57 protein-coding genes, 1 pseudogene and 1 riboswitch (2 of these 59 cut by a window edge) are annotated in these 56,570 nt (G+C 51.7%); of the genes and pseudogenes, 40 read left to right on the top strand and 18 right to left on the bottom strand.

Features of this window, described 5'->3' with window-relative positions; all coding sequences use genetic code 11:
- From ppdK to nfi, 4 genes are all read left to right on the top strand, one after another.
- Positions 1 to 1,723 carry the 3' portion of a pyruvate, phosphate dikinase gene (ppdK, locus tag P9J64_05890; GenBank protein ID MDG5467856.1) on the top strand. 938 nt of this gene lie to the left of the window's left edge, so only the last 1,723 of its 2,661 coding nucleotides appear in the window; its start codon lies off the left edge, out of view; it ends in the stop codon at positions 1,721 to 1,723.
- Positions 1,724 to 2,232: 509 nt separating this feature from the next.
- Positions 2,233 to 2,724: a hypothetical protein gene (locus tag P9J64_05895; GenBank protein ID MDG5467857.1), complete on the top strand. Its 492-nt coding sequence runs from the start codon at positions 2,233 to 2,235 to the stop codon at positions 2,722 to 2,724.
- A complete protein-coding gene (locus tag P9J64_05900; GenBank protein ID MDG5467858.1) occupies positions 2,721 to 3,674 on the top strand; it encodes a D-2-hydroxyacid dehydrogenase in 954 nt (317 codons plus the stop codon). Before P9J64_05895 ends, P9J64_05900 begins: the two co-directional genes overlap by 4 nt.
- A 32-nt stretch (positions 3,675 to 3,706) precedes the next feature.
- Positions 3,707 to 4,399 carry a deoxyribonuclease V gene (gene nfi / locus P9J64_05905; protein ID MDG5467859.1) on the top strand — a complete coding sequence of 231 codons (693 nt, stop codon included), beginning with the start codon at positions 3,707 to 3,709 and terminating at the stop codon, positions 4,397 to 4,399.
- A 10-nt stretch (positions 4,400 to 4,409) separates the two neighbouring features.
- On the opposite strand, the gene P9J64_05910 is transcribed toward nfi, so the two are convergent.
- Complete coding sequence (locus P9J64_05910; GenBank protein MDG5467860.1) at positions 4,410 to 5,060, bottom strand: fumarylacetoacetate hydrolase family protein; 651 nt, start codon at positions 5,058 to 5,060, stop codon at positions 4,410 to 4,412.
- A gap of 346 nt (positions 5,061 to 5,406) precedes the next feature.
- Between P9J64_05910 and P9J64_05915 the strand changes: the two genes are divergently transcribed.
- Both P9J64_05915 and P9J64_05920 read left to right on the top strand, forming a co-directional pair.
- On the top strand, positions 5,407 to 6,585 hold the full coding sequence (locus P9J64_05915; protein ID MDG5467861.1) for a rhomboid family intramembrane serine protease: 1,179 nt from the start codon (positions 5,407 to 5,409) through the stop codon (positions 6,583 to 6,585).
- A 56-nt stretch (positions 6,586 to 6,641) separates the two neighbouring features.
- Positions 6,642 to 7,532 carry a radical SAM protein gene (locus P9J64_05920; protein MDG5467862.1) on the top strand — a complete coding sequence of 297 codons (891 nt, stop codon included), beginning with the start codon at positions 6,642 to 6,644 and terminating at the stop codon, positions 7,530 to 7,532.
- Positions 7,533 to 7,746: 214 nt separating this feature from the next.
- Here the strand turns inward: P9J64_05920 and P9J64_05925 are convergent, their stop codons facing one another.
- Together P9J64_05925 and P9J64_05930 are read right to left on the bottom strand one after the other, a co-directional pair.
- Positions 7,747 to 8,718 (bottom strand): glycosyltransferase, encoded by a 972-nt coding sequence (locus tag P9J64_05925; protein MDG5467863.1) that lies wholly within the window; start codon positions 8,716 to 8,718, stop codon positions 7,747 to 7,749.
- The gene (locus P9J64_05930) at positions 8,711 to 9,199 is read right to left on the bottom strand and encodes a hypothetical protein (protein ID MDG5467864.1); all 489 of its coding nucleotides are present in this window, start codon (positions 9,197 to 9,199) and stop codon (positions 8,711 to 8,713) included. Before P9J64_05930 ends, P9J64_05925 begins: the two co-directional genes overlap by 8 nt.
- Before the next feature lie 675 nt (positions 9,200 to 9,874).
- Between P9J64_05930 and P9J64_05935 the strand changes: the two genes are divergently transcribed.
- On the top strand, positions 9,875 to 10,654 hold the full coding sequence (locus tag P9J64_05935) for a methyltransferase domain-containing protein (GenBank protein MDG5467865.1): 780 nt from the start codon (positions 9,875 to 9,877) through the stop codon (positions 10,652 to 10,654).
- A gap of 176 nt (positions 10,655 to 10,830) precedes the next feature.
- Here the strand turns inward: P9J64_05935 and P9J64_05940 are convergent, their stop codons facing one another.
- The 6 genes from P9J64_05940 to thiF all read right to left on the bottom strand — a co-directional run bounded on the left by P9J64_05940 (position 10,831) and on the right by thiF (position 16,592).
- On the bottom strand, positions 10,831 to 12,600 hold the full coding sequence (locus P9J64_05940; GenBank protein ID MDG5467866.1) for an SLC13 family permease: 1,770 nt from the start codon (positions 12,598 to 12,600) through the stop codon (positions 10,831 to 10,833).
- 63 nt (positions 12,601 to 12,663) lie between these two features.
- The gene (gene thiE, locus P9J64_05945; protein ID MDG5467867.1) at positions 12,664 to 13,290 is read right to left on the bottom strand and encodes a thiamine phosphate synthase; all 627 of its coding nucleotides are present in this window, start codon (positions 13,288 to 13,290) and stop codon (positions 12,664 to 12,666) included.
- A gap of 124 nt (positions 13,291 to 13,414) precedes the next feature.
- Entirely contained in the window at positions 13,415 to 14,539 is a 1,125-nt protein-coding gene (gene thiH, locus P9J64_05950) for a 2-iminoacetate synthase ThiH (protein ID MDG5467868.1), read from the bottom strand.
- Between the two features lie 175 nt (positions 14,540 to 14,714).
- Positions 14,715 to 15,485 carry a thiazole synthase gene (locus P9J64_05955; GenBank protein ID MDG5467869.1) on the bottom strand — a complete coding sequence of 257 codons (771 nt, stop codon included), beginning with the start codon at positions 15,483 to 15,485 and terminating at the stop codon, positions 14,715 to 14,717.
- An 84-nt stretch (positions 15,486 to 15,569) separates the two neighbouring features.
- Positions 15,570 to 15,770, bottom strand: coding sequence for a sulfur carrier protein ThiS (thiS, locus tag P9J64_05960; GenBank protein ID MDG5467870.1), 201 nt, complete (start codon positions 15,768 to 15,770; stop codon positions 15,570 to 15,572).
- Positions 15,771 to 16,592, bottom strand: coding sequence for a sulfur carrier protein ThiS adenylyltransferase ThiF (gene thiF / locus P9J64_05965; protein ID MDG5467871.1), 822 nt, complete (start codon positions 16,590 to 16,592; stop codon positions 15,771 to 15,773).
- 67 nt (positions 16,593 to 16,659) lie between these two features.
- A riboswitch (TPP riboswitch) is annotated at positions 16,660 to 16,762 on the bottom strand.
- A gap of 235 nt (positions 16,763 to 16,997) precedes the next feature.
- On the opposite strand from thiF, the gene P9J64_05970 reads away from it, so the two are divergent.
- Positions 16,998 to 17,315 carry a hypothetical protein gene (locus P9J64_05970; protein MDG5467872.1) on the top strand — a complete coding sequence of 106 codons (318 nt, stop codon included), beginning with the start codon at positions 16,998 to 17,000 and terminating at the stop codon, positions 17,313 to 17,315.
- A gap of 14 nt (positions 17,316 to 17,329) precedes the next feature.
- On the opposite strand, the gene P9J64_05975 is transcribed toward P9J64_05970, so the two are convergent.
- Together P9J64_05975 and P9J64_05980 are read right to left on the bottom strand one after the other, a co-directional pair.
- Positions 17,330 to 17,791, bottom strand: a complete 462-nt coding sequence (locus tag P9J64_05975) for a DUF1456 family protein (protein MDG5467873.1) — start codon at positions 17,789 to 17,791, stop codon at positions 17,330 to 17,332.
- A gap of 171 nt (positions 17,792 to 17,962) precedes the next feature.
- Positions 17,963 to 18,673: an SH3 domain-containing protein gene (locus P9J64_05980; protein ID MDG5467874.1), complete on the bottom strand. Its 711-nt coding sequence runs from the start codon at positions 18,671 to 18,673 to the stop codon at positions 17,963 to 17,965.
- An 827-nt stretch (positions 18,674 to 19,500) separates the two neighbouring features.
- Here P9J64_05980 and P9J64_05985 point away from each other — a divergent pair.
- The 17 genes from P9J64_05985 to P9J64_06065 all read left to right on the top strand — a co-directional run bounded on the left by P9J64_05985 (position 19,501) and on the right by P9J64_06065 (position 37,941).
- On the top strand, positions 19,501 to 20,367 hold the full coding sequence (locus P9J64_05985; GenBank protein MDG5467875.1) for an AAA family ATPase: 867 nt from the start codon (positions 19,501 to 19,503) through the stop codon (positions 20,365 to 20,367).
- Positions 20,368 to 20,441: 74 nt separating this feature from the next.
- Positions 20,442 to 20,915, top strand: a complete 474-nt coding sequence (locus tag P9J64_05990; GenBank protein ID MDG5467876.1) for a formylmethanofuran dehydrogenase subunit E family protein — start codon at positions 20,442 to 20,444, stop codon at positions 20,913 to 20,915.
- Between the two features lie 142 nt (positions 20,916 to 21,057).
- Positions 21,058 to 22,020, top strand: coding sequence for a permease (locus P9J64_05995; protein MDG5467877.1), 963 nt, complete (start codon positions 21,058 to 21,060; stop codon positions 22,018 to 22,020).
- 122 nt (positions 22,021 to 22,142) lie between these two features.
- Positions 22,143 to 24,020 (top strand): PQQ-binding-like beta-propeller repeat protein, encoded by a 1,878-nt coding sequence (locus P9J64_06000; GenBank protein ID MDG5467878.1) that lies wholly within the window; start codon positions 22,143 to 22,145, stop codon positions 24,018 to 24,020.
- Positions 24,021 to 24,170: 150 nt separating this feature from the next.
- The gene (locus P9J64_06005; GenBank protein MDG5467879.1) at positions 24,171 to 26,597 is read left to right on the top strand and encodes a hypothetical protein; all 2,427 of its coding nucleotides are present in this window, start codon (positions 24,171 to 24,173) and stop codon (positions 26,595 to 26,597) included.
- A gap of 123 nt (positions 26,598 to 26,720) precedes the next feature.
- Complete coding sequence (locus P9J64_06010) at positions 26,721 to 27,806, top strand: hypothetical protein (protein MDG5467880.1); 1,086 nt, start codon at positions 26,721 to 26,723, stop codon at positions 27,804 to 27,806.
- Complete coding sequence (locus P9J64_06015) at positions 27,803 to 28,993, top strand: NosD domain-containing protein (GenBank protein ID MDG5467881.1); 1,191 nt, start codon at positions 27,803 to 27,805, stop codon at positions 28,991 to 28,993. Before P9J64_06010 ends, P9J64_06015 begins: the two co-directional genes overlap by 4 nt.
- Positions 28,990 to 30,033, top strand: coding sequence for a carboxypeptidase-like regulatory domain-containing protein (locus tag P9J64_06020; protein MDG5467882.1), 1,044 nt, complete (start codon positions 28,990 to 28,992; stop codon positions 30,031 to 30,033). Before P9J64_06015 ends, P9J64_06020 begins: the two co-directional genes overlap by 4 nt.
- Entirely contained in the window at positions 30,008 to 31,369 is a 1,362-nt protein-coding gene (locus P9J64_06025; protein ID MDG5467883.1) for a right-handed parallel beta-helix repeat-containing protein, read from the top strand. Before P9J64_06020 ends, P9J64_06025 begins: the two co-directional genes overlap by 26 nt.
- Positions 31,366 to 32,403: a carboxypeptidase-like regulatory domain-containing protein gene (locus P9J64_06030; GenBank protein MDG5467884.1), complete on the top strand. Its 1,038-nt coding sequence runs from the start codon at positions 31,366 to 31,368 to the stop codon at positions 32,401 to 32,403. Before P9J64_06025 ends, P9J64_06030 begins: the two co-directional genes overlap by 4 nt.
- A gap of 203 nt (positions 32,404 to 32,606) precedes the next feature.
- Positions 32,607 to 32,906 (top strand): DUF3467 domain-containing protein, encoded by a 300-nt coding sequence (locus P9J64_06035; protein MDG5467885.1) that lies wholly within the window; start codon positions 32,607 to 32,609, stop codon positions 32,904 to 32,906.
- A 6-nt stretch (positions 32,907 to 32,912) separates the two neighbouring features.
- Entirely contained in the window at positions 32,913 to 33,797 is an 885-nt protein-coding gene (locus tag P9J64_06040) for a right-handed parallel beta-helix repeat-containing protein (GenBank protein MDG5467886.1), read from the top strand.
- A complete protein-coding gene (locus tag P9J64_06045) occupies positions 33,794 to 34,399 on the top strand; it encodes a glycine betaine ABC transporter substrate-binding protein (protein MDG5467887.1) in 606 nt (201 codons plus the stop codon). Before P9J64_06040 ends, P9J64_06045 begins: the two co-directional genes overlap by 4 nt.
- 135 nt (positions 34,400 to 34,534) lie before the next feature.
- Complete coding sequence (locus P9J64_06050) at positions 34,535 to 35,455, top strand: DUF362 domain-containing protein (protein MDG5467888.1); 921 nt, start codon at positions 34,535 to 34,537, stop codon at positions 35,453 to 35,455.
- Positions 35,452 to 37,011, top strand: coding sequence for a 4Fe-4S binding protein (locus tag P9J64_06055; GenBank protein ID MDG5467889.1), 1,560 nt, complete (start codon positions 35,452 to 35,454; stop codon positions 37,009 to 37,011). Before P9J64_06050 ends, P9J64_06055 begins: the two co-directional genes overlap by 4 nt.
- Positions 37,004 to 37,654: a DUF3047 domain-containing protein gene (locus P9J64_06060; protein MDG5467890.1), complete on the top strand. Its 651-nt coding sequence runs from the start codon at positions 37,004 to 37,006 to the stop codon at positions 37,652 to 37,654. The genes P9J64_06055 and P9J64_06060 overlap by 8 nt, the downstream gene beginning before the upstream one ends.
- 101 nt (positions 37,655 to 37,755) lie before the next feature.
- Positions 37,756 to 37,941, top strand: coding sequence for a MerR family transcriptional regulator (locus P9J64_06065; protein MDG5467891.1), 186 nt, complete (start codon positions 37,756 to 37,758; stop codon positions 37,939 to 37,941).
- 179 nt (positions 37,942 to 38,120) lie between these two features.
- On the opposite strand, the gene P9J64_06070 is transcribed toward P9J64_06065, so the two are convergent.
- The 3 genes from P9J64_06070 to P9J64_06080 all read right to left on the bottom strand — a co-directional run bounded on the left by P9J64_06070 (position 38,121) and on the right by P9J64_06080 (position 40,804).
- Positions 38,121 to 38,390 (bottom strand): hypothetical protein, encoded by a 270-nt coding sequence (locus P9J64_06070; GenBank protein ID MDG5467892.1) that lies wholly within the window; start codon positions 38,388 to 38,390, stop codon positions 38,121 to 38,123.
- A 132-nt stretch (positions 38,391 to 38,522) separates the two neighbouring features.
- Positions 38,523 to 39,608 (bottom strand): alanine/ornithine racemase family PLP-dependent enzyme, encoded by a 1,086-nt coding sequence (locus P9J64_06075; protein MDG5467893.1) that lies wholly within the window; start codon positions 39,606 to 39,608, stop codon positions 38,523 to 38,525.
- Positions 39,608 to 40,804: a DUF1611 domain-containing protein gene (locus P9J64_06080; protein ID MDG5467894.1), complete on the bottom strand. Its 1,197-nt coding sequence runs from the start codon at positions 40,802 to 40,804 to the stop codon at positions 39,608 to 39,610. Before P9J64_06080 ends, P9J64_06075 begins: the two co-directional genes overlap by 1 nt.
- Positions 40,805 to 41,246: 442 nt before the next feature.
- Here P9J64_06080 and P9J64_06085 point away from each other — a divergent pair, with 442 nt between their 5' ends.
- The 4 genes from P9J64_06085 (at position 41,247) to P9J64_06100 (ending at position 44,883) form a co-directional block, all read left to right on the top strand.
- Positions 41,247 to 42,722: a M81 family metallopeptidase gene (locus P9J64_06085; GenBank protein ID MDG5467895.1), complete on the top strand. Its 1,476-nt coding sequence runs from the start codon at positions 41,247 to 41,249 to the stop codon at positions 42,720 to 42,722.
- A gap of 185 nt (positions 42,723 to 42,907) precedes the next feature.
- Positions 42,908 to 43,105 carry a hypothetical protein gene (locus P9J64_06090; protein ID MDG5467896.1) on the top strand — a complete coding sequence of 66 codons (198 nt, stop codon included), beginning with the start codon at positions 42,908 to 42,910 and terminating at the stop codon, positions 43,103 to 43,105.
- Between the two features lie 398 nt (positions 43,106 to 43,503).
- Complete coding sequence (locus P9J64_06095) at positions 43,504 to 44,007, top strand: DUF3750 domain-containing protein (GenBank protein ID MDG5467897.1); 504 nt, start codon at positions 43,504 to 43,506, stop codon at positions 44,005 to 44,007.
- A 357-nt stretch (positions 44,008 to 44,364) separates the two neighbouring features.
- Positions 44,365 to 44,883: a PilZ domain-containing protein gene (locus P9J64_06100; protein ID MDG5467898.1), complete on the top strand. Its 519-nt coding sequence runs from the start codon at positions 44,365 to 44,367 to the stop codon at positions 44,881 to 44,883.
- Positions 44,884 to 45,154: 271 nt separating this feature from the next.
- On the opposite strand, the gene hgcB is transcribed toward P9J64_06100, so the two are convergent.
- The 3 genes and pseudogenes from hgcB to P9J64_06115 form a co-directional block, all read right to left on the bottom strand.
- Positions 45,155 to 45,442 carry a mercury methylation ferredoxin HgcB gene (gene hgcB, locus P9J64_06105; protein ID MDG5467899.1) on the bottom strand — a complete coding sequence of 96 codons (288 nt, stop codon included), beginning with the start codon at positions 45,440 to 45,442 and terminating at the stop codon, positions 45,155 to 45,157.
- Between the two features lie 18 nt (positions 45,443 to 45,460).
- Positions 45,461 to 46,504 (bottom strand): annotated as a pseudogene (gene hgcA / locus P9J64_06110) (mercury methylation corrinoid protein HgcA).
- Between the two features lie 125 nt (positions 46,505 to 46,629).
- Positions 46,630 to 47,703, bottom strand: coding sequence for a 3-deoxy-7-phosphoheptulonate synthase (locus P9J64_06115; GenBank protein ID MDG5467900.1), 1,074 nt, complete (start codon positions 47,701 to 47,703; stop codon positions 46,630 to 46,632).
- A 202-nt stretch (positions 47,704 to 47,905) separates the two neighbouring features.
- Here P9J64_06115 and P9J64_06120 point away from each other — a divergent pair, with 202 nt between their 5' ends.
- The 5 genes from P9J64_06120 to rsgA all read left to right on the top strand — a co-directional run bounded on the left by P9J64_06120 (position 47,906) and on the right by rsgA (position 50,908).
- Positions 47,906 to 48,193 carry a YggT family protein gene (locus P9J64_06120; GenBank protein MDG5467901.1) on the top strand — a complete coding sequence of 96 codons (288 nt, stop codon included), beginning with the start codon at positions 47,906 to 47,908 and terminating at the stop codon, positions 48,191 to 48,193.
- 7 nt (positions 48,194 to 48,200) lie between these two features.
- A complete protein-coding gene (locus P9J64_06125) occupies positions 48,201 to 48,911 on the top strand; it encodes a DivIVA domain-containing protein (GenBank protein ID MDG5467902.1) in 711 nt (236 codons plus the stop codon).
- Complete coding sequence (locus P9J64_06130) at positions 48,908 to 49,213, top strand: DUF167 family protein (GenBank protein ID MDG5467903.1); 306 nt, start codon at positions 48,908 to 48,910, stop codon at positions 49,211 to 49,213. The genes P9J64_06125 and P9J64_06130 overlap by 4 nt, the downstream gene beginning before the upstream one ends.
- 57 nt (positions 49,214 to 49,270) lie before the next feature.
- Positions 49,271 to 49,519 (top strand): zinc ribbon domain-containing protein, encoded by a 249-nt coding sequence (locus P9J64_06135; GenBank protein ID MDG5467904.1) that lies wholly within the window; start codon positions 49,271 to 49,273, stop codon positions 49,517 to 49,519.
- 330 nt (positions 49,520 to 49,849) lie between these two features.
- The gene (rsgA, locus tag P9J64_06140; protein MDG5467905.1) at positions 49,850 to 50,908 is read left to right on the top strand and encodes a ribosome small subunit-dependent GTPase A; all 1,059 of its coding nucleotides are present in this window, start codon (positions 49,850 to 49,852) and stop codon (positions 50,906 to 50,908) included.
- Between the two features lie 230 nt (positions 50,909 to 51,138).
- Here rsgA and P9J64_06145 read toward each other — a convergent pair whose 3' ends face one another.
- Positions 51,139 to 51,339: a cold-shock protein gene (locus tag P9J64_06145; protein MDG5467906.1), complete on the bottom strand. Its 201-nt coding sequence runs from the start codon at positions 51,337 to 51,339 to the stop codon at positions 51,139 to 51,141.
- Between the two features lie 453 nt (positions 51,340 to 51,792).
- Here P9J64_06145 and folD point away from each other — a divergent pair, with 453 nt between their 5' ends.
- From folD to gcvPA, 6 genes are all read left to right on the top strand, one after another.
- Entirely contained in the window at positions 51,793 to 52,644 is an 852-nt protein-coding gene (gene folD, locus P9J64_06150; GenBank protein ID MDG5467907.1) for a bifunctional methylenetetrahydrofolate dehydrogenase/methenyltetrahydrofolate cyclohydrolase FolD, read from the top strand.
- 112 nt (positions 52,645 to 52,756) lie between these two features.
- Positions 52,757 to 53,413 (top strand): methylenetetrahydrofolate reductase C-terminal domain-containing protein, encoded by a 657-nt coding sequence (locus P9J64_06155; protein ID MDG5467908.1) that lies wholly within the window; start codon positions 52,757 to 52,759, stop codon positions 53,411 to 53,413.
- Positions 53,413 to 54,267, top strand: coding sequence for a methylenetetrahydrofolate reductase (locus P9J64_06160; protein MDG5467909.1), 855 nt, complete (start codon positions 53,413 to 53,415; stop codon positions 54,265 to 54,267). Before P9J64_06155 ends, P9J64_06160 begins: the two co-directional genes overlap by 1 nt.
- Positions 54,268 to 54,316: 49 nt before the next feature.
- The gene (gene gcvT, locus P9J64_06165; protein ID MDG5467910.1) at positions 54,317 to 55,405 is read left to right on the top strand and encodes a glycine cleavage system aminomethyltransferase GcvT; all 1,089 of its coding nucleotides are present in this window, start codon (positions 54,317 to 54,319) and stop codon (positions 55,403 to 55,405) included.
- A gap of 66 nt (positions 55,406 to 55,471) precedes the next feature.
- Positions 55,472 to 55,858, top strand: a complete 387-nt coding sequence (gene gcvH, locus P9J64_06170) for a glycine cleavage system protein GcvH (protein MDG5467911.1) — start codon at positions 55,472 to 55,474, stop codon at positions 55,856 to 55,858.
- 5 nt (positions 55,859 to 55,863) lie between these two features.
- On the top strand, positions 55,864 to 56,570 hold the 5' portion of the coding sequence (gene gcvPA / locus P9J64_06175) for an aminomethyl-transferring glycine dehydrogenase subunit GcvPA (protein ID MDG5467912.1). Its footprint extends 643 nt past the window's final position; only the first 707 of its 1,350 coding nucleotides appear in the window; its start codon is at positions 55,864 to 55,866; the stop codon falls past the right edge of the window.

Genomic DNA, 56,570 nt, shown 5'->3' on the forward strand with positions numbered 1-56,570 from the left:
TTGCTACGAGCAGCTGGCCAAGATCCGTGACCTCCTCGAGAAGCATTACAAGGATATGCAGGATATCGAGTTCACCATCGAGAAGCACAAGCTTTACATGCTGCAGACCCGTAATGGTAAACGCACTGCAAAAGCAGCTGTGAAGATTGCCGTTGATATGGTTGCCGAAGGCCTGATCAGTAAGAATGAAGCGATCATGCGGGTTGCTCCTGAGCAGCTCGATCAGTTGCTACACCCCTCGCTTGACCCTGATGCACAAAAGACTGTAGTTGCCAAGGGTTTGCCGGCTTCGCCAGGCGCGGCCTGTGGCGAGATAGTCTTTTCGGCTAATGAAGCCGAAGAGGCTGCCAAGATCGGTCTCAAGGTGATTCTGGTGCGTGTTGAAACCAGCCCGGAAGATATCCACGGTATGCACGCCGCTCAAGGCATTCTCACCGCTCGTGGCGGCATGACCTCGCACGCCGCTGTCGTTGCCCGTGGCATGGGCAAGAGCTGTGTGGCCGGCTGCAGCGATATCAAAGTTGATTACGCCAATCAGCAGTTTACCGCCAGGAATGGCCAGGTTTTCAAGCAGGGTGATATCATCACCCTCGACGGGTCCACCGGCGAAGTCATGCGGGGAGAGGTGCCGACCGTACAACCAGAACTGACCGGTGAGTTCGGCCAGTTGATGGAATGGGTCGACGGCATCCGTCGCCTGCGCGTTCGCACCAACGCTGATACGCCGCATGATTCCCAGGTCGCCCGCGACTTCGGCGCCGAAGGCATCGGCCTCTGTCGTACCGAGCACATGTTCTTCGAGGGAGACCGGATCGCGGCCGTCCGCGAGATGATCCTTTCTGCTGATCTGGACGGTCGTAAGCGAGCATTGGCGAAAATCTTGCCGATGCAAAAAGGTGATTTCCTCGGCCTGTTCCAGGTCATGAAGGGGCTGCCTGTAACCATTCGCCTGCTTGATCCGCCGCTGCATGAGTTCCTACCACACACCGACAAGGAGATCGAAGCCTTGGCTGCCGAGATGAACGTCCCGGCGCAGACTCTGAAAGCCAAAGTCGAGTCTCTACATGAATTCAACCCGATGCTTGGTCATCGTGGTTGTCGTTTGGCGGTCACCTATCCTGAAATCTACGACATGCAGGTACAGGCGATCATGGAAGCGGCCTGCGAACTGGTCAAGAACGAGGGCTTCAGTATTGTTCCCGAGATCATGATTCCTCTCGTCTGCGAAGTGAAGGAGTTGGCCATTCTGCGGGCTAATGCCATTCGCGTGGCTGATGAGGTCATCGCCCGTTACGGGGTTGAGGTGACTTACCTGATCGGTACCATGATCGAGTTGCCTCGCGCGGCACTGACTGCTGATGTCATTGCCCACGAAGCAGAGTTCTTCTCCTTCGGTACCAATGACCTGACTCAAACCACCTACGGCTTGTCTCGTGATGATGCCGGCAAGTTTCTGCCCTTCTACGTCGAGCATGAGCTTTTCCCCACGGATCCTTTTGTTGCCATTGACCAGGAAGGTGTCGGCCAACTGGTGAAGATGGGTTGTGAACTCGGACGCAAGACCCGCCCTGACATCAAGCTCGGCATCTGTGGTGAGCACGGCGGTGAAGCCTCCTCGGTGAAGTTCTGTCACCGTATCGGTCTCGATTATGTCTCCTGCTCGCCTTTCCGTGTACCTATCGCTCGTTTGGCTGCGGCACAGGCGGTGTTGGAACAGGCCTGATCTTTAAGGAAATCCAGTTGCTCTCAGCGCCTCCGATCTGGTCGGAGGCGCTTTTTTGTTTTCTGGTGAACTCTTCCGCTCCAGTAAAGCGTCGAAAAAACTGAAACAGGAAAAGCAAAAGACCTAATTTACGCCCGTTCGCTTTGCTCTCTTGAGACGCAGGGAGCGCAGAGTAAAAAAGTAGACAAAACTTTTCCATGAGCAGTCTTTCTCTGCAGTCTCCGCGCCTCTGCGTGAGGCTGGTCTTGGTTGTGCTTTTGTATGGCAGGAATCACGGGGCAAAATTAATAGACTCCGTGGCCTCTTCGCATTATTGTTAGCTTAGTTGATTGCTTCCGGGGCACTACTGTTAAATTTTCCGGAATTAGCTACCTGGCAGCCAAAGTTGTCGTCATTGACGCTGTTTTTGTGTTTAACTTTGCACTGAAGAAGACAATATTGTCTCGTCATTAGTTTAAGTCGATTCTGAGTACATTTGCTTGTTACTAATATTGATAGGAGGAACCTGCATGAAAGCGATTCTGCAAACCTGTGTTGATGTTGAAGAACGGGTGGGTGAGATTTACCAGCAACTCGTCAATCATCCTGATGCCAATGAGGAGTTACGCGAGATCTGGCAGGAGATGGCTGACGATGAGATGCGCCATGCCCATCGCATTCGCCAGGTGAGTGACCGGTTCGATATGGCCGGGGTTATAGCGTGCGGTCTGTCTCGCGAAGGGGTGCAGGAGTTATTAGACCGCGCCGGCGAGCTTTTACTCGACGCTCAGGAGGGCAGTCTTTCCATTGATGAGGCTATCTATGCTTCCGTAGAACTTGAGGACGCGTTCCTGAAAACCCATATCGGTTTTGCCGAGTCGGGCAATCAGCCTGATCTGCAGACCATGTTCAAGGCCTTGGCCGAAGCTGACAGACAGCATACTGTCCGGCTCAAATCTTATCTCAATCGTATGAACGATGGTGATGGCCTGGTGTTCGGGAACGAAGGAAACCCAGAATGAAAATCGTTGTTCTCGATGGCTATGCAACAAACCCCGGTGATCTCTCCTGGGAGGGCTTGAAGGAATTCGGTGAACTGACGGTTTATGATCGCACCCCGGCCGAATTGACTCTTGATCGTGCATCTGACGCTGAAATTCTAATCTCAAACAAAGTTTTTATCGGTGCGGCAGAAATGGCGGCTTTGCCTGCCTTGCGTTATATCGGTATCCAGGCGACCGGAGTGAATGTTGTCGACCTTGAGGCCGCCCGTAAACATGGTGTGGTCGTCACAAATGTGCCTGCATACAGTACCAACTCAGTGGCACAGCACATCTTTGCCTTACTTCTGGAGCTAACTCGAGGCGTTGGCCGACATTCAGAGCTGGTCAAGCAGGGTGCCTGGACGAACTGTCCGGACTTTGCTTTTCAGGAGACGCCCCAGATTGAGCTGACGGATAAAACTTTTGGCATTATTGGCTTCGGTGATATCGGAAAGGCGACGGCGAAGATCGCCAAGGCCTTCGGTATGCAGGTCCTTGTGCATACACGCACGCCTGATCCACAAGCTTTCCCTGATGTGAAATTTGTTGCGCTCGACAATTTGTTGACAACAGCCGATTTTGTCAGCTTGAGCTGTCCGCTGACGCCGGTAACAGAAGCGTTGATAAATGCCGATCGTTTAGCCCTGATGAAAAACTCCTCTTATCTGATCAATACCGGGCGTGGACTGCTGATTGATGAAGAGGCTCTGGCCGCAGCGCTGAGTCATGGTGCCATCGCCGGGGCGGGGCTTGATGTCCTTTCCCAGGAGCCTCCGCCTGCGGATAACCCCTTATTGCATGCTCCGAACTGTTTTGTTACACCCCATCTGGCTTGGGCGACCCGGGCTGCGCGGCAGCGATTGATTGATACCTTGGCGGCAAACCTGCGGGCCTTTTTGGCAGGAGTACCTCAAAACCAGGTGAATTAATCAAGCAAAGGGCTCGTGGGAGTTGAGCACCTATGAAATTCTCTCCCTTGCATTCCTGGAATCTATCGACGAAAGAGGCGATTGCCTTGCAAAAGGAATTGGCAAAGCATATCGTCTTGCACGATTTTGTTCCGGTTGCACCGAGGGTGGTCGCCGGTGTTGATGTTTCTTATGCAAAAATCGCCACACAGTTCCACGCCGCTGTGGTGCTCCTTGACTACGCCTCCATGGAAATTTTGGAGACTGCTGCCGCCAGTGGTGATGTCAACTTTCCCTATGTCCCCGGCCTGCTCTCTTTTCGTGAGCTGCCGATCCTGCTGCAGGCCTTCCGCAAACTCAAAACAGTTCCGAATGTCATCCTGGTCGACGCACAGGGCATAGCGCATCCTCGCCGGCTGGGTTTGGCCAGTCACCTCGGTTTGTGGCTTGATTTGCCGACGATCGGCTGTGCCAAAAGTCGATTATGTGGAGAATTTGAGGAGCCGGCACCGGAAAAGGGTGCGTGGACGTCATTGCGCGATGGTGAAGAGTCCATTGGACGGGTGCTCAGGACGAAGAACCGGGTGAAGCCTCTTTACATTTCTCCCGGTCATAAGATCGATTGCCGACGTTCTGGCGAAATTGTTCTGCAGTGTGGTCGAGGATATCGACTGCCGGAGCCGACCCGCCAGGCCCACCTGTTGAGTAACCGGGTCCGGTTGCAAAAGGAGGCTTGTGGCGGGTAAATGGACACCGCTAGGCAACGGCAACGTTTAACTTGCCGACCTGTTCAATACTCGCTTCGAGTTGATCTCCGCTGGCGATTCTGCCTACACCGGAGGGTGTTCCGGTCAGCAGGATGTCGCCTTCTTCCAGGGTGAAATACGAGGAGGCCGCGGCGATCAGTTCGGCGATACTTCTCATCATGTCACGGGTGTTGCCGTTTTGCCGAACTTCACCACTGACAGTTAATTTCAACTGCAGCTCTTGCGGATTGTCGACCTGGCTTGCTGGTACGAAGTCTGATAGAGGGCAGGAGGTGTCGAAGGCTTTGGCAATCTCCCAAGGCAGCCCCTTTGTCTTTTGTACGCCTTGCACATCCCGAAGCGTCAGATCCAGGGCAACCGCATATCCGTTCACATAATCAAGTGCTGCTTCTACGGTGACGTCTTTTGCTGTTTTACCGATTAACACTGCGAGTTCGATCTCATGGTGGCAGTCGTCCGAATAGTTTGGGATTACGATTGTACCCCCTGACGGTACAATGGCGCTGGCCGGCTTGATGAAGATGACCGGTTTGTCAGGAGTCTGATTGCCAAGTTCTTTGATATGCTCGGCATAGTTGCGGCCGATACAGACAACTTTGCCGACCGGAATGTCACGACCATCGAGTTTTACAGTGTGCATGTTTGACTCCATTTGCAGACGTTAGAGAAAAATCAACGATTCAATAACCCAAAAAAATATTTAACGCAGAGGAGCAAAGAGCGCAGAGGGGAAACGCCTCAAAATTTTAAAAATGGCTCAAATCCGACTATTGCTCTCTGCGTCTCCGCATCTTTGCGTTAATAAGTCGCCTTAGTTTGTCTTGTCTTTTTTTGATTATAGATCCTAAAATCCATAGTGTATGTAAAGAGAATACAGAAGACAGCAGAGAGAATACAGGGTATTTGTAACAGGACGAAAATTCCACTGTAATATGCTATAATGGAGCGGTTTTGTTGGTTAATTTAATCTTTTTACGAGAAGTTTGATGCTCCTGCCCATCGGTGATGTTCCCAATCCCAGGACGACTCCCTATATCAACTGGTTGTTGATCGGGATTAATATTGCCGTATTTATCATCATCACCATCCCTTTGAGTTCCGCTCGTCCCGACCTTAATGATCCGGCTTTGCTGGAATATCTCAACATCCTGGGGGCCCGAGGCAATTGGACGCCGCAGATGGTCTACGATCATATCTCCGCATACGACCTGACAGTGTATCGATATGGTTTCAGGCCCGCCGCATTTTCGCCGCTCACTATGTTTACCGCAATGTTCATGCATGGCGGTTGGATGCACCTGGCCGGAAACATGTTGTTTTTGTGGATTTACGGTGACAATGTAGAGCATCGCCTCGGCCATCTTGGTTATCTGCTGGCTTATCTGGCGGCCGGTGTCTCAGCGACCCTTTTCTTCAGTATGTTCTTACCGAACTCGCAAATCCCTATGCTTGGGGCCTCCGGCGCCATCTCAGGGGTGCTCGGATTTTACTTTCTGTGGTTTCCGCGCAACCGGATCAAGGTGTTCATTTTTCTCTTCCCCCTGATCATGACCACCGTATTGATCCCGTCGCGCATTGTCCTCGGTGTTTACCTGGTGATCGACAATATTCTGCCCTTTCTGACCGGGCCAGCAGAAGGCAGTGGCGTTGCTTACGGAGCACATATCGGTGGGTTTCTGGCCGGACTGGGGCTTGCACTGACTGTTGATCGCTTGCCCACTTTGTTGAAGATGAAAGGAACCACTCCAAAGGTTGGTCGAAAGAGATCGAACCTTGTCGATGTGGTGACTGATATTGTCCGCGCCATCGATCAGAATGATCTGGCACGTGCCGCTAAAGGGCTTCTGCAATTGGACAGCCGCAAACAGCGGGGCCAATTATCAACGCCAAATATTCTCACTATCGGAGAGTACCTGTTGGATAAGGGTTCGATAGATGAAGCCCTGACGATCTTTCGAAGATTGATTTCAGAGCGTCCCGGCGATAATGGCCTTGATCGTGCTTACCTTGGGGCAGGGCGGGCTCTTATGCATAAACCACGTAGCGAAACCTCTGCCTGGCACTATTTCATGGCTGTTATCGATCTGGCGCAAACACCTGAAGTTGCTGAAGAAGCACGCAGTTATCTGAGAAACATAGAAAGGAAAACGGAGGCTGGGGGCTAGGGGTTGGTGTCTGATCTTAACCAGTCTCCAGCCTCAAGCCCCCAGTCACTGAACTTATGTACAACTATTTCGATTACGACTATCCCTTGTACCGTCCACCTAGCGAAGGGCGCAGCCAGATTTTCCAGATTACCCTGGGCTGCTCACAGAATAACTGTTCTTTCTGTGGCATGTATAAAACCAAGCATTTCAAGGTGCGACCTGTCTCCGAGATCAAGGCTGAAATTGATTCGGTACCGACCGCTCACAGGGGTCATATCCAAAGGGTTTTTCTCGCTGACGGTGATGCCTTGGTCTACCCCCAGACCGGGCTGGTTGAAATCCTTGACCTCCTGGCTGGAAGTTTCCCCGGGATGACCCGGGTTGGCATCTATGCATCGCCCAACAGCCTGAAGAGTAAGAGTGTCGAAGACTTGACCCAACTGCGTGAGAAGAAGCTGCGGATTCTTTATTTCGGGCTGGAGAGTGGGGATGAAGAAACGCTCTCTGCCGTGAAGAAAGGCTTCAACCCCACAGAAATGCTTGCCCTCTGCCGCAAAGCACAGGACGCTGGGATGAAGTTGTCGGTGACGGCAATTCTCGGTTTGGCCGGGAAAGAGCGAAGCTTTGAACATGCCCGAGCGACAGCAGAATGGGTCACGGAACTTTCCCCGGAATTCTTTTCTTTGCTGACGATGTTTCATCGCCACAACGATGACTTCCTGCGCTCGATCACCATGCAGACCAATGGTGGAATCATTGAGGAGGCGTTGGAGATTGTCCGTCACCTCGAACCACAGAAAACCATCCTGCGCTCCAACCATGTCTCCAACATCCTAAACCTGGCCGGTTCCTATCCCAAGGACCGGGAGAGGATTATCGCTCTGGCGGAACAGGCTTTGTTGCAGGCGAAGCTTCATCCTGCCTGGTTTAATGAGGTGCCGGATTATTCTGAAGAGAACTTTTAGGGACTGTCCTCATAATTATCTGCGGCGTCTGGCGGGACCCGCCGGTTCTGTTTTCGATCTTAACAGATGTAAGAGTGCAACAGATGATCTGCCCCTATTATTATGAATAGGAGTGCACTGCGATAAATTTCAATGGGTCATGACTCGTTTAGCAATACCTAAAAGGTGCTAACCGAGTCATGACCCTTTCTATTGATTAGAGTCAGTAAGCTGGTTAAGTTGTCCCTAGAGTTTTTCTGGCTCGGATTCTGGCTCCCACACGTTCTATAATGCGGGAATTCCAAATGTAAATAACCATAGTTTTCGGCGAAAGTTTGATACCTTCCTTTAGTAAAAGAAATATCGGCTTGATGGATTGTTGATGTAAAGCTTGTCCGAGGCAGGCATTAACTAGATTGGAGAATTTCGCGGCCTTCAAAATCCTTATATCCTTGATCCTGTTTGAATCAAGCTTGCCGGAATGTCGTTCTAGAGTTTTTTCTAACTGCTCCATGTATTCCACATGATTCTTGCTATGTTGAACTGTTTGCGATTGTGGATGAATACGGAAAAATGAAAGTGATTGATTAATGAAGTAAGAGGGATAATTTCCAAAAAGGCTCAACCAATAATCCCAGTCTGCGGCTTGTTGAAAATTTTCGTCGAATAATCCGATTGCATTAATTAATTCAGTACGAAATATGGGCGTGTTGATGCATATAAAGTCCTGGACTAGTAACTTCCGAAAAAAAATATCAGGTTGAATGACGCGCGAACGCCCCCTAAACGGACAACTCCAGCTTCCAAGCTTTTTACCATTGCAGTCAATGAAGTCAGCATTATGAATAAAAATTTCAACATTTGGATGTTGCTGCATTTCAGAAAAAAGAATCTGTAACCGATCGGGTGCCCATGCATCATCCTGATGTAATTGGCAACAAAAAAGTCCTTTTGCGGCTTTAAGGCCTTCGTTTAGCCCTTTAACCCAGTTTCCCTCCCTATGTGAACGAAGGATCTTAATGGGCAGGTCCTTACTATAATCTAAGAGAATCTCTATGGTACTGTCGGTTGACCCATCATCGACAACAAGAATCTCAATTTTCTGCATCAAGTCTCTGTTCTGGTTGCGAATGGATTCTAATGCAAACGGCAAATATTGGGCGCCGTTGTAGGTGGGCATGATGACTGACAACAGAAGATCATTCACTTTTGCCTCCAATTCCTGCCATGAATTTACCTGTTCTTCTTGAAAATTTTTGCGGCAAGGTCGGAAAAGGCAAGGAGGGGGAGTCCATTGCAAAGTTCAACGTTTTGCGCACCCTGGGTCGTCTTTTCCCCTCAATAGATGTCAAATAAGCAGGATCAGATGTGAAACTCTTCAGTCCCATGGCTTTCGAAATGTCTTTGGCGTGGCGAATCAACTGAGGCAGGGTCTCTATGTTCAATTCTCTAGTATCTTGTTCTGATAAATACTCTGGATCACGTGTGGAAAGTAATGAGCCCCCCCCCTTCTTTTTGTCATAACATTGTTCAGAAAATTCATCGGGGTCAATACCTGTAGTACACCCGTTCAAACTGGCAAACTGGCAACCCGTTCCAAATTCAACCTCTAGATTGTAATTTAGCATTAACGCACTCAGGGCGTTTAACCGCTTAACAATGGGCTTTTCCCTCTTCACTTCACGCAATTTTTCAGCCTCAACTCATAATTATCTTTATCCGTTGTATTCAAGGTTTCACCCTCCGGGTCTAAAACTCCATGTTTTATGCATAACATAGTTTATCAAAAGCATTAAACCCGCCAGGAAGCAACTTGAAAGGAGATAGTGGATATGCAGAAGGTCTACCATAACAAACATTAACAGGACACTAAGAGTTAGGTTCCCTGCCATCACAGCATAATAACGGAGCAATTCTTTCCGCCAAAACTCTCCTTTTGTGCCAAAAGTCACATGTTTGTTTAGTATGAATCCGAACATATTTACACAGAACCAGGTCAAGATTGTTGCTATCAGATAGGGGATATGCAAAACCTCTATCCAAAAAAGCATCAGTGCAAGACTTAGCAAAAAAGACAGTCCCCCGACTAAGCAGAAAAGGAGAAATCGTCTATGCTTCAAAAAGATTGACATGCCGGTAAGCCGTTACTTCAAAGCGAATACTACTTAAATAATGAGATTTTTATCTGCTAACAGAAACCAAAATGACCGCGATACGACAACTCTGACAGAAGGCACCGTTTGCGCGGCATTCGGCCAAATGAAACAGCAAAGCCGAAGCTTTTCAGGCAACGGCTTTGGAATCAAAGAGAATTGTGCTACATTTTCTGTTGTCAATCGACCGTTATATCGCAGGGCAGGTCAATGAAACGGGCGAAATATTATTCCAGTGTCAACGCAATTCTATCGACTTTTGAATCAAGGCAAAAAATGCAAAACTTAAAATATTCGTCCCTCGAAAAAATCGACGTCTCCAGTCCAGCGGATAGACTAGCCTTTATCAGTGAAAAAGTAAAAAATAAAATTGTCTTGGATTTAGGCGCTCTTGATGAAACAGCCTATGAACAAAAAGAGAACACATCATTTTGGCTGCACAAACGAATCTGTGAGGTAGCAAAAAGAGTCTATGGCGTTGACAATTCGAGCCTCATTCCAGAAGAGGGTCTGAAGCCTTTCCCTAATAGCACCATATACAAAGAAGATGTCTATCGTCTAGAGAAGACAGTATCCAAGATTAAGCAGATCGATATTGTCGTTGCTGGTGAATTGATTGAACACCTGACGGATACACTATCCTTTCTCAAAAGCATTAAAAATATCCAGTCTCTTCAAGGCAAGGAATTAATCCTGACGACTCCAAATGCAACAAGTTTACACAATGCAATTGTCGGCACGCTCAAAAGAGAAGCAACTCATGTTGATCATTTGTGTATATACTCTTACAAGACTTTAAATACGCTCTGCAAACGAGCTGGTTTCTGTTCATGGGAAATCATTCCTTACCATATGGCATTCCCTGAAATGATCTCTAGTTCTCACGGCTTTAAAAAATATTCCACAATTTTGTTTGAAAAACTTGTCAATTTTGGGGAAAAGGTATGTCCACTACTATGTGGCGGGTGGATAGTCCATATAAAAATTTAAGTGCTTTGAGACATGAAATTGATAGATAGTTGCTTTTCGTAAATGAAGCTACCATCGTCTAAAATCAAGTAATAGGAATTTGCTTTCGCTGAGTTAACGTAAAGCTGCCCAAAAAGCCCTAACCATGAATTAATTACGGTGACACAATATAATTGTGTCACCGTAATTAATTGTTTTTAGAATGGAAACAGCAGAGGGATAACCAGCGTCGCAACAATCCAGACCATGATGTTAAGCGGAGCGCCCACCTTGGTGTAATCGAAGAACTTGTAGCCTCCAGGACCCATGACCAGAGCGTTCGATTGATGACTGATCGGGGTCATGAAGCACATGGAGGCGGCAACGGCGACCGCCATGAAAAAAGGTCGTGGTGAGACAGCCAGTTCCATCGCTGTGTTGTAAGCAATTGGAGCGACCAGCACGGCAGCGGCAGCATGGCTCATGACTTCGGTCAGACAGAAGGTGATCAGGAAGACCGCTCCCAGAACAACCCATGGTCCATACGAGCCGACCCCCTCGATAATGAAGCCCGCCAGTAGCGCCGCTGCGCCACTATTCTGCATGGCATGGCCCAGTGGCAGGGTGCCCGCAATCAAAATCAGGATTGGCCAATCGATACTGTCGTAGGCTTCCTTGACGGTCAGGCACCGGGTCATGATCATGATAAGGCCACCGAGTGTTGCTCCAATGACGATCGGAGTTGTGCCGGTGACACTTAGCAAAATGACGCCGAATATTGTTGCAACGGCAATCGGAGCCCGTCGCGGACGATAGGAAACAGGGTCCACCCCCCCTAACACCAGAAAACCATGCCCCTGGCCGAGGTGACGTACTTTCTCCTCAGGGCCCTGTAGTAGCAGAACATCCCCAAAGCGCAGAACAACGTGGTCAATTTTTCGAACGACCGGGGCGCCGCTGCGCCAGATCGCCAACACGGTTAACCCGTGCGTGTCGGCGAAGCGTTCCTGACGTAATGTTTTGCCGACCATGTCACTGGTCGTGGTCAATGAGGCTTCAACCACGACGATTTTCTTGTCTGAAGTGCTGGGAAGAGGATTGTCACGTTCTTGCACAACGGATAAACCCTTCTTTTTTCTGATCTTGAGAATCCCTTGAGGATCTCCTTCAAGAAAGAGAATGTCTCCAGCTAATAATTTGCGGTTGCGCTTCGGTTGTGGGAACTTTTGTTTGTCCCGTAACAGGGCACGCACCTTCATGTTGAGCTCACGTTCCAGGTGGCTCTGACTGATTGATTTGCCGTGTAACGGGGAACCTTCCAGGATCTCGACTTCGGTGATGTATTCCTTGACCTGGTAGGCTTCAGTTAAGGAACCCGACTTGCGGTTGGGCAGAAGTTTATGGCCGAAAAAGGCCATGTAACTGATGCCGCAGGCGAGCAGAATGAGACCGAGTGGCGTGAAGTCGAACATCCGGAAACCTTCTCCAGTGTATTGCTGAAGCAAGGTGTTGATGAGGATGTTGGGTGGCGTGCCGATTAAGGTACAGACTCCGCCAAGCAGCGACCCGAAAGCAAGCGGGATGAGAAGCTTGCTGGCCGGAAGTTTGGTTCTGCGGGCCATCATGATGACGACCGGCATCAACACCGCGGTGGCGCCAATGTTGTTGATGAATGCTGAAAAGAAGGCGACAACACCCATGATAGCGGCGATCATCAAGGTCTGGTTGTGACCGGTCATACGGATCAGGTGCTCGCCGAGGGTGGAGATTGCCCCGGTGGAGGAAATCCCTGCGCCGAGCACGAACATGGCGGCAACGGTGATGACGGCGGGATTACTGAATCCGGACAAGGCTTCTTCCGGTGTGACCAGTCCGGTCAAGGCAACAGCCAAAAGAACCATGAGGCTGACCAAATCCATACGAATCCACTCTGTAGCAAAGAGGATGATGGCGATCAGCAGGATCAGTAGCGTGAGGGTTATGTCCATGGAAGCCCTGCAGCTGAGGGTTTTTATGCGAGCGTGATTTTATTTATTCTACTGAATATCGACTTAACTACAAGTCGTGAAAGTTGCAGCGGACAAGCAAGGGTCAGAACTGGCAATAATTGCTGAGATCAGGGCGATCCCACTTGCGCCTGCCTGTTGGACCTCGGTTGCTCGTTCAGGGGTGATGCCCCCGAGAGCAAAGACGGGGATTGAGCTGTTACGACAAGCCTCGGATAATTTTTTCAATCCTTGAGGTTCGCCGTACTTTGCCTTGGACGGTGTTGCGAAAACAGGGCCGAAGGTAACGAAGTCGGCACCTTGTTTGGCCGCGCGCTCAATGTCTTCTTTACTGTGTGTTGACACACCGATCAACATTTTTTCGCCCAACTTCGCCCGGATCACCTCGGTTGCTTCGGAGTGTTCCCCGAGGTGAACTCCGTCGGCTTTTACGGCGAGCGCAATGTCAATGTTGTCGTTAATGAAAAGAAGTGCGCCATGGCTCCTGGTCAGAGCCCTCAACTCTTTGGCTAAGGGCAGGAGCTCGGCTGCAGGCAGGTCTTTCTCACGCAGCTGAACCGCTTTGACACCGCCTTTCAATGCTGCTTCAACAGCAGTGTGCAGGGTGAGGCCGTTGGCCACCTGCTTGCGATCTGTGATCAGGTAGAGGGGGAAGTCGATCATGTAAAGCATGATCTCCTTAGCTGTAAGCTTTAAGCTATAGGGCTGTAAAGTTGTGAGCAGCAAGAAAAATCAGTGTTGCGAATGAACAGTCTTTGCTCCTTGTTGTTTCCCTTTGCGTCATTGCGTTGAAAGCTCAGCCTGTCTCTTTTTGCAAGAAAGCCCCATCCCAATCTTTCCAGACCGGATCGTAGCCTCGTGCTCGTAGAAGATCAGCGATTTCAGCCGGTGTACGGTCATCATCGATAGCGAACTGTTCCGTGGCGGAGTCTTCTTCGCCGTAGCCGCCCGGAGCGGTACAGGAACCGGCGCTCATCTGTGTTACCCCCAGGGGCAACAAGTTGTCGCGCAGTTCTGCATTTTCTCTCGTTGAGAGGACCAGGCCGGCGTCGTTGAGGAGCAGGCGCATGGCGCACATCAGCTGTACAAACTGTCGATCCGAGACAGGGTTCGGTGGTTGAAATCCCCCTTCCGCCGGACGCAGGCGAGGGAAGGAGACGCTCAACAGGGTGCGCCAGTAATTGTGCATCATGTAGCGACCGTGCAAGCCGGCAAAAAAGGCTTCACTGCGGAAGTTGCCAAGGCCAAGCAGAAAGCCTATACCAATGCGGCGTAGTCCGGCTTCACCAGCGCGTTCTGGGGTTGCGAGTCGGAAATTGTAGTCGCGCTTGCGGCCGCTGGGGTGCAGCTTCTGGTAAAGCTCTGGATCGTAGGTTTCCTGGTAGATCGTCAGCCCATCAACCCCGGCAGCCACCATCTCTTTGTAGCCCTCAGTCTCCATTGGATAAACTTCGATGCTGATGGAGGAGAAGAGTGGTCGAATCCGTTCAGCGGCTGCAGCAATAAAATCGTTGCCGACCTTGCCCGGTGCTTCGCCCGTTAATAGCAAAATATGACGGAAGCCCTGATCATGAAGGATGCGGGCGTCACGTTCGATTTCATCAAGATTCAGGGTGCGGCGGGGAATCGGATTGTTGACCGAGAAACCACAGTAGAGACAGCTGTTGTGGCATTCGTTGGAGAGATAAATCGGAGCGTAGAGCAGAATTGTTCGACCAAAACGGCGCAAGGTAATCGCATGAGCTTTCTGGGCCATCTCTTCAAGGAAGTCTTCTGCAGCCGGTGAGAGCAAGGCCATGAAATCCCGGTTGTCGAGTTGCTCGGCAGCCAGTGCGCGTTGCACGTCCGCGGCAGTCATGGCCTCAATCTCGGCAATAACCTGCATCGGGTCGTATTTTTGGATGACCTCTTTAAAACTCATTAGGGTTCAAATCCGTTCGGTTAACGATAAGTTGAAAGAATTAAAGCGTAACGCAAAGACGCTAAGAAAAGCCAAGAAAGACGCAAAGGGTTACTCTTCTCGCTTTTTGAAGTGGCTTTCTGTGCGTCTTGTTAATTATCTTTGCGCCTTTGCGTTAATTCTTTTATTTGTTTGGTTAGCTTCTCAAAAATCCTGTCAGTGGGCTGCTTGCTTCGGCTTTGTCCTGCTGCTTGCCAAGCCCGGCAAGGTAGGCTTCGCGACCGGCTTCGACACCTTTTTTGAAGGCGGCGCCCATGGCCCCCGGGTCTCTAGCGACAGCCAGAGCGGTGTTGACCAGCACTGCGTCGGCTCCCATCTCCATCGCCTCTGCGGCGTGAGAGGGCGCTCCGAGTCCGGCATCAACCACAACCGGTACTATCGCCTGTTCTATGATGATGGCGATATTGTCGCGTGTACGAAGGCCCTTGTTGGTGCCGATCGGAGCGCCGAGAGGCATCACCGTCGCGGTGCCAACCTCCTGCATGTGCTTGGCGAGTACCGGATCAGCGTTGATGTAGGGCAGGACGATAAAGCCTTCTTTGACCAGAACTTCTGCGGCTTTCAATGTTTCGATCGGGTCGGGCAGCAGGTAGTAAGGGTCGGGAGTTACCTCCAGTTTGATCCAGGGTTCACAGCCCGCTGCGCGGGCGATGCGAGCAAGGCGGATCGCTTCTTCAGCGTTACGGGCGCCGCTGGTGTTTGGCAGCAACAGGTAACGCTTGAGGTCGATGTGGTTGAGCAGGCTGTCCTGTGGGTTGTCGACGTCGACCCGCCGTAGCGCAACGGTGACAATCTCACTGCCGGAACCTTCCATTGCAGCCACCATCGCCTCGTTGGATGCAAATTTTCCGGTTCCGACCATCAGGCGTGAGTTGAAGGAACGCCCGGCAATAATCAATTCGTCCATATTAACCTCGAGAAGAAGGGAACGCGGTACGCGGTATGTGGTACGCGAAAAGCTTTTGACTCTCCCCGAACCTCGTCCCAGTTTTTAACCACCCCCGACGAAGTGGATGACTTCCAGAGTGTCGCCATTGTTTAAAAGCGTCTCTGCCAGTCGCTGGCGCGGGATGATGTTTTTGTTGTGCTCGACGACTAGCTGCATACAATCAAGCTGCATTTGATCCAACAACTCCTGAATGCAGATGCCGTCCTGAATCTCACGGGCTTTGCCGTTGACGATGATATCCATCTAAAGCTTTCCTTCTTTGTCCGGAGGTTCGCCCAACAGAAGGCGTAGCACCGCATTCGCTTGATGATGAGCAGCCACTCCGACGCGGGGAGCCATAAGCCCGGTACCCGGTGCGGCTGCGGTGGTGGCATCGCCACAAAGGTAAAGATTTTTGGCGACTTGTTGGGTCCGAACGGTATTCGCCGGGCCATAGCCTGCCATGCCGGAGCCGGTCACCATTGGCCTGTCCGGGAACCTTGCTGCAAAGTTTTCGATCAGCATAACTTTCTGGCCCGCGAGGTCAAAGGCTTCCACCAGGACCTGGGCATGACCAAAGACTTCTGGAATGTTCTCCGGAGTCAAGCGCAGGTGGCAGGCGGTGACGCGGACGTGCGGGTTGATACGTGCCAGTGTGTCGCGAAGGGCATAGACTTTTGGCAGCCCGATTTGGTCAATAAAGTATTGCTGCCGATTCAGGTTGGAAGGCTCGACGAGATCGAAGTCGGCAATAATCAGATGGCCTATGCCGGTCCTGGCCAGTGCTATCGCTATGGCAGAGCCAAGGCCACCGACACCGGCAATGCCGATGGTTGCACCTTTGACCGTTGCATGGACGCCCGGGGTGTGGCGAGCTGTCATCAGGGCATCAAATTCTTCAGCCCCGGGAGCCTCTCCACGTTTTATCAGAACCACCTGGTCGCCGTTGCTCAGTACGGCCTCTGACGAGGCAGGAAAACCATTGACAATCAACAGATCGGCGTCTGACTTGATACGGTCTCTGACCGAACCGAGCGATGCGTTTTCTGCAAAAGAGTGGTCCTGTTCGTTGACTTTGATCTGCATAATCGATCTCAAAAGCAGGGGCTTGAAACAGCAAGAGCCGCACATGGCGGCCCTTTTCGAGGAAACCCCGAAAATTGCGCCGCTTCCCTACGCCGGTATAACCCGGATCAGGTTCGAGGGGTCGTCCATAGTACAGACTCTCAGTAGAAGCTACTCCCCCAGGGCGTGAAACATTCTTTAATTGTTGAAGTTGAAGATTATCAGTCTCCTTCACACCCAGTCAACTGCAAACCTGCCTTTTCGGTTGTCATGATGCTATGGTTCAACTAGGATGGAAACCTGGTTGGGTCTATTGGCCTATGACTGGAGTGTAGTGGTCAGGTAAATTTGAGTTGAAAGCAAAACTTTTATCTGCGATCGAAATTGTTTTTCTCGTGTGTTTTTTATGTGGAAAGGATCTAGCGGATGAGTATCTCGAACCGCTTTCGTGATATAGCAAAAGACGTTAACGATTTTTGGGTGAAGCTCAAAGGTTGTGATGTGAACGCTGAACAACCCTCACGGGTTGTCAAGAAGGCCAACAAGGGTTTGCAGGAATGGGTCGAGCAGGTCGGAGAAGTCCCCCGAATGAAACTTGAATTTCAACTGACACCGGTTCTTATGAAAGCCCACGACACTCTGGATGGTGCTCGATTAATCTTCGAAGAGCGTGGTTTTGACGAGTATGCAAAGACAACCTGGGATTTGCAGCAGAAAATCTATCGTCTGCTGAACGATCTTTAGTTCCCCCGCTTTTCTCAACCTTCCCGAAATTTGAGTTGAACCCCTTTTAGAAAATTGCGCAGAATCTGATCCTTGCACTCACGGTAGTGCTTGTGGTCAGGTCTGCGGAAGAACGCACTCAGTTCGTGCTTGCCAATATGGAAACCGGCCAGGGCGAGGAGTTCAATAATCTCTTCAGCTTTCAGGTTCAGGGCGATTTTCAGCTTGGTAAAAATGATATTGTTGTTCAGTCTTGTCTCCGGTTTAGGTTGAGCCCCTTCTCTTTTCCCTCGTCTTTTGTTTATGAAGCCATTCAGGAAGATGGCCATCCTGGTGTCGCTGCACTCCTTGAATGCAGGGTCGTCATCTTTTTTCAGCCAGTCGCTGATTTCTTCGCGGGTGACTTCGTGGTCGGCCTGACTGAAAATTGCAATCATTTGTGAATCGCTCAAGTCGAAGGTGTAGCGGATTCGGCGTAAAATATCGTTGTTGGTCATCTGGGAGACCTTAATCCTTATTTCTGAAAGAGTTTGTGTTCTGCTGAGATAAGTTTAACAGGAATGCCGGGAATAAACGAGAAGAGGCACGCTTTTCGTGCAAGCGAGGCCGAGTCATGTTTCTCTCTGGGTAAATCAAGTTGCGTCAGTTTTTTGCAGGGTTGCTTGCTGTCAGAAACTGCCGCGTCGACGTTTGCCTGATGACTTGCCAATGAGCCAGCCGAAAAATAAAACCCCGGCACCGGCCAGAAACCACTTGATGACAGCGGTTCTGGTCAGCGAGCCCATCTCTTCATCAAGCGCGATGTTCTTGGCCGAAAGTTCCTGGTTGGTTTTGCGTAGCTGGTCACGTTCTGCCGTGATTGCTATGACTTCTTTAGCTTCATTCTGTAGGGCTTGGTAATCCTGACGGGTCTGTTTTAACTCTGCCTGGCTCTGCATCCACTTATCTTGCAATGCAGTATTGTTTTCTCGCAAGTCAATTAATTGAAGGGCAAGCTCTTGTTGGGATTTGCTGCTTTGTGAGTTTGTCGAAGCGGCCTGCTGCCGGATCTCTTCGATTGTGCTGGCGAGTTGATCCCGTTCCTTCTGCAGTTTGTTGATGATGACGGGTTTGGGTGTTGCCGTTGTCAGGTATTTTTGCAGGATATAACCGACCTCACCTTCTTTGGTCCTGGCCTTTATATATTCGCCTGTCTCTTCGAGAACTTCGACTGCCGTATCAGTGCGCAGGTAAGTGATTGGTGGAGCGCTGTTTTGAGGTTGCTCTCGTAGAGACACAACGAGTTGGTCAGAAACATAGCGTGTTTCTGACCAACTCGTCGAAATAGAGCAGAGTAAAATAAGCAGGATAGAGCTTGTGAGTCGCCAGGAGGTTTTCATCGCAATTTCTCCGAGATTTTTCTTTGTCTGTATATTCAATGAGTTACATAATATATAGGGCTTGATGAAATCTGTCTACCCTTTGTTGTCCTGCCGGATGGTGCTCGCCACTTATTTAGGTCTGCCTGTCTGGGTTGATCGCTGCTTTTCCGGGACAGGGCATTGATAGCCCATGTCGGCGCTATCGGCAGGTACGCACATGACACAGGAGTGCGTCATCTCTCCGCTTTCATTACATAAACGTTTACAAACCATGGTGTTTCTTTTGCACGTCGAACATTCATCAAAAACAAGTTTATTCAGTAACTTAAGCATTCTTCCCTCGCATGGCATGTTGTCTTTTGTAAGGAAGTACTACAATTGGCGTGCCAACTCCCACAGGGAGTTTGCAGGAAGGGTGAGAGGGGAGGTTCAGGCAAGGCGAAGCCTCTCAGATATTGATGTGCAGAAAACTAAAAGTGGCTAACACTTTGTCGTTGTACTGTCTTTTTGAGGTAAGTCGATAGTACTACGGTCATTGACACGTAAACCGTGGCCGATGAGGAGGGCGTTTGAACCGGTTGTGACCTGATTGATACCTAGCAGCTTGTCGGATTTTCCATGAATACGCTGCTAGAATAAAGCCTGGCATGATGTCTCCTTGAACCCTTGTTGTGTTGATCCAGTATAAGGACGCTTTAGGTTCAGTCAAGGTGGCATGATTGTTGCTGATTTCAGGCAGGTTACTCAACTAGATTCAGTTGCATTATGATCAGAAACCATCGTTTCCCGCCCGGCAGCATCGCCTGGCCTATTTTGAAGGAATAGAAATCATGCACAGAAAATTGATGAATCTTTTTTACGAAGTCCGTGATCCCAACCTGAGTTGGGATGATATCGGTGGTTATGTCGATGTCAAAGAGACACTCAAAGAGATGGTCTGCCTGCCGCTGAAAAAGCCGGAAATGATTCGCAAACACAATCTTGGTATCCCTGCCGGAGTCATGCTCTGGGGGCCTTTGGGGACTGGCATCACCATGTTGGCAGAAGCCTGCGCCATGGATGCCGGTGTCAGCTTTGTCTATGTCTCTGGGCAGGAGATGCTCGGCAAACACGAGGAGCTCAAGGAAGCTTTCGATATCGCTATTCACGAAGCGCCCTGCGTCCTCTTTATCTCGGATTGCGAATGGCTGGCTCCCCGGGCCGGTTGCGATTACGAGTGGAGCCCTGGCAACCTGCGTGCTATCCCGCCCACTTTTGCTGACAAAGAACTGACCAAGCTCTTTGTTGAACAAGTTGATCGCATAAACCAGGTCGAAGGTGTGATGCTGCTCGGCTCCTGCTATCGCATTGATACTGTCGACCAGGCTGTGATCAAGGAAAAGAAACGTTTTAACCGTAAGGTTTTCGTCCATCCGCCGACTGACGTGGATCGTCGCGGCATGCTCGATATCTACATGGACCAGATGCCTAACCTGGCTGAAGGCATCGATCGTGATGAACTGGCACGCTTAACTGAAGGCTATGTCGGTTGGGATATCGAGAGCCTTTGCAAGCGGGCAACAGTGAACGCGATCAAGAACGACTCCGAGATTGTCACCGCTGAGCACTTTATGCAGGCGCTCAAGGAAGTTCGGCAGTTTTTGACTCCGGATATGGTTGAGAAGTACCACGTTATTCGCGATACGGATTGCCCGCATCATTATGAGTTCTGAGCAGGTGGATAACCCGCTCTTGGTCGCCGCCATAATCTAAAAGCAAAATGTATTAACTGGAATGAAGGTTTTCCGTGAGTCACGATCCTCCAGAAATTTTCACTCGCATTTATGCCCGCCACGGCCACCGTTGCCCGATGAGTACGCTCGGGGGGCGCCTCGGACTTGCTGCTTTAAAGTGGTTGGGTGTCTGTGATGGAGAACTTCAAGCGATTTACAGCAATCGAACCTGTGCCACGGATGGAATCGCAGAGACGACCGGGTGCACTGAAGAAAAAGGTTCACTGATCGTCAAGAATGACGGTCGTCATGCCTTGACCCTGTCCTCTGCAAAGACTTCTGTCGAAGTTGAATTGACTTCAGAAGCACTGGAGATGGCAGGACGATATCGATCGCTTTGCAACCGACTTGAAAAGGGTTGGGACGATCTGGAAGCAAATGAACAGGTTAAACGGCGTGCCGAGATGGACGCTTTGCTAGATGAGCTTTTACCGCAGTTTTGGCAAGCTGAAGATCAGAAGCTTGTGCAAAAAATATCGAAAGATTAACACACCAAAAGTAGGCGCTCTAGGCGATGACGCAAAGGAAAGCCTTCTAAGAGTTTGCTCTCTTGGTTTACTTTTTTTAGTCTTTGCGCCCTTGCGTTAAGTTTCGTTAGCGTAAGCCTTTAAGAGGTTTTGAAAGATTCACATGCCTGATTCAATCTGGATGCAAATGCTGACCGTGATCTGGGACGAAATCGCCAATATGTGGTGGTTTTTTCTCCTGTCGATTGTTCTGGTCGGGGTCATCAAAGGCTATAAGCTGGACCTGCGCATCCGCGATTTTATCAATAAGGCAGGGCCCTGGGGTATTGTCGTCGCTGTGGCCGTCGGTATGGTTTCGCCGCTCTGTTCCTGTGGTATCTTACCAGTCGTGATCACTCTGGCAATGATTCAGACCCCTCTTGCGCCGTTAATGGCGTTACTGGTGACCTCTCCGGTGATGGGCCCGGATGCCTTGATTCTGACCTGGAGTGCTCTCGGAACGGAGTGGGCGGTTCTTAAGGTGGTCGGTGCCGGAGCTCTCGGATTGAGTGCTGGTCTGATCACCCAGTTACTGATTAATCAGGGCTACCTGGCTGGCAATCTGATCCGGCTTAAACCGAAGTACAGGGAAGACGGCACCCTGGCAACGGCCAGGGAAATTGGTGCTGAGGCAGGGATTCACGTCAAATCGATGACCATCGTGCCGCGTGCCAGTAAGTTGCGCTTCATCTTTGATCGAACCCTTGATGCGGGTCTTTTCGTTGGTAAATTTCTGCTGCTGGCGATCGTGCTGGAAGCGATCATCGTAACCCTGGTTCCGGTTTCCTGGGTTACGGGCCTGGTTGGCCAGAAAAGTTTTGTCTCTCTTCTTCTTGCGGCGATTATCGGTCTGCCGCTGCCGACCAACCAGATTCCGATTATTCCGATCATGGCCGGTCTGTTACAGCGAGGGATTGATCCGGGCGCGGCACTGACCTTGTTCATGGCTGGACCGGTTTCCAGTTTACCGGCTATTATCGCTCTGGCAGGCATGTTCAAGAAACGTGTCCTGGTGGTTTTTTTGAGTGTCAGCCTGAGCGTTTCCATTCTGCTCGGCTGGCTCTATCAACTGCTAGGAGACTTTTGATTTAACAAGGCCCTACTGCGAATCGCTACGGCCCGTTAAAACAAAAAGGCTTCTGGGTGATGGAGTTCCGCCGCCTCTACGGGGGCGACTAGACGGCATTCTGACAATTCAAACGGGTATCTATGCAACGGTTGAAGCAAATAGGTCTCAAACTACTCTTTCTGACAGGATTTTTTTTCGCTCTCGGACTCTCCGGTTGTGCGCCGGTGCTTGTCGATGAAGGTGTCGATAAAGATGTCCAGTCATATGGTAATGATCACATCAGTGAGGATACCGTCTGGTCCGGAAAGATCTTGATCGACGGCACAGTCAAGGTCGCCAAAGGCGCGACCTTGACGATCTCACCCGGAACCAGCATTGCTTTTGTCAAACGTGACGCTGATGCCGATGGCTTGGGAGATGCGGTACTCGCAATCGAAGGCAGGCTGATGGCTCTTGGCACCCGGCAGCAACCGATCCTGTTTCATAGTGCCGCCGAGGACCCGCAACCTGGCGACTGGCTGGAGATACGGGTCGATTTTTCCCAGGAGGTCCATCTTCGTTACTGTGAAATCCGCGATTCCGCCTATACCATGCATGCTCATTTTACCCGAGGCGTGGTTGAAGACAGCTGGATTCATCACAATATCGATGGTTGCCGCCTGGGTCAGGCCAAGTTCACCTTTCGCAATAACCTCATCGAACACAATCAGGGCAAGGGGGTCAACTTCCGTAACTCCACCGTTGATGTTCACCACAATATCCTGCGCTTCAATGGCTCCGGAATCTTTCTGTTTGAGAATGATCGCGACTTTGATATTCACCACAATAATTTTTACGGCAACCTGGACAGCTTGCGCCTCGGTGACTTTTATACCGGTGACGTGACTGTTCATGACAACTGGTGGGGAACCGCCGACCAGGAAGCCGCCAAAGCCACGATTTACGATCGAAGCAAGGATCCTGAAATCGGTGGGGTAATGATTTCTCCTGCTCAGAAATGGGTTGCGGGCAGCGGTCCACGTGATGCCCTGCTCCTAGATCCGGCGTGGGACTATGCAACGGATGGTTATGTTGATGCTAACCTGGTTGCCGGTGATGAAAAACTTTATGTCGCGAGTTGGGACGGCAGTCTCAGGGCGATGAATAAAGCTGGCGAAGTCCTTTGGGGCAAGGACCTCGGTGATACCCTGGATGCAACACCGGTATTGTCTCATGGGCAACTTTTTATCCAGACCTGGAGCCGTGAAGTTTACGCTCTGGATGCGGCAACAGGAGCCGTACGTTGGCGTTTCGATTACTCTCCTTCGCCTGCCGATGATCATCGCCAGGCCGGTCTGTTTGTGGTCAAGGATCTGGTCCTGGTGCCTGCGTGGAACGGTACTCTCTTCGCTCTCGATGCAAAAAGTGGTGAGAGACGCTGGAGCTTTCCCGGTGGGCAGCCCTTGCGTGCCCAGCCGGCGTACGATGGCAAAAACCTCTACCTGGCTAGCGGTGATGGAACTCTTTCAGCCTTGAACCTCGATGGCGTTCTGCAATGGCAACAGACCTTGGCCGCCCCCTTATTGAGGGCCCCGGTTGTTTTGCCGCAAGGGATTGCCATTGTCAGTCGGGAAGGGTTGGTCGTCGCTTACGATCAGCTTGGCCAGCTTCTCTGGCAGCAGGATCTCGATGAAATCTGTTACTACGGGGCCCCTGTCTTCTCGGAGGGTGCTCTCTTTGTGGCGACCGCAGGCAACGGACTCTGGAAGCTTGATGCCAAAACGGGAGAGGTTGTCTGGCGGGTCGAACTGGCCGGACCATCCTACGCTACACCACTCATCGATAACGGTCGCATCTTTATCGGTGACAACAGCGGTGCCCTGCGCGTGTTTGGCGTTGATAGCGGGCATCTTGTGACGCAATACAAGCTGGATCGAGAGATACAGGGCCGTCCACTCGTCTTGTCTGATCTGCTTCTAATTGGTAGCCGAGACCACAAGGTTCATGCCTTCACACTAGTCGAGCAGTCGAAACCATGAGCAAAGAGAAAACCTTTTTTAACGCAAAGACGCAAAGGCGCGAAGAAGGTCAAACCAATAAGCTTCTAAAGGTTCTCTTTGCGTCTTGAGAGAGCTAATGCGAACGGGCGTTAAAAAGTTTGAGTCATTTTGAAGGAAAACAGTAGCTCTATGATCAACCAACCCGCAAATCGTTTTGTGTGCTGGGGAGTTTTCTTCCTCTGCCTTGCGACCCTGATGTACGAGTTGATTTTGACCAGGATTTTCTCGGTGCTGATGTGGTACCACTTTGCATCCATGGCGATCTCTCTGGCCCTCTTCGGCTTTGGCGTTGCCGCACTCACCGTGCAGCTGAGACCCCGATGGTTCCAGGGGGGCGATGCGCGCTTTCTGGCCGCCCGCGGTGCCGTCCTCTTCGGGCTGAGTGTCACACTCTTCTTTGCGGTGTTTGTTCTGTTTCGCTGGCAGCCTCATATTGGTTTCAAGGTTTTGTCCTTTTTTCATCAACCTTTTTATCAACCCTTTCAGCAAGGCACGCCTGACGCCGGTGTGCCGATTGGTATGCTGATTGCTCTGACCTGCCTTTACCTGATAACTGCACTGCCGTTTTTCTTCGCCGGGATTTCTCTCACTGTTCTTTTCGGGCGCTATCATTCTGATTTCAGCCGCCTCTATTTCTACGATCTGATTGGCGCCGGTTGCGGTTGCCTGTTGATTATCCTGCTGCTTAAGTTGTTCGGTGGAATCACTTCGTTGCTGCTGATTGCCGCTGTCGGTGTTGCCGCGGCTTCACTGTTGCTGCCACGAAACATTGAGGCCGTGCATCGTTGGGGTGCTCTGTTGCTGCTGGTGCTGCTCCTCGCGCTCGGTACGGTTCACGCGATGACCGGCTTCGCCGAGATTCGTTTCGTGCGTGGACGTTATGAGCCGAACCTGCTCTGGAGTGCCTGGAACTCTTTCTCGCGCGTGGCCGTTTATCCGGCCGAGGGACAAGCCAAAGATCAGGCCTGGGGCCTGTCGCGTACATACCGGGGACAAGTGCCAGATCAGCTGGGTATGGTTGTCGATGACACCGGCTACACCACCATGTACCGCTGGGATCGTCAGACCGGCCTCGATTTTTTCCGTAAGAATGTCATCGGGCTTGCTTACCAGATCAAAGAGCAGCCAACGTCCCTGGTGATCGGCCCGGGCGGCGGTAAGGATGTCTTGACCGCACTTGCTTCCGGGGCCGAGAAGGTTACGGCTGTTGAGGTCAATCCGTTGATTGTCGATGCGGTCAATGACCACTTCGGTTCCTTGACCGGAGAGCTCTACCGTCATCCGCAGGTGCGTTCCGTTGTGGATGAGGGGCGCAGCTTCGTACGTCGCGATCAGAACCGCTACGACATCATCCAGGCGTCTGCCGTCTTTGGCCGCATGGCTCCGGCCGCCGGTGCCTTTACTCTTTCGGAGAATAATCTCTATACCCTGGAGGCTTTTACCGACTACTGGGATCACCTCCGTGATGACGGAATCCTGACTATCTCACGCTTTATCTTTGAGCGGGAAACCCTGCGCCTGGTCTCCCTTGGCCTGGCTCTACTGCAGGAACAGGGGGTGGCTGATCCGGCCGCCCATATCGCGGTCGTGCGTGAACGCGGGCTGGCTAATTTCATGCTCAAGAAGACACCCTTCTCGGCAGAAGAATTGACCAACCTGAGAGAGCTTATGGTCGATATGGAGTTTCAGGAGGTCTACCTGCCTGATCGTCGCGACGGTAAAGGGGCTTTCCATGAGCTGATCAGCGCCAATGGCAGCGCAGAGTTTTATGCTGACTTCCCCTTCGATATCAGGCCCGTTACGGATGACCGGCCGTTTTTCTACTACATGCTTAAACCTTTTGAATTTATTAAGCTTTTAAGTTTTCCCGAGCAGGGCAAGTTCGAAGATAGAGCCATTGTGACCCTGCGTAACCTGCTGGTTGTGGTGGGCGTTTGTGTCTCGGCGTTCCTGATTCTTCCATTGCTTCTGTGGCGTCGGGAGGGATTGAAAAGCTCTGGTAGCGGTTGGCGCGTGCTTTACTTTGCCTGCCTCGGCCTCGGCTTCATGTTTATCGAGATTGGCCTGCTGCGGCGTTTCATCCTCTTTCTTGGACCGCCGATATATTCTTTGGCGGTTATCCTCTGTTCCCTTCTGATCAGTTCCGGCGTCGGTGCGCTCTGTTCGTCGCGCTTGCCATCCGATCGTTTACATCGCTGGCTGCCAAAGATTCTATTGGCACTGGTCTTGCTCTCTATTGCTTATGTCTTCGGTCTGCCCTCGATCCTTGATCCTTGTATGGGACTGCCGGTCTTTGCCCGTTGCCTGATGGCAGGTGTGCTGTTAATTCCCCTGGGCCTGTTAATGGGGATGCCCTTGCCGATCGGTATGCGCCTGTTTCACGACGGCAACGACCTGATCCCCTGGAGCTGGGGAGTGAACAGCGCCACGAGCGTGCTCGGTGCGATCCTGGCGGTGGTGGTTGCCATGAATGCCGGATTCACGGTGACTTTGCTGGTTGGGACCTTACTGTACTTGTTGGCCTTGGTTCCGGTTTTCAAAAGTGGTCGCTTTTAAGAACTGTGAAAATTTTATGAGCCAAGAAGGAGATTCGACGCGGAGGCGCAAAGACGCAGAGAAAAACTTGTAGATTTTTGCTTTTGGGCCTTATCTGTTGTTATTTGAAGTGAGCTTTACAAGATGAACAATGTCTTTTTAAAATATACCTGTCTGCTCCTGTTGCTTCTGGGGTGCTTGCTGTCAGCCTGCACGCCGGAAAACGAGAGTGGTCTGAGCGGACAACTCCTTTTCCAGGATCAACCTCTGGCGACGGCTCAGCTCGAGATCTATCTCAAGGCCGACAAGGATCGCTCCGTGCAACCCTTTGCGGTTACGACGACTGACGCCGAAGGCCGCTACCAGGTTTCTTTGCCCGAAGGGTCTTACTTCGTGATCGGCAAGAAGCGCGAGACGACAGACGATGGTCGAACCCGTATGCTGATGGCCGAGTCGCCGGCCAACCCGCATCAGGTTGCTGATGGGATAGCATCGGTTGCAAACTTTAATTTGCGTGAAATGGGCCGGGAAGGTTTGCCTGTCGCCGATGAGAAGACCGGGGTCTCCGGTCTGATTACATATCAGGATGAACCGGTCTCAAGGGCCTTTATTTACATCTATACCGAAACCGATGCCGGGCTGACAGGTCCCTCATACGGCGAGGCGGTGCAGGCCGACAAAGAGGGACGCTTCACCATCAACCTGCCCGTTGGACGCTACTCCCTGGTTGCTCGCAAGCGTGCGGACGGCAGCCGCTCAGGGGCCCTGGCTCCCGGTGATCTGAATGCAACTTATCCTGGCAACCCGGTGGAAATTCGCAGCGGGGAGATCCTGGCTTTAAACGACTTTGCCCTGTCCAAGGTGGACGCGGAGGTCCATGCGCAACGTCAGGCAGACGGCGTCTTCACCAAAACAGAAACCTTGCTGCGCGGGCAGGTTGTCGATGCGGATGATTTGCCGGTCAGCGATGTCTATGTCTTCGCCTATCTTGACAGCCGCATGGTTGGCAAGCCGGTGCATATGTCGGTTCCGACTGGCGCTGACGGGAATTTTTCCCTCTTCCTCAGTGATGGCGGGACCTACTACATCGGAGCACGTAGCGCTTTTGGCGGGCCCCTGGAACCGGGGGAGTGGGTCGGCACCTTCGATGGCCAGGCTGATCACAGCGTCACCGTCACGCGTGGTGCGAACGACGATCTCGGTATGATTATCGTCAAGGAGTTCTGGTGAAATTCTTCCTCCTGATAGCTCTAACCTTCTTATTCTCAACCCCGGCAGCCGCTCTGGTTGTGGCCCAGGATACGGTCTGGGACGGTCAGCACTCCTTTGGCGAAGATGTTCAAGTCCTGCCCGGAGCGACCTTGACGGTTACTCCCGGTTCTCAGCTGTATTTTAGGGGCACCAGTCTGGAAGTCTCCGGTCGTTTGGTGGCTGAAGGTGCGGAGTTCTCAGGTGAGAATTGGGAAGGGTTGCGTCTCAAGGGGGTTGATAACTCCACACGAATATCAGACTGCGTGATCAAGGGGGCGGCAACAGGCATCTTTGTCCAGGGGGGTACGCCACTCCTGGAGGGACTGACGCTTTCTGCGAACAAAGTAGGTATCGAAGTGCGCGGCAAGGCAGCCGGAAAGGTTATTAACTGTCGCTTTACCGAGAATCTCAAGGTCGGTCTCTTCATCAAGGATGACAGCACAACGTCGGTCGTTGATTGTCGCTTTGAAGGTAACTTGCGTTACGGTGCTTATCTCTATCACGCCCGTCCGCAAATGTTTCAGGGCAATATGTTTGTTAATAATGATACCGGCTTGATGATCGCCTACCATGGGACTGACCCGGAAGTGTTCGACAACCGGTTTGAAAAGAACCAGATCGCGGTTCAGGTTGATCGTGCCGCACGTCCGGTCCTGCGTGGTAACCTGCTGCTTGGTAACCAGACCGGCTTATATATCTATCGCCGCTCAGATCCTTTGGTGACGGGCAACCGTATCGAGGAAAATGGCGTTGGCCTGTTGGTTGCTTATTCCTCGTATCCGGAGATCGAGAGCAACGATTTTCTGAACAACGGGATGGCCCTTAAACTGGAATTTCAGTCTTCTTCATGGGAAGCAAAACGTGGCGCTGACGCCAGGGCCGGAGAGACCTCAGCCCGCAGTGCTTTTGCCGGGCAGGGCATGCGCAGTGTGAGCGAAGAGGATAGGCGTGCCAAGCGCCTCGATGGTATGGTGAACGCTGGCAATAACTGGTGGGGGAGTGAGGGTACGCTGGAGTTGACAAGCATAGGCTCGGACGGAAACCCCTCTTTTATCCATGATGGCAGGGATCAGACGACTTTTATCGATGAAGGTGAAGAGTACCCCTTGGATAAGGTTGCCCATTCTCCATGGCGCAAAGTCCCTGCAACGGAGATACAACGATGAAGTGGTACCGTCCTCTTTTTGCCTGTGTTTTGATCTGCCTGGTCAGTGTGACCGCGTTCGCCGAAAGTGGTGTGCGCGGTCGCGTCGCCTGGCGCGGTGAGCTGATCCCGGAGATAACAGTCCGGGCCTACCGTCAGATTGCGGACATTGGCAAAGGTGACGTGGTCGCTGTTTCAGCGCCGACTGATCTTGATGGTCTCTATCAACTTGAATTGAAACCTGGCAACTACGTTCTCACCGCCAGCAACAGCTCTGGAGCTCTCAAGCCGGGGGATCTCTTTTGCTACTACAGCGGCAGCCCGATTCAGATCCCGGCCGAGGGGTATCGCAATGTCGGCTTCAACCTGATCCGCGTTCCAGATGCGCAGCCGGTGAAAGATGCTGCACGGTCCGGTATCTATGGGCAGCTCAGCTACCAGGGTGAGCCGTTGGAAAAGGCTTATCTCTATGTCTACAAAGACCCCTCTAAAAACTTCAAGGGGCCGGGGTACTTTATCCAGCCGGTGGCTCGTGGTGACTTCCGACTCAATCTTCCCCCCGGTGAGTATTATCTCCTTGCTCGCAAGAGAATCCAGGGTGGCCAGTTCGGGCCGATAGAGATTGGCGACTATTTCAACTATTACCATGGTAACCCGGTTCGCATCGAAGCCGGTCAGGTCCAGGAGATCAAGATCGAGACGGTGACCCGCCTCTCGATGCTTGAGGAAGATGTTGTTGACCTGCAAGGTGTCAGCGGTCAGGTCGTTGACGCTTCGGGGGTCGCTCAGGCAGGACTGTACGTTTTTGCTTACCGACAAGCAGCGATGACTGGAAACCCCGATTTTTTCTCTGCGCCGACCGGTGCGGACGGGCATTTCGAGATTTCTCTTCCCGACAGTGGGCCCTACTACCTGCTGGCGCGGCAAGCCTTTGGTGGACCGGCGGGTGGTAATGAACTTTATGGCAAGTTACAGGCGCCAGGTGGCGATCCTATGCCGGTTACTGTTTCGACAAAGCAAGAGGAGGTAGTGATCCATGTGGCACCGAAGACTTCTGACTAGTTGGATTGTCGCATTTGCCAGCTTGATCCTGGTCAGCACCTGCTTTGGCATGGAGCTGACAGGGAAAGTAAAATGGTCCGGGCAGGTCGATCTGCAGGAACCGGTCATTGTGAGCCCCGGTGCGACTTTAACGATTGCTCCTGGCACCCAGGTGTCAGTAGCGAATTCCCAGGTGAAAATCAGCGTACGCGGGCTGATCAAAAGCCAGGGCAGCGCAACGTCTCCCGTTGTTTTCAAGGGCCCGAAGGGTTGGCTGGGGATCGAGTTTATGGAGGCGCCTCAAGGCAGCTCCCTGGTCTGGACAGAATTTTACTCCGCCCAGGCAGCGCTTAGCAGCTTTGCGACGGACTTCAAGGTAGCAAACTGCACCTTTAAAGATGGCGAATTTGGCGTTAGGCTGCTGCGCGAATCCAGCCCGGTTATTATCAATTCAACCTTTAAGGACAACCAGGTTGGCATCGCCAATGAAATGAAGTCTGGTGCAAAGATTCGTGGCAACAGCTTTATCAATCAATCGCGCTCAGCGATCCTGGCTTCTCACAACAGTAAGGGCGAGATTGCCGAAAACAGGTTCGAGAAAAACAAGCAGGCAGTCACCTTGCTGCAGGACTACCCGGATCGTATCAGTCAGAACACCTTCATTGAGAATGAAGTGGGGGTCTACTGCAGCCAAACCAAAAGCAGTCCGTTGATCGAAGAGAACCTCTTCGAGCGCAACCAGTACGGGGTGTTGAATTTCTCCTTTTCCTACCCAGTGATCAAAAATAATCGCTTCATCGACAACAAGACTGCCGTACACAACGATCAGTACGGATCTCCTGTGGTTGAGAACAACCTGTTTCGCGGTAACGAAATGGCTCTTTATAATTATCGCAAATCCAATCCCAAAGTTCGTTTGAACAGTTTTGAACAGAATGCTTTGGCGCTCTACTGTGATTTTTCAGCTTATCCGGACGTTAAAGAGAACAATTTTCTGGGTAATGTTCTTGGCGTTAAACTCGGCATTTATCAGAGTGCCGACTGGGAGCGCCGTTCCGGCTCAAAAAAAATCATGCAAAAAGAATCGGCCTCGCGTAGAAGCCAGAACCCGTTGCTCGCCAATGCCCCGGAAACCTTCAGTGACTTCGTTGATGTCAGCGGCAACTGGTGGGGGGATGATACGGCGCAGTTGACCAAGGTCGGGGAGGGTAATAGCCCGCTGTTTTACGATCGACACGACGAGCCTGAGGTTACTTACGAAAACTACGGTCCAGGGGTCTATAAACTTGATCGCGTGCACTTTTCTCCCTGGCTGAATGAGCCGGTGAAAGATGTCGGACCTGTGGAGTCGAAATGAGGCGGTTGGTCTTTCTGATTCTCCTGATGGCAATGCCATCTCTGCTTACAGCGGCAATGATTGAAGGTCGTGTCGTGAGTGGTGATGAGCCGCTCGCCGGGGTCGTGGTGACAGCCCATGCTTCACTCGATTTCACAACCGAGCCGATCGCCCGCTCGGCGGCCAGCGACAGTGAAGGCCTTTATCAAATGGAATTGCCGGCCGGTACTTACGCCCTCTTTGGTTGGAATGATGATCGTAGCCGGTTCGCTTTTTGTGGCCGAAACCCGGTTAACCTGACGGAAGGCTCGACCTGGGTTGGCCTGCAGTCTGTTCCGGTCACAACCTCAGATGTTGATGCTTATGATGATGACTATAGCGCGGCCATAGAAGGCCAGGTTCTGCATGAAGGCACGCCGCTGGAAGGGGCTTACGTTTACCTCTACCTGGATGTAGCTGAAGATCTTAAGGGCCAGGGCTACCGCCTCTCTATGCCAACGGGGCCGGACGGCTATTTCCGTTTTGATGGCTTGCCGGAGAGCGATTATTATCTTGTTGTACGGCATCGTCAAAACGGCCAGCGGGTCGGGCCGGTGCAGGAAGGAGACTCATTTGGTCTATTCCCTGGCAACCCTTTAACTGCAAAGTCAGGACAGGTGCAACAGCTCAAGCTGCACAGTGTTGCCAAGCTCAAAGACGCCAGCGAAAGTGAAACCTTCGGCCGAGCGACGGGCCCGGTTTTACGGGGGACCGTCGTGGATACTTCGGGGCAGGGCGTTGCCGGCGTACACGTATTCGCTTATGTTGACCGGGTTATCGGTCATCAAAGACCTGCGGCTATTTCGACACCAACGGCTGTTGACGGCGGTTTTGTCGTCAACCTGCCGGAGCCGGGCACTTACTATGTTGGAGCACGAGAAGCTTACGGTGACTCTCCTGCACCGGGAGAACTCTTCGGCATGTATGAAGAGAGTGCTGATCATGGTCTGACCCTCGAGAAGGGCCAAAACCTTGACGAGCTTCGCATTGTCGTCGAACCGGTTGCGATTTTTTAGACTTGGGTCTCGTGTTAAGAAATGGGCTGGGCTTTTAACGCAAAGGCGCAAAGGCGCAAAGGCGCAAAGGCGCAAAGAAAGCAAAGAAAGCAAAGGTAAGGCAAAAGCTTAATTTCCTTTGTTTGACGTATTATCCTGTTCATCTTGTCTCTCCCTGTAAGTAAGGGTTTTGCTTTGAGCTATAAAGAAAGGTCATTGTCGTTATGGAAGAAAAGAAGCCGCAAGAAGTTAAACTGGAGATCCAACTTGACGAAGAGACGGCTCAGGGGACTTATGTCAACCTGGCGGTGGTCAATCACAACGATTCGGAATTTGTGGTCGACCTGATCTTTGTTCAGCCACAGACTCCTCGTGCAAAGGTTCGTTCCCGGGTGATCCTTTCTCCTCAGCACGCCAAGCGTTTTGTCGCTGCGTTGCAGGAGAATATTAACCGCTACGAACAGAACTTTGGCGAGATTGCACCGGCCCAGCAACCTGCTGATGATGTGGGACATTATCATTAGGCTATCATGATCTCCTTACTCCGCATACGTCTGGCGCTTGTTGTCGCGGTCTTGTGTCTGCTCAGCAGTTGCACTTTGGGGGCACCTGCCCTTAAACTGGGAGATAGTGTCATCGAAGGCAAGGTGATCTGGAGTGGTCAGGTCCATATCGATGGCATCGTGACAGTCAAAAAGACCGGTCACCTGACTATCGAACCAGGGACACGGGTTCTTTTTGAGGCGAGAGATAAAGATGGTGACGGCATCGGCGATGCTGAGTTGCTGGTTGAAGGGGCCTTGATTGCGCGCGGGACAGAAGACGCTCCGATTGTATTTACCAGCGCTGCCGAGCAGCCCAAGGCGTCTGACTGGAAATACCTCTATCTTGATTTTGCCCGTGAGGCTGAACTTGATTATGTGATTTCCGAATACGCCTACAGCGGTTTGCAGGTACACTTCTGCCGGGCTCGGGTGACCAACTCGATCTTCCGTTACAACATTGATGGGTTGAGGTTTTCAACTGTCAGCCTGTACGCTGCAGGAAATCGCATCTACGGAAATCGCCACGGTCTGCGTTACGAAGAACGTGGCAGTGAGGCCAGGTTGCACCACAATGATATCCGCGATAACGAGATCGGTCTTTTTGTTGTGACCCGATCAGAGGACAAGGCTCTCATTGAACAGAATAATATAACCAATAACAGCCAATATAATGTCAAACTGGGTTGGCAGCAGCCGGGCGATGTGACTTTACCGAACAACTGGTGGGGGATATCAGATCCCGTAGCGATACAGAAAACATTTTTTGATCGGCAATTTGATGACAGTCTGGGGGTGGTAAGTGCCCCGCAAGTTTTGACCAAAGCGGTCAAATTGAGTGACTGGCTAAAACACGAAGGAGCTACACCATGAGCACGATCCGTATCCTTTTTAACGCACTGTTATTTGTCCTGCTCATCACGGGTCTCACCGTCTCTTCTGCACAGGCTTGTGTCGGAAAAACCCTGGTGGTGGGGGCCCTGGATAACCCGCAGCAGCGGGTTCTGGCGGAGATGCTCTCGGTGCTGATCGGCGAGCGGACCGGCACGACCGTCAAGGTGGTCTCGGTTGCAGGGCACGCAGAGGCACACGATGCCATGATCCGGGCTGAAATGGACATGTATGTCGAGTACACGGGGGTGGGGCAGGTGATCATCCTCAAAGAACAACCGATCGCTGATTCTGATGAGCTCTATAAGGCGGTCAAGGAACGTTACAATCAGGATCTGAACCTGGTCTGGCTGAAGCCTTTCGGTTTCTCTGACGAGCGTTATGCGCCGGAAGGGACTGTGGCCGTTGCGGCTCCTGTCGTGCGTAAAGACACCCTGAAGAAATTCCCGGCCTTGGCTCGCTTGATCAATAAACTGGGCGGCTCGATCGATGACCCGACCATGAAAGAGCTGGAAACGGCGAGCGCTGCCGGGAACTCCCGTGATGTGGCACGCAAGTTTCTGAAAGAGAAACGATTCATCTAACCAAAAAACAATCAGCCACAGAGGCACGGAGACGCAGAGAAAAGATTAACCGCTAAGGATGCTTTTACGATTTCCTCTGTGCCTCCGTGCCTCTGTGGCAAAGTGATTGTGGGTTTGTTTCAGAAAGTGAAAACGATGACTGGAATTGATCGCAGAACTTTTATCCGTCAGAGTATTCGAACCGCCGTGGCGTCCTCCGCCGTGGGTTGTCTTCCTGCTCTTGATCTGCTGGCGTTGCCTGCCATTGCTGCCGATTCTCCTCCTCTTGCCGTGCGTAAAGGGAAGAATATTAAGCAGCTGGTTAAAGAGACGATCGGCGCGTTAGGGGGCATTGAACAGTTTGTCACGCCGGGTGAGGTGGTTGTGATCAAGCCCAACATCGGTTGGGATCGCACGGTGGAACTGGCCGCCAACACTCATCCCGAAGTTGTGAAGACGCTGGTGGAACTCTGTCTTGATGCCGGAGCGAAACAGGTCCGCATCTTTGACCGAACCTGTAATGACGAGCGTCGTTGCTATACCCAGAGTGGCATTCGCTCAGCTGTTGAAGGCCTTAAGTCGGATCGTGTCAGCCTCGAATACATGGATCGGCGCGCTTACAAGGAATTGGCGATCAAGGGGGGCAAGGCTTTTGACCGCTGGGAGTTCTATATGCCGGTGATCGAGGCCGACCGCCTGATCAACGTACCGATCGCCAAGCATCATTCGATTTCGAAGCTGACTCTCGGTATGAAGAACCTGATGGGGGTGATCGGCGGCAACCGGGGCCGCTTGCATCATCAGATCGCCGAATCTCTTGCCGATATCGCCTCTGTTATCCATACCGATCTTACGGTGATTGATGCGACCCGGATCCTGGTTGCCAACGGCCCGCAGGGCGGGCGGACCGAGGATGTCCGCAATACCGAGACCTTGATCGCTTCGCCCGACATGGTCGCCGCCGACGCTTTTGCCACCACCTTGTTCGGATTAAAACCGGAAGATGTGTCGACAGTTGTGGCTGCGGCACAAAGAGGTTTGGGTGTCATGGATCTCAAACAGGTTCGCATGGTTTGAAAAACTCCTCCTGGACATACGCCCGCAAAATCAGTCAGAGCTTCTGCCTGGCGGTTTTTCTATGGCTTTTCCTGCAGACGGAATATCGTGGCATAGATCAACTGCCCTATCCGGTCAGCCTGCTGTTTCGCATTGACCCTCTCGCCGCTTTAGCTGACTTTCTCGCACCCGGGCCCTTCGGCTGGCAGATTCTCTGGCCCGCCCTTCTGATCCTTCTGGGAACAGTTTTGTTCGGCCGGTTTTTCTGTGGCTGGATTTGCCCGCTCGGCAGCACCCTTGATGGTCTCGGCAAGGTCATCGGCCGTGGTCGCCGAACCTTTTCACCCGGCTGGCGACGGGTTAAATACTACCTGCTGATCGGTCTGGGGACCGCGACTCTTTTTGGAGTGCAGCTGCTGGGACTCTTCGATCCTCTCGCCATCTTTCTGCGTTCGCTGACCCTCGCTGTTTATCCTGCATACAATTACGGGCTGAACAGGGTCTTTGATTTTTTCTACGAGCACAATGTGCCGCTGCTCTCGGCCACCGTTAAAAACTCTTATCCTTTCTTCCGTGATAACCTGATGGCTTTTCATCAGCCGATTTTTGCCCTCGGCCTCTTTACCCTGATAATTTTCCTGACCATCCTGTTGTTAGAGAAGGTCGAGCATCGTTTCTGGTGCAAGAACCTTTGCCCGCTTGGAGGCCTGCTTGGTCTTTGTTCCCGCTACGCTATTTTACAACGGACCCCGCAGAAACTTTGTGCTGATTGCAAGTCCTGCGACAGCCTCTGTCGTTCAGGGGCCGTGCGTAGCTCGGGACATATGCGTAGCGAGTGTTTGCTCTGCATGGATTGCACCGGCTTCTGCCCGGAAGAGCGGGTACACTTTGGCTTAAGGACCGGTTCCGATCATTACGTCGGCGTTGATCTGCAGCGTCGGGGTGTCCTCACCGCTATGGCCAGCGGCGTCATGATGGCACCGGCCGTGCGCATCGGTCCGGTCACTCATGAGCAGAACCCTTACCTGATCCGCCCACCGGGAGCCGTTGCCGAGGATGAATTTCTGCAACGCTGCGTACGCTGTGCCGAATGTATGAAAGTCTGTATAGGGCGCACTCTGCAGCCTGCGCTGCTTCAAGCTGGTCCAGTTGGTTTGTGGACGCCCCTGGTGGTGCCTCGCATCGGTTACTGTGAATACAACTGCACGCTTTGCGGACAGGTCTGCCCAACCGGTGCGATCGCACCCTTAAAGCTGCCAGAAAAGAAGAAAAACGTGATCGGCCTGGCCGTTATCAAAAAAGACCGCTGCCTGCCTTTCGCCAAGGGCGTTGAATGCCTGGTTTGTGAGGAGCATTGCCCGACCGGGGAAAAAGCGATCGTCATGGAGGAGAAAGAGCTGTTGGTCGATGGTGAAATACGCCGCCTCAAGTTCCCCAGGGTTATCGATAAACTTTGTATCGGTTGCGGGATCTGCGAAACAAAATGTCCGGTAGAAGGCGCTAGCGCGGTTCGTATTATTAACGAGGGTGAGAGCCGTCGCAAGCGCTCTGAGCTTCTTGCTGGGCCCTATGGCTGATATGCCTTTCCTGTTGAAAATCATCCTCCTGTTACTTTTTTTCCCCGCCGTTTCGATGGCGACAGATGTCATTGAGCTTGGCAGTTTTTCCAGCTCAGGGCTGTCCGGTTGGTCTGAAAAGAGCTTTAAAGGGACGACGGAGTACCGAATTGTCGAGGAGGGCGGTGAGAAGGTTCTGTACGCCAAAAGTGAGAAGGCGGCCTCAGGCTTGGTCTTTGAAACAAGTTTTGACCCACAGGAGTTTCCGATTTTGAGCTGGCGCTGGAAAGTCAGCGATACGATCAGCAAGGGTGATAGTCGTAGCAAGGCCGGAGATGATTACGCGGCTCGTATTTATGTTGTCTTTCCTCACTGGTTTTTCCTGAAGACAAAAACCCTGAATTATATCTGGGCCAATCAATTACCGAAAAATTCAAGTCAGCTGAGTGTTTATACCAGTAATGCTATGATGATCGCCGTTGAAAGCGGTTCTGCCAAAGCCGGAGAGTGGGTCACCGTCCATCGCAATCTCCTTGATGATTATCGTAAGGCTTTTGTTGAGGAGCCAACGAAGGTCGGTGCGATCGCCATCATGACTGATACGGATAACACCGGGGAAGCAGCTGAGGCCTGGTATGGTGATATAAAAGTCCTCCGTAAATAAACCTTCCTGCTCATCGTCCCAGAAATTTCTTTTTTTTCAGTTATACTTTAAGTGTGGTCATCAGTTATTGCTGTCAAAATTCTGGTCTAAGGGAGGCTTTCATGTCATTGGTTAAAACCTGGTACACGCCTGAGTCTGCTGCAGACAAGTTTGGTATTCAGATTGGTCAATTGCAGGAGTGGGTTAAGGAAGGGCTGGTGCGGTCAGAACGGGAAGGCGAGAAGGTCGTCCGCGTAAATATCGATGATGTGCGCCTTGAAGTGGAGTCCATGGTCCAGCGCTCCTGATTTTGCCGTGTCCTGAGAGATAAGATCAAAGAGCCCTTGGGCAAGACGAATCGTCTTTACTCAAGGGCTCTTTTCCTATTCTAATCACCGGGATTTGATCTTTGGTTGCTTTTCTCAAATAGTGTTTAAAGGCATTTACGACGTTTGTTGGTGCGCTAACCTATTGGCGCCAGGCTGGATCAGTTGGTCGCGTTCATCTTGAGAATTAAAGCGACAAGGCCGAGCACTCCGATTGCCGCAAACACCATTGTCAACTTGGGAAAGCCCATAATGCTGCTTAAGGTTGCTGCGACCAATCCGGCCACGAAAACAAACCCCAAATAGTAAACCCGCTTGGTTCGGATTTCGTTTCTTTTCTGGCCTTCAACCAGGGGTTCATTGCAGACAGGACAGTTGGACAGTCGGTCTAAGGTATTCTCCCCACATTTTGGACATATCACCTGTGACATAGTTTCCTCCTCCCGTTAAAAAAACCGTATATATAATTCTATACCATAAAAATCGTCAAAAACAACGCAAAAAAACCAGAATAATCAATAGGTTGTGTGTTTAATTCTTTGGGTATGTCCAAGCAGGTAATCTCAAAAGGAGGGATGAACTGTCGTTGCTGGCTTCATAACCTTGCCGATAAAGGGGGAGGTCATGGCGCGAACCAGCGCGCTGTAGTTCAATTGAAATGTCACTTCTGTACCGACCGATAGCTTGAGTTCGTCAGACTCCAGAATGAGGTGGTCACTACTGGCGCCCAAGACATTGATTCCGGTTGGTGCCTGCAGGCCGGACGGATCAATATCCTGCTGTCCGACAGCAAGGATGGCTTGCGTGACCAGGCCCCGATCTGTGACGGGTGGAGCCTCCCCGAATGCGGTTTGTGCGATCGTACCCGATGGCTTTGATGGTTTAACCTTAGCTTCGATTACTTCGGCACATAGCGTGATAGAATCGGTATACAGTCCGTCGATCGGTTGCCGATGGAGGGTTTCGCAGCCAAGCAGGATGGCCTCACCCAGGCGAAGGTCGTTAATCCGACCAATCTCTGCGCCACTTAATGCCCACTCCAGGTTTGCAGAGTTTCCTCCCGATACAATATCTATGTTCAGGCCTAAGGTTGCTTCGATAGAGTCTGCAAGATCGGACAGCATGGTCATATTCCTACTGTCTGGTGATACTCCACTACGGCATGCGAGGTTGGTACCGATCCCTTTGAAAACGATATTCGGCAAGCTAAGTGTTTCTCGGACGGTGTCCGTCACGTCTTCCGGCATGATGCCCTCACGGAGGTCACCCAGCTCAACCATGAGAATCACCCCATGGGTACGACCTGCCTTTTTCGCTTCCAGTGAGAGCTTTTTGATGACCTCGATCTCAGTGTTGCAACTGACATCGGCAGACATGACGACCCGTTTCGCCTGACTCAGCATTGGTGAACGGATCAGGGTCATCTCTGCCGCTCCCAGTGCAGACCGCATCGCTTCAATGTTTTCGATGCGCGAGTCGCCCAGCCTTTTGACCCCGGCTTCAAGCAATGTCGCGGCAATCTCAGCAGAGCCGAGGGTCGCCTTGGTTATGCCGGTGACCGAGATGCCACGCTTGTCCAGTCGTTCAACCAGGGTGCGGGCGTTATGGTGGATTTTGCGGAGGTCTATTTCCAGCCGCGGTGCGAACATCATGCGCTGACAGCCGACGTTTCCTTAAGCTCCGGGAAGGCCGCTAGCACCATTTCCAAGAGCCGCTTAGGAGACCTGGTTAGTGCATCTGTGACCGGGATTCCGAGCTCTTGTTCATACTTGCTAATGGCAGCACCCACCTCTATATCGTTCATCTGTTCATGATTGATGGTCAGACCGATGATTTTAGTGTCTGCGAAGGTTTCGATCAGATTGATTTCACTCGCCGGTGTTGGCATCGCCATGTTTTTAAAGTCGCAGCGCATACTGCGCCCTGGCGCATGCTGTAAGACGACGCCGTTGGGGCAGCTGCCGCGCAGGATAAATGATGTGGAAGAGAAAGCGGGATGGCTCAGTGCGCCTTGGCCTTCGACAATGATGACATCGGGACTCTCATTCTCGAAGGCTTCAACGACGGTCGCTTCCAGCTCGCCAGCGCAGAATTGCGAGGGCACGGCGTCGAGCGCGACACCGTAGCTTGCGCCCTGGATCAAGCCGGTTTGACCGGTACCGATCATCACTGCTTTGATACCCGCCTCATTGAGGGTACTGGTTATGATGTTGGCGGTGGTGCGTTTGCCAATGGCGCAGTCGGTTCCAAGCACGGCGATTACCGGACAGGTGACTTCGGCGATCCGGCCGCTGAACAGATGTAAATCTTTTTTGTCGCGGGGTTTGCGAACGTCCAGAATCCTGACTTTGCTTGCAATACATGCTGCGGCAAACACCGGGTCATCGTTTAAGAATTCATGTAGGCCGTTGACGATATTCATCCCATGGCTCATCGCCTCAAGCACCAGGCCACGCTCGTGCTTTGACAGCATGCCGCTCGATGGTGCCATACCGAAGATGAAGAAATCAGGGACTGAACCCGCCTGTGATAAAGCGTCAGCGAGATCGCGACAGATGGGAATTGCGTTCGGCTTGTTATCGAGAATCATACCGGTATCAAGGCCAGATTTTTCACTGTCGATAACCGATAGAATTTTATACTTTTCCGAGCGTCTGATCAGACCATTGGCGGTTTTGCCGTCAATCTCACCAAAATTGGCTTCACAATAGATAATTGCGGTGGCGGCACGGGTTTTTTTATCTGTGGCCCGGAGGGACGAAGACCTTACTGCAGAGGGTTTTGCAACAAATTTAAGGGTGGATTCATGCGTGTTCACGGACACAACGGGCGGGACGACTAACATAGTGACTCCTTTGAGAATCAGTCTCAGAGGAGGCGACGAGATCGTGCCGGCCAGTATTGGCCGATTGTCAACGAGTGGTCCCAACTAAGGTTGGATGCTGTGGAAATAAATTCCCACTGGGCGGCTTGAGTTGCAAGTCTAACACATTACGGCACATATTGTTGGGAAAGAATTGATAAATCAGTAGTTTAAGTGACTTAGACGTGAGGCTTGTCACATGGCACGTCGCTTGAAGCCCGTTTCATGCCTTGCCGTGATAAAAGAAAAAGACCGTAATTCTCTGGATGGTATATCATGCGGTGAGTCGCTTCATAATTAGTCGCCTAGCAGCCAGTTTATTGATTGTCCGCCCGGTTACCAGATTTTTGAAAAGGCCAGCACATTTCGTCTCTCATCTCCTCTCGTTCTCTTGCTTTTTCCTTTTTCCGGTACGGATTGCCCTATGCGTTTCAATGTATTGACGGCTGAGATTTCCCATGAAACCAATTCTTTCAGCCTGCACAAAACCGGGAGACAAGCCTTCATGGCCCGTTATGCCCTGATGGGCGCAGCAGCCGTCAAGGAGCGTGGCGCAGAGAATACGGAACTTGCGGGCTTCCTTGATGCCGGTCGTGTGCATGACTGGAAAGTCACTCATGTTCTGAGCGCTGCTGCCGGTCCGAGCGGTAAAATCAGGCGCAAGGCGTTTGACTGGCTCTGTGAGCCGATCCTCGCCAGCTTAAAAAAACATTCATTCGACGGGCTGCTGCTTGGCTTACACGGTGCGATGGGCCTCGATTTCTGCGAAGATGGCGAAGGTGAATTACTCCGTCGTGTCCGCAGTGTCGTGGGCAATGAGATGCCGATCGCTATCACCCTTGATCCCCATGCTAATGTCAGCGAGCAGATGTGCGCGCTGGTGGACATCATTGTTTCGTTCAAAACCTACCCTCACATTGATATGCGTGACACCGGACGCCAGGCTGGAGAGATTCTTCAACGAACGATGGCCGGTGAAATCAAGCCGCGCATTATCCGTGTCAGCCGTCCCATGCTGGAAGAAGTCAATGGTGGCCGCACCGACGTCGGCCCCATGGTTGAGCGCATTGCCGCGGCACGAGCCTATGAAGAGAAGGAAGATGTCTTTGCCGTGAGCATAAATGCGGGCTTTGCCAGCGCCGATGTCGCCGAGGTTGGGCCAACGGTTTTGGTGAGCGCACAAGGGGATTTTGCTGCGCACGCAGCTTTCGCTGAAACGATCGCTGATGATATCTGGAATCGTCGTTTTGAGGTACTTAACGATTATCTCAGTGTTGATGAGGCGGCGGCGATTGCCGCGGCTTACGCCCCCGAAAAGGGGCCTCTGGTTATTGCTGATTACGCAGATAATCCTGGCGCTGGCGGTTATGGCGATTCAACCGAGCTGTTGCGCGCACTGCTCGATGCGGGTGTGAACAATGCCTGTTTTGCTCCCATGGTGGATGGAGAGGTCGTGCAGGACCTACAGACTGCTGTGGTTGGCAAGCCTGTGCAGCTGATGTTGGGTGGTAAGACCGACCCAGATTTCGGTGGTGGCCCACTTGCTGTCGAGGCTGAGCTCGTGTCACTCAGCGACGGGCTTTTTACTGGCGATGGTCCAATGATCCACGGGCTCCACGGCAGTTTCGGCCCCAGTGCCGTCATCCGTGTTGGTGGCATTGAAATATTGGTGGTCACCATGCCCCGACAAATCCTTGATTTGCAGCAATTCAAGGCATTTGGTGTCGATCCGCAGAAAAAACATGTCGTGGCAGTAAAGTCGATGCAACACTTTCGTGCTGCCTTTGAGCCGATTGCGGGACAAATAATAGTTTGTGATAGTGGCGCACTTTGCACCCCACGTTATGATCAACTGCCATATCGTAATGTGCCAAGACCGATTTTCCCCTTAGACACCTAATAAAGTTTTTAAATATACAAAATTATGTCCACCAGGCTTCGATCCCTGGTGGTCATTCTTATATTGCAAGGGGCTCGGTTGAATTGGTTCCCAGACGTGGTAATCTACAAGGGAGAGTTGATTATGTGCTGTAAAATTGTTTCGATAATTTGAAGGCTTGACTCCTTTTTGAAAGGAGATCAATCATGAATACGACAGTAACCATGAGCTACGGCTCGCTAGATTCTTTAAGAAATGCTGTAGACGATCTAATTGGCGTCGGCATTCCGCAAGAGCAGTTTCACGTTATTAAAGATGACTTGCAGCTCAAGGTCATCACTCCTGTGGACAGCGAACCAGAAATCCGGGAGCTTTTAGGTCGGCATAACCCGGTAACACATTAATGCTAACATTCTTCGGCCGCTGGATTTGCCACAAGAACAACCCTGGGCAGGTAAAGTTGAGCCTTCAATTTTGCCAGTTTTTTTTGTTAATAACCTGGCTTTATTGCCCCACACCATCTTCCTGCAGACTCACATGACTGCTCGCTTTGCAGCGCACCTGCTTTTTAGACACCATTACGCTCGATTTGTTTCCTGGAAGTCACTCCTTCTATGACGCATAAATGTGTCTTTTTGAACTCTATCGTCATGATTCACATTTTACCTCTTCAAGCATTTGGTCACGGACTTCATATCCACACAGGTTCTAAGCTATAATCATTGAAAAGGAATTCTTGCTCGAAGGTGATTTAGTGAAGTACTTTAAAAAAAGCTTAAAGCTTCTCCCAGCTTTTGTCCTTATGGGGGCCCTGTTGTCGAACTGCTCTTCTGGTAAAGACTGGCGCACTGCGAGTCGCGAATCTGCGGGGCTTGCCCCCGACCCTTCCGTTTCAAAAGAAGCGATTATACATGTTTATGGCGCCAAAGCCTGGAGCTGGCGAGGCTGGTTTGCAATCCACACCTGGATTGCTGCAAAACGGACTGGTGAAGCCACTTACACGGTGTACGATGTTGTCGGTTGGCGTGGTCAGCACGGCGAGCCTGTCTTGAAAATTGCACAGGACATTCCAGACCGACTCTGGTTCGGAGAGACGCCTCAGATTCTCAAAGAACATAAGGGCTCAGACGTTGACAAAATGATAGATGAAATAAATAAGGCCGCACATGCCTATCCATGGAAAACAACCTACAGTGTCTTTCCTGGGCCCAATAGCAACACCTTCACCGCCTGGATTGCCAAACAGGTCCCAGAGCTTGAGCTGAGTCTTCCGTTTACCGCCATCGGTAGTGGTTACGTGAATTAGTGTTTTTTTCTGTATCACGATTTCTGATACCAAAAACAGGGTTGTTGCTGATAGCGATATTTAGCAGACTCGTTAATCTGAAAAAAATGGCCACCCGTTGCCACGTGGCCATTTCCTCTGTGCAGGCCCCAGATAGGTTGAGCCTCTCGTCCAATCTGACCACTCCGGTGCAAAAGGAGATAAGCTCGAACACCACTTCTTTGACCACAACCTATAACAGGGTATAATTGAAAACCCCTTGCCTGATAAAATAAAGATATGCTTCAAATGAGTTGTTCAAATTGTGGTGGACTTATCAAATCGCCTCATCTCGCAGAGGTGCAGATATTTTTGTGCCCTCAGTGTGAGGAAATTGTCGTGGTTGAAGATGTCGTCATTTCAACCGAAGAAGGATCCTTTGACCTCCGTTTTTCTTTGAAAAACTTGTTGCTTGCTGCAAGAGAAAAATTTCAACACAAAAAGTCTGAGAATTTAGAGCTTGAAACGAAATACGAGATTAATAAAAGGTTGGCTCGATTGCTGAGAAGAGACGATTTTCGACTAAACCTGTCTCGTGATTTTTTTGTACAGATAGGCTTCGGCAGGAATAAAAGGTCCGCTAGATTATTAAACATAAGCTCCACAGGTGCAGCCATTGAAATTTTCGATCTGGGTCAACTACCTGATGAGGATTCTGAAACAAAATTTCATTTACAATTACCTGGAAAGGAAGAGCCCTCATCTCTTCATGCCAGGGTTATTTGGAGTGGGAAACCAGAAAACATCCCGGTATCTCCAACGACTACCATGGGCTTACAATTCAAGGATATGGATGAGGAGACACGTGCATATATCTGGGATTTTATTGTTGATGCTGAAACCTCAGATCACACATAACTGCCAGATTAACAACGCAGGAGATCACTCGTCTTCCAAGGCTATAATCTGTTTAGAAAAGTCAAAAAGCAACGGATCTACAACCAAAACAAAGGCAAGGCAAATGCAGGCTAGTTATTAACGCAAAGATGCGGAGACGCAGAGAGCAATAGTCAGAATTGAGCCATTTATAAAGCTTTGAAGCGTTTCAAGAGTCTTTCCGGGTAAGCCGGAGCTTTACAGAGAGTGTCGCTACGACTCAATTGCTTCAGGTTGTGATTGAGGCGATTCTCTAGCAGCTGCCACCACACTCGCAATTAGGTTCTTCACCGGTCAGCCAACCGTTGATGATCGCGCTGGCACAGCCCACTCCTTTTTTAACAGTCAAAGCTTCAACCGGACAGTTGATGGCGCAGGCGCCACATTCGATGCAGGCGTTCAAGTCGGCAATGTCTGCCTTACTGTCTTTCATGACAAGAACTCCGTGTGGGCAAACCACGGTACAAAGGTCACAACCGATGCAGCGTTCCTCATCAAGCTTCAAGCTGGCAACATTTTTAATGTAGCGCGGAGTTGTCATCTCTTCTCTTTTCTCCTTTTAAAAAGCCGCCGCCAGCCAGCAAAGAGCGCCGACCAGAAGAGCCGCTGCCTGCGCAGGTATGGCCCGGCGCATCTCTTTCTCAACGCCCGATGGTGAAGTGAAGGTTGAGGAGCCTGTGAAGTGCATGGCGCACCAGGATGAGATTGTTGCTGTAGCGATGATCAGGGCCAGTGTGTTCAGCCCTCCCAGGGTGTCAGCAAAGATAAGGGAAGCCGCAAGCCCGATTGCGAAGCCGGTTATTGCGCCTTTTTTGGCGAAGGCTCGCCCGGGAACCCAAGGCAGCAGAATTGGAGTCACCACCGCACCGGTCAGAAGGGCCATCATCCCTGCTGCAACGGCAGCGCCGCCGCGTGACCATGCTGCTGAAAGGGAAAAAACCTCAGGGCCTATGCCGCCGACAAGAAACAGGGCAGCAATACTGTAAAGAATATGCTTCCACATGTGTACCAGCTCTACAGGCGTCAAGACCAGGCGGTCGACCAAGCCAAAGGTGACTCGCCGCATCTGCGGTGTGGCTTTGTTGCCGGTATCGATAAACTCTGGCAGGTCGCTGCTGCGGACCGGGCCATAAACAACTTTGAAACCGCAGGCCTTGGCGACTTCGTGGGCGGCAACTCCCGGGGCACCGAGCTGCGGCAGGATCAGGGTGCGATGCTTGACGACATCCTGTAGCTTAACTCTTTTAACCTGACGCACAATTTCGTCTGTGCTGAAAGTCCCTTTGCCGGCGGCGCACCAGACGTTGATGCCTTTGGTGTCGGTAACCAGTATCCAGGCGTCGTGGCCGTACATGTCGCGGCGGAGGATGTCGAAGGTCATCTTGTAGTTGGCGGTCACCAGGACCGGGCTGTCGCCTGAGGGGGTGCCGATGGCGTAGAGCCCCGGTGCGATACTGTAGCGCGTTCGCCCGAAACCCCAGCGCATCAGCCAACGGCCCGCAATGTCTGTTGCGGTGAGGCGTGTTGCAACTTTAGGAATCTGCTGCCCTGATGCCGTTGTCCAGCCGCAAACGAAAGGCCAGAGCTTGTAGCCTGGCCGGTCGTCAGCAACCTCGGTACAACAGGGTCCGGTGCTTTGTGCAGGTGGACAACACTCTGTGCCATCCTTATTTGGAGGGCAGCAGGATGTTTCCGGCGCAGGTGGTGGGCAGCTATTGTTCTTAATCATTACTTTGCGGGCAGGTTGCGACCTCCGCACTCCTTGAGTTTAGCGTGAGCGTGACGCAGCATGCGTTCCGTGGTCTCCCAATTGACGCACTTGTCAGTAATTGAAACACCATAAGCCAGATCCTCGAGCTTTTCGGCCATCTTCTGGTTGCCTTCTTCAAGGAAACTCTCGATCATCAGTGAGCCGATCTGACCGTTGCCGGCCGCAACCTGCTCAATAACATCATTCATGACGCCTTCCTGCAGGGTATGGTCTTTATAAGAGTTGGCGTGGCTGCAGTCGACCATGATAGACGTCTCGATCTTCGACTTCGCCAACTTTTCCATAACCCGGGCGATGTCAGCGGATTCGTAATTGGGCTTATCGTTGCCGCCGCGCAGCACCATGTGGACATCAGGGTTGCCGGTCGTTTTTACGATGGAGATGCGACCCTCACGGTTAATGCCGAGAAAACTGTGCGAGTGGCATGCCGCGCCCATAGCATCGATAGCAATCTGCAGGTTGCCATCGGTGCCGTTCTTGAACCCGACCGGGAAGGAGAGACCACTCGACATTTCACGGTGAGTCTGGCTTTCGGTGGTGCGGGCACCAATGGCGCCCCAGCTGATCGTGTCAGCCATATATTGGGGAGTGATCGGATCGAGCATCTCCGTGGCGACCGGCAGTCCCCTGTCGGTGATGTCGAGCATCAACCGGCGGGCGATACCGAGACCTTTTGAAATCTGGTGCGATCCGTCAAGGTCCGGATCGTTGATCAGGCCTTTCCAGCCGATGGTGGTGCGGGGCTTTTCAAAGTAGACGCGCATGACCAGCAGTAATTGATCTTTGAGTTCCTCATTCAGCTTGGCCAGCAGTTCTGCATATTCGAGGGCGGCCTTGGGGTCGTGAATGGAGCAGGGCCCGACGACGACCATCATCCGTGGATCACGATTCCAGAGGACGTCCTGAATCTGTTCACGTGAGGCGGCGACAAAGCCGGCAGCTTTTTCCGAGAGGGGCAAGACCTGCTTGAGGTCTGCCGGAGCAATCAAGGGCTTGACGGCGCTGACTTTGAGGTTGTTGGTCTGAACCATGGTTCTCTCCTTAAAAATAAGTATATAAAATGAATAGTTTCGCTTAAAGGTCGCTATTATGGCCTCAAGATGCTGAGAAATCAACGTTTTTCCAGAAACTTGTCAGGGAAAGAGTTTGACTGCTCTGTCTGTATTAAGCTATATAATATCAGACATAAATAGTCATTATCGTTGCTTTTTAACGATATCTTCCGAGGTGCTCATGCAAGTTCTCTGGTCTTCGCTCTACGACATCGTCAGCCTGGTGTTCCAGGTTTATATCTTTATCGTCATCGCCCGGGCTCTCATCTCCTGGGTGAACCCCGATCCTTACAACCCGATCGTGCGCTTTCTCTACAGTGCCACCGAGCCGGTGCTTGCTTTGATGAGACGCTATCTGCCGTTGCAGTTCAGTGGTATAGACCTCTCGCCGATTGCCTTGCTGTTTGCGCTGACGATTGTTGAAAAGATACTGCTGAATATCATTGTGCAGTTCAGTCGCGGATTCTGAGGTGACTATGCGAATCAGCCCGATCGATATCCAGCAGAAACAGTTCAAATCGCGTCCTTTCGGTTATGAGAAGACTGGTGTTGATCAGTTCCTGGAAATGCTGGCCGAAGAATTAGAGCGCCTGATCGGTAAGAATCAGAACCTTCAGGAGTCGCTTGATCGGGTCAACGCGACCTTGAGCGAGATGCGTGAACGCGAAGAGACTCTGAAAGAAACCCTGGTGACGACCCAGAAGATTACCGAAGAGCTCAAGTCGACTGCTCGTCGTGAGGTTGACGTCATGATGGCTGAGGCCGAGATCAAGGCCGAACGCTTGATGCACAATGCAGAAGAACGTCGCGGGCAGTTGATTGAAGAAATCCAGGAGATCAAGCGTCAGAAGATTGATTTTGAAGTCAGCCTGCGTGGTTTGTTAGAAAAACATATCCGCATGATCGATCTGAATACTGTGGCTCTTGATGCACCCGATGCTGACGCCAGGATGCTTGAAGAGCCGCTCCCCTTTGTAGAAAAAAAAGACTCCACCGTAGAAGAGGCCTCTGCGGAAGCCGACGGATCGGCAGAAGCACCTGTCGAAGAAGCTGAATTCGATGATGAGACAGAGCTCTTAACGACGACAGTTGAAAAAGCTGAGGCACCTCTTGAGCATGAGCCTCCTGAACTCGCGTTCGATTTCGACCCGAATGATCCCAATGGTGAAGAGGACCTTCTCAAGTGACCCTGCCCTGCCTGCGACAAACCGACGCAGGTGTCGAAGTTTTTCTCTATATCCAGCCCCGAGCCAGTCGCAACAAGGTTGTCGGCCTGCAAGGAGATGAACTCAAGGTTGCTTTGACCGCTCCGCCTGTCGATGGCGCCGCTAACAAGGCCTGTTGTCTTTTCATCGCCAAGCTCTGCAGTCTACCCAGGAGTTGTGTTAAGATAATTTCTGGCGAAATGTCCCGTCACAAGCGCTTGTTACTTGAAGATACTGATTTTCTGGAAGTCACTCGTCTTGTTGAAGATCTGCTGGGGGGTTGACATCTGCTCTCAAAGTCATTAAATTACCGTCGAATTTTATTATAAGAGGTGATTCCTATGCCGATGTACGAGTATCAATGTAAAGAGTGCGGGCTGGTTTTTGAGGCCCGGCAGAAATTTTCCGATCCACCGCTCACCGAGTGTAGAGAGTGTAATGGCGAAGTCGCCAAGCTGATCTCGCAGACCGGGTTCGCCCTCAAAGGTGGCGGCTGGTATGATCAGGGTTATGGTGGCAAGGCAGCCTCCTGTGCTTCAGCGGACAGTGGTGGCGGCTGCGCAGGTTGTCCGAAAGCGGCCAACGAATAGAGCTTTGCCGAGATATATTGAAAAGGGGACGGAATGAAAATTCCGTCCCCTTTTCAATTTGTCTTCTTGTGGTTATCTCTTTTGCTCTTTCTTCTCATTTACCCGTGTTTGTCTGTGTTAAAAAAGATGTCACCAAACAATCTGAGCTTGGCTTGAGTAAAATGAATAAGCAGATCACTTGATTGCTTTCATGGTGAAGTTTGGTGCTTCGTCGGCATATGCATCTGTTTTGTTGTCGACCCAGTCTGCTTGCTTGCCTGCAAGGTCTGCGTTAAACTTCAGATTCTTTGAGCTTTCACGCTTTCAACCATGATGTCTCCGGGACAATAGATGCCTCAACAAAGAAACACCCTGTCGGAACTTGGCTGGAAACATTTTTTCCAGCAGCAGTTAAGCCTCGAGGAGTTGGAAACGACCACTCCTGTGCGGGTCTTCGCCCTGAATCGTCATCTGGTTGCTGGCGTGGGAGAGGATGGTCGCCAGCAGTTCTCGCTCCCTCATTCATGGTTGCGTTACTCAGTAGAGGAGCTGCCGACCGTTGGTGACTGGCTGCTTATCGATGGCGATGGCCATCCACTTCGCCTTCTGGAACGCGTCAGCCTCTTCAAACGCATGGCTTCCGGTCGCGACGCCCGCGTGCAGTTGATGGCCGCCAACGTTGATACCCTCTTCATCGTCACTTCCTGTAATGCTGATTTTAACCTGTCACGTCTGGAACGTTACCTTGCCATGGCACTTGACGCGGGCGTTGAACCAGTGGTCGTGCTGACCAAAGTTGATCTGATCGAAGATGTCGAAAACTATCGTGCCAGGGCGCGGACTCTTCGTCACCACCTGGCTGTGGAAGCGGTCAACTCCAGGGATGCGAGCGTGATTGAAACCTTGAGGCCCTGGTGCAGTAAAGGGCAGACTGTGGCCTTGGTTGGGTCGAGTGGCGTTGGTAAGTCCACCCTGGTCAACACTCTCTCAGCCGCAGTCGTCCAGGAAACCGGCGCGACTCGCGAAGGGGATGCCAAGGGCCGTCATACCACCACCGCGCGTTCTTTACACATCTTGCCGGCCGGCGGCCTTTTGCTGGACAGCCCGGGGTTGCGGGAATTGCAACTGAGCGACTGTGGAGAAGGTGTCGCCTCGCTTTTTGAAGAGATAGAAGCGGTCGCTCGCAGATGTCGTTTCAATGATTGTCGCCACCAGGGGGAATCTGGCTGCGCAGTGGCTGAAGCGGCTGAGAATGACGAACTTGATCCGCGTCGTCTCACCAACTATCTCAAACTGATTGCCGAGCAGGAGCGGGCCGATGAGACTCTTGTGGAAAAAAGACGCAAGGACAAGAATCTCGGTAAAATGTATAAGAGGGTGCTGAATCAGAAACGTAAAGAGCAGAGTTAGGTTGTTCTTGACTCTGCGTCTCGAGGGATCAGCGCGAACGGGCGTGAAGCGTTTGTGTTCTTCCGGATGCACTTAATTCGAAATGGTTTTTCTGGGGCGAATAGCTAACCAGATAACTTTACGGTCAACGGGTTGAAGCACTGCGAGCAATCTTAGCCGCAGTTTCTGGGCACAAAAAAGCCCCGCGGATTTCCGCGGGGCTTTTTTGTTGATATCTGTAAAATGCAAAATTAGATTTTGCATACATTTGATGACTGGGGGCCTTTCTGGCCTTCAGTTACATCAAAACTTACTCTATCTCCTTCAGCGAGAGATTTGAAACCGTCGCCTTGGACTTCAGAGAAGTGTACGAACACATCCGGTCCATTGTCCTGCTCGATAAAACCAAAACCTTTTGCATCGTTGAACCACTTCACAGTACCTTCAGCCATTTTTAACTCCATGTTCCCTTAGTGGGAACGCTTTTGTTGTGCAAACCAGGTCTGCTTAAAAATAAAAAACCACACAACCAAAATAGGTTTGCGTGGCTCATTCGCGACCGATTAACATTTAATCTCGTCCAACAAACATCTTTGCACAAACGTTTAAGATAGTGAACGCTACCACATGTAATCGGACCATTGCAAGCTTAATCGTATTCAGAGAGTTATGGCAAGTGCTGATGGGTAGACTGAGGAGTCGTTTTAATTCGTAATCGTTCAACAAGAGACGACAACCCTACTGGTTTGTTTGTGACGATTTTTGATGAACTTTTTTCGTTCCTTTTTTCCATATTTACTCACCCAGACATCTTTACAATCAACCCCTCGTTGCGTATAGTCATACTTCATTTTATTGCCTGTATCAATGAATTTAATGGTACAGGTCAAGGGAGGTTTTTTTACGTGGATAAGATCATTGATGGTAAGGCGATTGCCGCTGAAATTCGTGAAGAGATTGCCGCTGATGTAGTGACATTGAAAGAGCAGGGTGTAACACCTGGCCTGGCTGTTGTCCTGGTCGGTGAAGATCCGGCCAGCCGGGTGTACGTGACGATGAAGGAGAAGGCGTGTGAAAAAGCCGGTATCTTCTCTGATGAGCATAAGCTCCCCGCTGAAACAACCGAAGCCCAGCTGCTGGCGTTGATCGAGGAGTTGAATAATGATCCGCGTATTGATGGCATCCTGGTCCAGTTGCCATTGCCAGATCATATCGATGAGAGCAAGGTTCTGGAGTCGATTTCTCCGGCCAAGGATGCAGACGGCTTTCACCCCTATAATGTTGGTCGTCTGGTCACCGGCAATCCTCTTTACCAACCCTGTACACCTTATGGTGTTATGAAGATGCTGGAACATACCGGCGTTGATCTGAAGGGCAAGGAAGTTGTTGTGGTCGGTCGCTCCAATATTGTTGGCAAGCCTGTTGCCCTGATGTGCCTGGCCCAGCACGCGACTGTTACCCTCTGTCACTCCCGTACTCAAGATCTGCCGGGTAAGGTCGCACAGGCCGATGTCGTGATTGCAGCGGTCGGCCGACCTGAGATGATTAAAGGCGCCTGGATCAAGGAAGGAGCCGTTGTTATCGACGTCGGTGTTAATCGCGTCGGTGAGAAGAAGCTGGTCGGTGATGTCGAATTCGAGGCGGCCAAGGAACGCGCCAGCGCGATCACTCCGGTTCCAGGTGGTGTCGGCCCCATGACCATCACCATGCTGCTTTACAATACTGTCGAAGGCGCCAAGCGCCGCGCCCAGCAGTAAGTAACTTATACAGCCCGTGATGAATTCTTCGTCCCGGGCCGTTTTGCCTTAAATGTGAAGGGTTGGGCTCTCCACCAGTCCCCAGCCCCCAAACACCAGCCCCCGGATCAATATGATAATCAGCGAACTGAAACCTTATGAAGAACTCCAGCAGGCCTTGGCCGACTTTGATAAGCTCTTTATTGTCGGATGCGCCGCCTGCGCTACGGCCTGTAAGTCCGGCGGTGAAGATGAGGTCTTCAAGTTTCAGGAGTGGCTGAATGAGCAGGGCAAGGATGCGACCGGCAGCGTGATCATTGATGAAGCTTGTCATATCGCGCGCGCGGCCCGCGATCTGCGCCATCACAAGGCCGCGGTGCAGGATGCGGATGCTCTGGTGGTGCTTGCCTGCGGTTCGGGGATTCAGTCGATTTCATCCAACGTTGATAAACAAGTGGTGGGTGGTTTGAACTCCATGTTTCTTGGCAACGTCCGTCGCTTCGGTCAGTACGAGGAGATGTGTTCCCTCTGTGGTGACTGCATCCTCAATGAAACTGCCGGGATCTGTCCGGTGACCACCTGCGCCAAGGGTTTGTTGAATGGTCCCTGTGGTGGCATGGCGGACGGTCACTGTGAGGTTGATGCCGAGATTGAGTGTGCCTGGAGCCTGATTTTCGAGCGTTTAAAGAGTCAACAACGGCAGGGCGTCTTTGCCCGGCGCGTGCCGCCAAAGAACTGGAGTAGGCGCTTTCAACCAGGGCGCTATCGCCTGAAAGATGGCGAAAGCTGATGTCGTTTTTATCGGAACAGCTTGGCAATGGCCAGTTCGTGGTGACGGCTGAAATTGCGCCTCCCAAAGGTACCGATCTCAGCGAGGCATTGGCAGCTGTCGAAAAGTTGACAGGTATTACTGCTGTGAACGTCACTGATAACCAGGGTGCCAATATGCGCTTGTCGTCGTTGGCGCTGGCTGCCCGGTTGCAGCAGCAAGGTACGGAAACGGTTTTGCAGTTGACCTGCCGTGATCGCAACCGCATGGCTTTGCAGTCTGATTTGCTTGGTGCGGCGTCTTTTGGCATCGAAAATCTTTTACTGCTTTCCGGTGATCACAGTAAGTTTGGAGATCATCCCGATTCAAGGCCTGTTTTTGACCTTGATTCCGTGCAACTGCTGGATATGGCTGCCGGGCTTATGGCGGGAACAGATATGGCCGGTAAGTCGCTTGATGGTGTGCCGGAGTTTTTCCCCGGCGCAGCAGTGAACCCTGCGGCTGAGCCCTTTGAACTGATGTTCCAGAAAGTGGCGAAAAAAGTTGATAGCGGTGCTCGTTTTTTTCAAACGCAGTCGGTGTTTGATCGCGAGATACTGGAACGCTTCATGCTCGCTATGCAGCCCTTGCAGGTGCCGGTGATAGCCGGTGTCCTGTTGATTCGCAGCTCCAGGATGGCTCGGTTTCTTAATGACAATATTCCCGGAGTTCAGGTCCCCGAGACCTTGGTTCAGCGTCTGGACTCTGCAGAAGATTCTTTGGCGGAAGGGGTTGAAATCGCTCGTGAAGCTGTTGCCTGGGCACGTGAGCACTGTCAGGGGGTGCACTTGATGACACTGGGACACGAGGACAGAATCCCCGAGATCCTATCTTGATCTTATCGTCGCTACCTGTTTGTTTGCTTATCTCTTAAGGAGAGAACCCGTGAAAAAAACCCCTTTGAATCAAACCCACCGTGAGCTTGGCGCACGGATGGTCGACTTTGGCGGTTGGGATATGCCGGTGCAGTACTCCGGTGTTATTGATGAGCATCAGGCTGTGCGAGAGGCTGCCGGTCTTTTTGATGTCTCGCATATGGGCGAGGTCGAGGTCAGTGGCGCCAACGCTTTGGCTTTTATCCAGCACCTGACCATCAACGATGCTGCGAAACTGGTCGATGGTCAGGTTCAGTATTCGGCGATGTGTTATCCCCAAGGAGGGGTGGTCGATGATGTCACCCTCTACCGCTTCAACGAGTCGCGTTATCTCTTCTGCGTCAACGCCTCGAACACCGACAAGGACTTTGCCTGGATGCAGCAGGTCCTTTCCGAGGCGGCAATCACTGACGTCACCCTGACCAATCGCAGCGATGAGTTTGCCCAGATTGCCCTGCAAGGTCCGAAGGCTGCAACGATCCTCTCCAGCTTGACAGATGTTGTTCTGGCTGACCTGGTTTATTATCACTTCTGCGAAGGAACTGTTGCCGGAGTGGAGATGATTATCTCGCGAACCGGTTACACCGGAGAGGACGGCTTTGAACTGTACCTTCCCGCCGCTTCGGCAGTAAACGTCTGGCAGGCAATCATGACCGCCGGTACTCCGCAAGGCTTGTTGCCTATCGGCCTGGGCGCGCGCGACACCCTGCGCCTTGAAAAAGGCTACGCCTTGTATGGTCATGAACTCTCCCGCGAGATTTCGCCTCTGGAGGCTGGCCTCGCCTGGATTACCAAACTTGATAAGGAAGACTTCGTCGGCAAGGCGGCTCTGGTTGCTCAAAAAGCAGAGGGTCTTCCGCGCCGTCGTGTTGGACTGGTGATGCAGGAACGTGGTATCCCGCGGGAGGGCTATCCGGTTTTTTCTGGTGACCGGGAAGTCGGTGTGGTGACCAGTGGGACCATGTCACCGAGTCTCAAGGCTGGTGTCGCGCTGGCGTTGGTGGAGCCTGACTTTGCCAAAGAGGAGACTGATCTTGAGGTCGCGATTCGTAATCGTCGTATGGGGGCCAAGGTGCAGCGGCCTCCTTTTGTGAAATAACTTAATCCATTCGATATTTTCTTTTCACCCCGGTAAAGGGGGCCTACAGACTGTAAGGAGGTTGTCATGGAATTCCCAGAAGAACTCAAGTACACAGAAGAGCATGAGTGGGTCATGGTTGAGGAAGAGCTGGCTGTGATCGGTATCTCGGATTTTGCCCAGGATGCTCTGGGGGATGTTGTTTTTGTCGAACTCCCCGAGGTCGGTACTCTTCTCGAAGCAGGCAAAGCTTTCGGTGTCGTCGAATCGGTGAAGGCGGTTTCCGATATTTATGCGCCTATTTCCGGGACCGTGGAAGAGATCAACGAGGACCTCCTTGATGCACCGGAGATCATCAATACCTCTCCCTACGAAGATGGCTGGATGATAAAAATCCGTATGGACGACGCCGCTGAGGCTGACGCCCTGATGACCGCCGATGCTTACCAGAAGCTGATCGCAGAGGAGAGCTGAGAACCATGCGTTATATCCCGCACACTGCAGGGGACGTGACTCAGATGCTGGAACGGATCGGAGTCGCCACCCTGGAAGACCTCTTCGTCGAGGTTCCGGAATCTGTCCGGTTAAAGCGTCCGCTTGATATTCAGGAGCCGGCCAGCGAGACAGAGTTGCTTCGAGAGCTTAAGTCTCTCGCGCTGGGGAATGCGACTCCGGAGACTCACAAAAGTTTCCTCGGTGGCGGGGCTTATCATCATTTTATTCCTACCGTGATTGATCTTCTGATTTCACGCAGCGAATTTTATACGGCTTACACGCCCTATCAGCCGGAAATAAGCCAGGGAACCTTGCAGGCTGTCTTCGAGTTTCAGACGCTGATCTGCCAGTTGACCGGTATGGATGCGGCCAACGCCTCAATGTACGATGGCGCCTCGGCTTGTGCTGAAGCCGTGCTCATGGCTATGCGCCTGACCCGGCGCAAAAAGGTTCTTTTGTCAAAGGCACTCAACCCTCGCTACCGCGGGGTCGTGGCAACCTACTGCCGCTACCTGAATATGGAGCTTGTCGATGTTGCTGTCGCCGCCGACGGCCGCACCGATCTCGAGGACCTTGCTGCCAAGCTGGATGACTCCACCGCTGTTGTTGTGGCTGGTTACCCGAACTATTTTGGCGTGATCGAAGATGTTGCCGCCCTGGCAGAAAAGAGTCACCAACATGGCGCTAAACT

The organism is Deltaproteobacteria bacterium IMCC39524 (genome assembly GCA_029667085.1).
In the GTDB taxonomy this organism is placed as follows: Bacteria; Desulfobacterota; Desulfuromonadia; order Desulfuromonadales; family BM103; genus M0040.

Coding starts and splice junctions, on each gene's coding strand:
- P9J64_05895 (MDG5467857.1), top strand. CDS start 2,233: ATGAAAGCGATTCTGCAAACCTGTGTTGATGTTGAAGAACGGGTGGGT.
- P9J64_05900 (MDG5467858.1), top strand. CDS start 2,721: ATGAAAATCGTTGTTCTCGATGGCTATGCAACAAACCCCGGTGATCTC.
- nfi (MDG5467859.1), top strand. CDS start 3,707: ATGAAATTCTCTCCCTTGCATTCCTGGAATCTATCGACGAAAGAGGCG.
- P9J64_05910 (MDG5467860.1), bottom strand. CDS start 5,060: ATGCACACTGTAAAACTCGATGGTCGTGACATTCCGGTCGGCAAAGTT.
- P9J64_05915 (MDG5467861.1), top strand. CDS start 5,407: ATGCTCCTGCCCATCGGTGATGTTCCCAATCCCAGGACGACTCCCTAT.
- P9J64_05920 (MDG5467862.1), top strand. CDS start 6,642: ATGTACAACTATTTCGATTACGACTATCCCTTGTACCGTCCACCTAGC.
- P9J64_05935 (MDG5467865.1), top strand. CDS start 9,875: ATGAAACGGGCGAAATATTATTCCAGTGTCAACGCAATTCTATCGACT.
- P9J64_05940 (MDG5467866.1), bottom strand. CDS start 12,600: ATGGACATAACCCTCACGCTACTGATCCTGCTGATCGCCATCATCCTC.
- thiE (MDG5467867.1), bottom strand. CDS start 13,290: ATGCTTTACATGATCGACTTCCCCCTCTACCTGATCACAGATCGCAAG.
- thiH (MDG5467868.1), bottom strand. CDS start 14,539: ATGAGTTTTAAAGAGGTCATCCAAAAATACGACCCGATGCAGGTTATT.
- P9J64_05955 (MDG5467869.1), bottom strand. CDS start 15,485: ATGGACGAATTGATTATTGCCGGGCGTTCCTTCAACTCACGCCTGATG.
- thiS (MDG5467870.1), bottom strand. CDS start 15,770: ATGGATATCATCGTCAACGGCAAAGCCCGTGAGATTCAGGACGGCATC.
- thiF (MDG5467871.1), bottom strand. CDS start 16,592: ATGCAGATCAAAGTCAACGAACAGGACCACTCTTTTGCAGAAAACGCA.
- P9J64_05970 (MDG5467872.1), top strand. CDS start 16,998: ATGAGTATCTCGAACCGCTTTCGTGATATAGCAAAAGACGTTAACGAT.
- P9J64_05975 (MDG5467873.1), bottom strand. CDS start 17,791: ATGACCAACAACGATATTTTACGCCGAATCCGCTACACCTTCGACTTG.
- P9J64_05980 (MDG5467874.1), bottom strand. CDS start 18,673: ATGAAAACCTCCTGGCGACTCACAAGCTCTATCCTGCTTATTTTACTC.
- P9J64_05985 (MDG5467875.1), top strand. CDS start 19,501: ATGAATCTTTTTTACGAAGTCCGTGATCCCAACCTGAGTTGGGATGAT.
- P9J64_05995 (MDG5467877.1), top strand. CDS start 21,058: ATGCCTGATTCAATCTGGATGCAAATGCTGACCGTGATCTGGGACGAA.
- P9J64_06000 (MDG5467878.1), top strand. CDS start 22,143: ATGCAACGGTTGAAGCAAATAGGTCTCAAACTACTCTTTCTGACAGGA.
- P9J64_06005 (MDG5467879.1), top strand. CDS start 24,171: ATGATCAACCAACCCGCAAATCGTTTTGTGTGCTGGGGAGTTTTCTTC.
- P9J64_06010 (MDG5467880.1), top strand. CDS start 26,721: ATGAACAATGTCTTTTTAAAATATACCTGTCTGCTCCTGTTGCTTCTG.
- P9J64_06020 (MDG5467882.1), top strand. CDS start 28,990: ATGAAGTGGTACCGTCCTCTTTTTGCCTGTGTTTTGATCTGCCTGGTC.
- P9J64_06025 (MDG5467883.1), top strand. CDS start 30,008: ATGTGGCACCGAAGACTTCTGACTAGTTGGATTGTCGCATTTGCCAGC.
- P9J64_06030 (MDG5467884.1), top strand. CDS start 31,366: ATGAGGCGGTTGGTCTTTCTGATTCTCCTGATGGCAATGCCATCTCTG.
- P9J64_06035 (MDG5467885.1), top strand. CDS start 32,607: ATGGAAGAAAAGAAGCCGCAAGAAGTTAAACTGGAGATCCAACTTGAC.
- P9J64_06040 (MDG5467886.1), top strand. CDS start 32,913: ATGATCTCCTTACTCCGCATACGTCTGGCGCTTGTTGTCGCGGTCTTG.
- P9J64_06045 (MDG5467887.1), top strand. CDS start 33,794: ATGAGCACGATCCGTATCCTTTTTAACGCACTGTTATTTGTCCTGCTC.
- P9J64_06050 (MDG5467888.1), top strand. CDS start 34,535: ATGACTGGAATTGATCGCAGAACTTTTATCCGTCAGAGTATTCGAACC.
- P9J64_06060 (MDG5467890.1), top strand. CDS start 37,004: ATGGCTGATATGCCTTTCCTGTTGAAAATCATCCTCCTGTTACTTTTT.
- P9J64_06065 (MDG5467891.1), top strand. CDS start 37,756: ATGTCATTGGTTAAAACCTGGTACACGCCTGAGTCTGCTGCAGACAAG.
- P9J64_06070 (MDG5467892.1), bottom strand. CDS start 38,390: ATGTCACAGGTGATATGTCCAAAATGTGGGGAGAATACCTTAGACCGA.
- P9J64_06075 (MDG5467893.1), bottom strand. CDS start 39,608: ATGTTCGCACCGCGGCTGGAAATAGACCTCCGCAAAATCCACCATAAC.
- P9J64_06080 (MDG5467894.1), bottom strand. CDS start 40,804: ATGTTAGTCGTCCCGCCCGTTGTGTCCGTGAACACGCATGAATCCACC.
- P9J64_06085 (MDG5467895.1), top strand. CDS start 41,247: ATGCGTTTCAATGTATTGACGGCTGAGATTTCCCATGAAACCAATTCT.
- P9J64_06090 (MDG5467896.1), top strand. CDS start 42,908: ATGAATACGACAGTAACCATGAGCTACGGCTCGCTAGATTCTTTAAGA.
- P9J64_06095 (MDG5467897.1), top strand. CDS start 43,504: ATGGGGGCCCTGTTGTCGAACTGCTCTTCTGGTAAAGACTGGCGCACT.
- hgcB (MDG5467899.1), bottom strand. CDS start 45,442: ATGACAACTCCGCGCTACATTAAAAATGTTGCCAGCTTGAAGCTTGAT.
- P9J64_06115 (MDG5467900.1), bottom strand. CDS start 47,703: ATGGTTCAGACCAACAACCTCAAAGTCAGCGCCGTCAAGCCCTTGATT.
- P9J64_06120 (MDG5467901.1), top strand. CDS start 47,906: ATGCAAGTTCTCTGGTCTTCGCTCTACGACATCGTCAGCCTGGTGTTC.
- P9J64_06125 (MDG5467902.1), top strand. CDS start 48,201: ATGCGAATCAGCCCGATCGATATCCAGCAGAAACAGTTCAAATCGCGT.
- P9J64_06135 (MDG5467904.1), top strand. CDS start 49,271: ATGCCGATGTACGAGTATCAATGTAAAGAGTGCGGGCTGGTTTTTGAG.
- rsgA (MDG5467905.1), top strand. CDS start 49,850: ATGCCTCAACAAAGAAACACCCTGTCGGAACTTGGCTGGAAACATTTT.
- P9J64_06145 (MDG5467906.1), bottom strand. CDS start 51,339: ATGGCTGAAGGTACTGTGAAGTGGTTCAACGATGCAAAAGGTTTTGGT.
- P9J64_06155 (MDG5467908.1), top strand. CDS start 52,757: ATGATAATCAGCGAACTGAAACCTTATGAAGAACTCCAGCAGGCCTTG.
- P9J64_06160 (MDG5467909.1), top strand. CDS start 53,413: ATGTCGTTTTTATCGGAACAGCTTGGCAATGGCCAGTTCGTGGTGACG.
- gcvH (MDG5467911.1), top strand. CDS start 55,472: ATGGAATTCCCAGAAGAACTCAAGTACACAGAAGAGCATGAGTGGGTC.